The following is a 56,149-nucleotide window of genomic DNA, read 5'->3' on the forward strand; positions in this document are numbered from 1 at the left end:
ACCCGTAGTACGAGTCGGTGAACTCCTTGATCCGCAGCGCCAGCACCGTCACCAGCACGCCGATCCCGCCGGTCAGCACCCGCCGGTCGGCCCGCGGCCACAGGTTGTGGATCGACATCGCGGTCGAGTACACGTTGGCGAACGACTGGTCCGACTCGCGCAGCACCAGCACCAGCAGGAACGCCCAGCCCGCGGCCACCCCGGTGAACGACTCGAAGATCCGGTTCGCGTCGCCGCCCGACTGCAGCAGCGCCACCACGCCCAGCACGTAGCACCACACCTGGGCCACCGTGTAGCCGGAGAACGTCCCCCAGAACGCCTTCGCCGAGCTGCGCGCGTGCCGGGTGTAGTCCGCGGCCAGCGGCACGAAGGAGATCGACACCGCGATCACCGCGTCCGTCGCGGCCAGGAAGCCGTCCCAGTTGCCCGCGCCCGGGTCCGGGAAGCCCTGCCGGGCGAACTGGACGGTGAAGTACACCATCGCCACGCCGACCGCGACCGCCACGTACTTGCGCAGCACCGCGATCGCGCCCAGCGGCCAGATCGTCAGCACCGTGGTCAGCACGCCCGCCAGCAGCACGAACAGCCAGCGCCAACCCTCGGTGCCGGTCACCGTCTGGGCACCCCAGGCGATCACCGTCAGCTCGTACACGCCCCAGCCGACGCACTGCAGGATGTTCAGCACCGTCGGCACGTACGACAGCCGGGTGCCGAACAGGCCGCGCAGCACCGCCATCGCCGGCGCACCGGTGCGGGCGCCCACCAGGGCGGCCACCGCCAGCATCGCGGTGCCGATCGCGGTGCCCGCCACGATCGCCGTGACCGCGGCGGTGAACCCCAGCTCGTGACCCTGCTCGCCCAGCACCGTCGCGGCACTGGTGAACCCGATCAGGCTCACCCCGAGGTTCGCCCAGAGCGCGAACAGCGCCCGGAAGTCCAGGGTGCGCGGCGGGGCCGTGTCGAGGGTCAGCGGGGCCTCGGCACGCGCCTCGGCGCCATGATCGGAAATTGGGGCAGACGGAACAGCCGTCATGGCCGATACTCCCTACGCCGGCATTACCCGGACAGGTTCCGGCGGTCAGCGCCCCCTCGACCGCGGTGGCGTCACCGCCATGGCCTACGGTCGAACCGGCGCACTCTCAGCCTGGTTGGTCCAAGCTCCCGCGACGTTCTTCGGTTTACAGGAGCGAAAGGCTAGCCCCCGGACGGGGGAACGCCAAGGCCGGGGGGTCGGACGTCCGCATCGCGGGACCACTTGTGTGCATGTCAGAGCGGCCTAAGGCTTCTCATGATTTCTTCAGGGGCCCGCTTACGGTGTCCGAATCCGGCATAGGAAAAACTGTGCTCCGAGGTTGCGACCGCGCCGGGCGCGCCGCCGCGGTCCGCAGTCCAAGGTCTTGTCAGCGATGGAGGTCGTCCGTGAGCACCGAGCACGCGAGTGGTACCACCCCGCCGGAGAAGGGCCCCGAGCCCACCGGCACCGAGGCGGTGGCCGCCGGCTCCGCCACGCCCGCGCCGGCTCCCGCCTACCTCGACGCGCCGCCGCCGGCCGTCCCCGCGTCCCCGGCCGTCCCTGTCTCCCCGCCCGCGCCGGCCCCGGCGGTGCCCGCCGCACCGGCCACTGCAGCTGCTCCCGCAGCTCCCGCTGCTCCTGCTGCGCCGCGTCCGGACGAGACCATCCAGCTCGGCAAGGTGCCGGCCGCGGTCCCGGACGACGCCCCGCCGCCGTTCCAGAACCCGTACGGCACGCCCGCCGCCCCGGCCAACCCGTTCGCGGCTCCGGCGCCCGCCGCCGCTGCGGCCCCCGGCCACGACGCGCCGACGGCCGTCGCCCCGGCGGTACCGGCCGCTCCGGTCCCGTTCGCCCAGGACGGCGGCCCGGCCGGGCCCGGCGCGCACGGCGGCTACGGCGGGCCCGAGCAGCCGCACCACCCGTTCGGCGCCGGCCACCCGGTCGGCGGCTGGGGCAACCCGTCCGGCCTCGAACCGGTCGGCGGCGCGGGCGGGCCGGGCGCGCCCTGGGGCGTCCCGCAGCCGGGGGCCGGCGGCCCGGACAAGGGCAAGCGCGGCAAGCTGATCGGGCTGGTCGCGGCCGTCGCGCTGGTCGCGGGCCTGATCGGCGGGGCGATCGGCGCGTCCGTGGCGGACCGCAACGACACCTCCAGTGCCGGGACCAGCCACAACAGCACCACCGTCACGGTCGGCAACACCCACCAGAACCTGGACCGGGCCCCGGAGTCCGTCGCCGGGATCGCGGCCAAGGCGCTGCCGTCGACCGTCACCATCAAGGCCCAGGGCTCCAGCGAGTCCGGCACCGGCACCGGGTTCGTCTTCGACACCGAGGGCCACATCCTGACCAACAACCACGTGGTCGCACCGGCCGCCAAGGGCGGCAAGCTCACCGTCAAGTTCTCCGACGGCTCCTCGTACGACGCCTCGGTGGTCGGCCGGGCCGAGGGCTACGACGTCGCGGTGATCAAGCTCGACAAGCCCCCGACGGGGAAGCTCAACCCGCTCCCGCTCGGCGACTCCGACAAGGTCGCCATCGGCGACGCCACCATCGCCATCGGTGCCCCGTACGGCCTCGAAGGCACCGTCACCACCGGCATCATCTCGGCCAAGGACCGCCCGGTCGCCTCCGGTGACGAGACCGGCGCGCAGGCCTCCTACATGAACGCCCTGCAGACCGACGCCTCGATCAACCCGGGCAACTCCGGCGGGCCGCTGCTGGACGCCTCCGGCTCGGTGATCGGCATCAACTCGGCGATCCAGTCCAACACCAGCGGCAACGGCCGGGCCGGCTCGATCGGCCTCGGCTTCGCCATCCCGATCAACCAGGCCAAGTGGGTCGCCCAGACCCTGATCAAGGACGGCATGCCGGTCTACGCGATCCTCGGCGTCCTGCGCAACGACGACTACCGCGGCGACGGCGCCCAGATCGCCACCGCCGCCGTCCGCGACACCCCGGCCGTCACCCCGGGCGGCCCCGCCGACCAGGCCGGCCTCAAGGCCGGCGACGTCATCACCAAGCTCGGCGGCATCGCCATCGACAGCGGCCCGACCCTGGTCAGCGAGATCTGGACCCACAAGCCCGGCGAGAAGGTCGAGGTCGAGTACACCCGCGACGGCAAGCCCGCCAAGACCACCGTCACCCTCGGCGAACGCAAGGGCGACAACTGACAGTCCCCCACCCGAAACGGTGTGCACCGAACCCGCCCCGACCCGTTAGGCTGACCCCCACCGAGGAGGGTTGCCCGAGCGGCCTAAGGGAACAGTCTTGAAAACTGTCGTGGCCTCTGGTCACCGTGGGTTCAAATCCCACACCCTCCGCCAGGGTGGATGAACCACCAGCTCAGGGCGGGTACCGGCATCGAGCCGGTACCCGCCCTGAGTCGTTCCTGTCCCAGGGTGTCCCACGGAATCCCAGCCCTGACCAGCACGTGTGGACCAGCCGTGGACCAGGTCCACAGCGCTCACTGCCCGCCGTACTCCGTGTCGAGGAACCGCTGGATCAGCTCGTTCGCCTGCTCGCGGCGACCGTTGAGCACCTTGGCGTAGAAGTGGAACAGCACCGCCACGCTGTGGCCGGCGCGGTAGGCCACTTCGGTCGGGTCCACCCCGGAGGCGATCCAGCCCGAGACGCAGGTGGCCCGCAGCTTGCCCGGCGTCTCGGCCAGAGGCGTGTCGAGCTGGTCCGGCGGCAGGACCAGCTGTCGGGCCTCCTTCCACACGTCCGAGTACTCCTTGGTGGACACCAGCCCGCCGGTCGCCGACTGGAACAGCCGCCCGTCCAGGCCGAGCCCGAACTCCTCGACGTGCGCGCGGAGCCGTTGCACGTAGATCGGCGGGATCGGCACCGTCCGGGTGGAGTTCCGGGCCCGGTGCTTCAACCCCCGCTCCTCGTAGGTCTTGCCGTCGTCCGTCCACCGTGACCCGACTCGCGGAGAGGTCTTCGCCAGCACGGCCGACCCCCACCCCTCGGCCGGCAGGTGGCAGTCCTCCTCCCGCAGGTTCACCGCCTCCGAGGGCCGGGTGGCGATCCAGTTGGTGGCGCCGTACAGCGTCGCCATGTGCTGGCCGCGCCGACCGAGCGTCCCAGCTGCGTCGACCAGCTCCCGTGCCTGGCGGGGGCCCGGGACGTAGCGCCAGTCGATCTCGGAATCGGTCTCCGGCGGCGACCAGTCGATGAAGGTCAGCGGGTTGGCGGGGAAGAACCGCCGCTCCACCGCGTAGCGCAGGGCGCCGCTGAACGTCGAGTACTTCCGCCGGATCGTGTTGTCCGCCGCCCGGGTGCCGTCCAGCTTCAGCGTGATGGCCAACAGCGCCTCCCGAATCACGTCCGACTCGTCCAACTGCGAGATGGGAATGGACCGTTCGGCGATCCACTCCAGCGCTGCGGCGATGTCGGCCGGCGGATCTCCCTTCTGCGGCGAGAAGTTGAACGCCCAGCAGCTCAGCGCCCGCCGCAGCACCCGGGCCGACGGGCCACCGCGCGGGTCCGTGACCAGCGCGGGCGTGAGCGTCGCAAGACCGTCGGCCCGAGCCGCACGCTCCTTGGCCGAGTCGTCGGGCCACTTCATCGAGACGTGCTTCACCGCGTGGTTGAACCACGTCTCCTCCTGCGGCGCCTCCTTCTTCCGCAGCTCCTCCAACTCGGAGATCGGGAGGCCGGTCTCCTCATCGAACTGCTCGCGCCGTGCTGCGGCAGCCATCAACTGCGCCCGCCGAGAATCCGCCTGGACCTTGAGCACGAAGCTCTCGGAGTGCTGCTGCGCGCCCACCCGCCAGCGGGTTTGGAACGGCTTTGGCCGGCCGGGACGATGGCGGACCTTGTAGGGGACGAACTCGTACGTCAGCAAGAAGACCTCATGGGTGCGGGGCGCTCCCCGGTCAACCCGGGGAGCGCCAGGGCGGTTGTGGATCAGGCGGCGTGGGAGCGCTGGGAGGTCCACCAGGCGTCCAAGTCACGCCTACTGCAGCGAAGGTGGCCGTTCGGGAGCGGGACCAGGAGCGGCGCCTCTCCCTTCGCGCGCATGCGGTAGAACGCGGAGCGGGAGAGACGAGTCTCCGCCAGAACCTCCGCCAGCGTCAGGTACTCCTCGACAACCGGCGGCTGAATGGTGCGGCGGGTCGAACGGGGTCGAGCGGACATCGGGGCCTCCGAACTACTGCTTGAGCGCAGGTGAGTCGGAGAGCGGATTGAACTGCCAGAACCGACACGACCTGTGCTGACCGGTTCCGAGCTGGTGATTTGCGGTTGAGGTGGTGGGTGGTAGAGCTGGGTGGCGTTGATGGTCGGGGTGTTGTCCGAAGTGCGGATTTCTGCGTCACCGCGTCACCTGCGTCATTCAGGTGTTCTGACCTGCGGTTTTGAGTGACGCAGCGTCTGGGCTCTGCGTCACCGCTGTGTCATCGGCTGCGTCACCGAGGTGACGCAGCCGGGTGACGCGGGTGACGCGGGATGACGCAGCGTCCGGCGTCTGCGTCACCGCTTTCCGTCCAGTTCAGGGCCTGTTTTTCGGGCCGGGTGACGCGGGTGACGCAGCGTTCCCCTACTTAGGAAAAAGGTGGGGTGGTTCTTGTGGTTCGGCTGTCCCTCAGGGCGAGAGGAGGAGCCGCTGCGCGGCACGACCTTCGGGGCGGCGTTGCCGCCAACTGCAAGAGGAGCACCTGGGCGGTGAAGCGAAGCCCGTGCTCTTCTTGCAGTTCAGGGGGTGCGGTCAGGGCAGTTGGGGCTGTTCGGGCGGGGCCGTGGGTGTGGGGCGGCTCATCTCCAGGTAGCGGCTCGTCTTGGTGCGGCCACTGTCGATGAGCACCCCGCGTGCGGCGAGGGTGGGTTGAAGGCGCTTGAGGCGGTCGGAGAGGACCTTTCCGGTGGTGGGCCAGCCCTTGGGCAGGGCGCGCAGTTCCTCGCCCGCGTAGAGGCGGCTGAGGGACGCCAGCCACTCCGTGGACGTCATCTGCTGCGGCTGGCCGGGTTCGATGGTCTCTGCGTGCTTGAGGACGGTCTGCGCGAGGAGGTCGCCCTCGATGACGTCGTCGTTGAGGTCGTCGAGGCTGGCCCGGTAGGCGGGCAGGGCGCCGAGGCCGGTGGCGGCGTCGAGCTGCGCGCACAGGTGCGCGAAGTCCGCCATCCGCAGGTCGGTCGGCGTCTCGGCCTCGGCCGCGCGGACTTGGACGGTGAGGTCGAGCAGGGAGCCGAGGACGACGGGGAGCACCTGCTCGTACTCCGTCCACAGCTCGGCCTCGGTGCGGCGGACGGCTGGCCGCTCCAATCTGAGCGGCAGCAGGCGTTCCGCCAGGTCGGGGCGGATGACGCCGACGTCGATGCCGGTCAGCAGCAGGGGGCGGCGGTAGCTGGAGCGCACGACGTCGCCGTCGGTGAACAGGGCGCGCTTGACGGACTCGGCGCCGGTGACGATGCAGCACATGGCGTCGGACAGGTCCGGGCTCATGTGGCTCAGGTTGTCGAGGGCGGTGACCCAGCCGGCTGCGACGGCGGCGATCAGGTTCTCCTCGTCCTTCGGCGCGCGGCGCAGGTCGCCGGTCATGCCCTCCACGATCCGTACGAGCATCCGGCCGCCGGTGGACTTGCCGGCGCCCTGCGGGCCGGTGAGGAACGGCGCGGGGACGGGGACGGAGGGGCCGAGGCAGCCGATGAGCCAGGCGATGGCGAGGCACTCGGTGGCGGCGTCGGCGAAGTTGCACAGCCTCAGCAACAGGTCAATGCCCTTGCCGTTCGTGTCCTTGGCGGGGAGGGGGAGTTCGCCGGTGAGCTGGGTGCGGCGCCAGCACACCTCGCGCGGGTCCGGGGTGAGAACGTCCCAGCCGTTGGGGTGGATGCGGATGGACTTCCCGTCGGCGCGGCCGAGGTCGAGCCAGGTCGCGCCGTCGAACCCGGGGGCAACCCGGATGTGCACGGGCTGGACGTCCTCCGAGAGGGCGAGGGCCTCGATCAGGTCGAGGGCTTCCTTGAGGGCGGTGCCGTTGAAGACGCCTTTGCCGTCGCGGTACAGGCCGACCATGAGTTCCTGGCGGTGGCTGCCGGTGGTGCCCTGGGAGCGGATGGGCCGGGCGACGGGGTGGCCGTTGCGCTGGGCGTACACGGCGCCGTCGGCGGTGCGGAAGTACCGGAAGTTCTCGTGGGCGTAGTCGGCGATGACCTCCCGCCCCGGGGTCTTCTCGTCCTCGCTCACAGCACAATCCCCAGCCTGTGGACGGCGTTCGCCCACGCGTCCGCGCAGTGCCTCGGGCTCTCGCCCTTGGCGCCGGCGGCGGCGAACAGCCGGGTGGCGTGCGCGTCGGTGAGGCAGCCGCAGCGGCCGTGGGTGGACAGCACCGCCAGGAACGCGGCGAACACGGTGGCGTGGATTCCGGCGGTGGCGGCGGTGATGCGCTGTTCGGCCATGGCGATGCCGCGCTCCAGGTACTTCGGGCTGCGGTGCGGGCACACCCCGCCCGAGGTGGCCCGCACGGGCACCGTGACGGCCGCCGGCCGGGCCGGGGCCGCCTCCCGCACCAGCAAGCCCCGGACGGCGTCCGGCAGGGGCGCGGTGGTGCCGGTGCCGGGGCCGAGCCAACGGGCGTAGGACATGGACGACTTGACGTCCACGCCGGGGCGGACGGCGTTGGCGGAGGGCATGACGCCCCGGTAGATCCAGTGCTCGCCCCGGGTGGTGGCGACGGTCCGGGTGGCGGTCAGGTGCTTGCGGGCCCACGCGATGGCGCCCGGGTTGTCGAGGTCCACGACGGTCACGCCCGCGCCGCCGGGGTGGTAGGCGACGGCGGCGGCGCGCTGCCACGCTCCGGCCCATTCGGGGAAGTTGAGGACGTGCGGGTCGGTGGTGGCGGCGGCCCAGCCGTGGCACGGGGCCGGGCAGGTGCAGGGGCCGGGGGTTTTCATGTTCGGTCGGCCGCCGCACCGGTTGCCGGTGCAGCCGGGGCAGTTGCCGAACGGCACCTTCCCGGCCCGCAGCGGCAACACGGGCACACCGGCGGCGGCCAGGGAGAGAGCCGCCTGCAGGTGCTCTCCCCGAACCGGGGTGGGTTGGGTCATGCTGGTGTCTCCAGTTCTGTAGCTGGGTTGGCGGCGGCCCCGTGTCTTGGCGGATGGGGGTCGCCGCCGTTGTCGTTGTCCGCCGCGTTCTCGGCGCAGACCTTGTGCGCGGGCCTGCGTTGGTCGTCGCGCAGGGGGGTGGGGTGGCCGCACCAGCGGCAGGGGAGCGTGCGGGTGCGGTCGTAGTGCCGGGCGTCGCGCCAGTCGAGACCGGCCACGGGCGGGGTCAGTCGGTGGGGCGCTGGTCGCAGTTGTCGATGTGGCGCCAGCGGGCGGCGGCGTAGTCGGGGTGGTCGGCCCACGGGCCGGCGGCGGCGACCAGGCCGTTCCAAGCGGTGCGCATGCGGATGCGGGCGGGGATCGACCGGTATTCGGTGGTGAAGGGGTTGCCCAGACGGGGGATCTCGTCGGTGACACCGAGGTGGAGGTGGAGGACGGCGACGTGCAGGGCCGTGGCGGTCGGGCTGCCGTCGGTGGTGCGGGCGCCGATGAACGCCATGATCTCCCTGGCGTCCTGGTGGGTGAGGTCGTCGACGTATTCGACCGGGGCGTTCTCGGGGGTCAAGGTGGGCTCCTCGGGGTTGGCGGCCGGACGGTCCGGCTCCCCTCACCGCCCACCCAGGCGAAGGGTGGGCGGATCGGGCAGCAGCCGTACGCGCGGCGCGGGCTGGGCAGGGGCCGGGGTCAGCCGTCGTAGGCGTCGTGGTCGTGTTCGGTGCCTTCGTGTGCGAGTTCGAGGGCGATCTCGCGTTCCTTCTCCTCGGCCCAGGTGGGGTAGTCGTTGTCGTCGTGGTGGTCGTAGAGGTCGTCGTCGTTCACGGTCGGGGGCCTTTCGTCAGGCGTGGTCGATGGCGGTGGCGAGGGCGTTCAGGGCGTTGTGGTGGGTGTCGAGTGCTGCTTGGCGGCCGGTGGTGATCTGTTCCTGTGCCTGGTCGTCGCCGAGGGCGAACGTGGCGGCGACGGCGGCGTGCGCGGTGGTGCGGACGGCGGTGTCGGCGGTGAGGGCGGCCCGGGCAGCGCGGACGGTGGCGGTCTGCTCGGCGGGCGGGTTGCCGGTGGTGGTGTTGGCGGTCCACAGGGCGTAGACGGCGGCCCGGTAGGCGGTCAGGGCGGCGAGGAAGGCCCCGCCGGTGTTGCGGAGGTCTTGGCGGTGGGTGGCGCGTCGGGCGGCGCGCTGCTGGAGGTGGATGGCGCCGAGGCTGCCGGCGAGGGTGCCGGCAACGGCGACGAGACTGGTGAACACGGTCTCCACGAGCTGTCCCTTCGGGAGCAAGGGCCGGACTGTCCGGCCCCCACACCACCCAACCTCCCTCAAATAAAAGAAAGTTGGGTGGAGCAGGGGTGGGCACAGGCCGGCCGGTCAGGCTGCTCGGGCGACCGCCGGGCGGGCGGGGAACGGGGCCTTCACGCGGCTCGCCGGGCCGCGAGGTTGATGACCGGGGCGAGGCGGACCACGGGGGTGGGCTCGGGGAGGGGCTGGCCGCCGCCGGGCGGGGTGGCGGTGCCGTCCTGCTCGGCCTGGGCGCGCTCGTGGGCGGAGAGGGCGAGGACGGCGCGCACCCCCGCCGTCTCGGCGGCGGCGCCCCGGATGCTGAGGGCGTAGGCGGCGCCGGCGAGGGTGCCGGGGCCGAAGAGGACGGCGGCGGTGATGAGGTCGGTGGCGGTGCTCACGAGGCGGCTCCGTTCCGGGCGGCGTAGGCGAGCAGGTCGAGGACGGTGGTGCCGAGTTCGGCGGTGCGGTGCTGGATCGCGGCCCACGAGTGCGGGTCGATGTTCATCAGCGCGGCCAGCGAGGCGGCGGGCCGGTGGTCGGCGGCGGCGGTGAGGGCGTCGCGCAGGTGGGCGGCGGCCAGCGGCCGGATCGCACCCGGGGAGGTGGCGGCGTGGGCGTTCACGTGCGGACCTTGGCGATCGCGTCGACGATCGCGGAGATGAGGGTGTTGATCGGCCCGGCCGCGCCGGTGGAGGCGAGCAGGAAGCCGAACAGTACGGCGATCAGCGCGGCGCCGACGCCGACGGACTTGGCCTTCAGGAGGAAGGCGAGGGCGATGCCGAACAGCACGGCGAGCGAGACGGTCAGGGCCATGACAGGGTCCTTCGTTCGACGGCCCGGGGGCCGGAGCGGGAGGTGCGGGGAGGGTCAGCGGGTGCCGGCGCGCCAGGTGCGGTGGGCCAGGTTGTAGGCGTGGCGGCCGAGGCGGATGCGCTTGCCGGCGCCCTTGCAGCGGCGGCAGGTTTTCCCGCGCTTCGGGTTGCCCCGGCGGTCGGTCTTGAGGGCGAAGCCGAGTCCGGCGCACTTGCGGCAGTTGCCGAACGGGCTGGCCGCGCAGACCATGGTGTAACCGAGGGTGACGAGCAGGGCGATGGCTATCGCGGGGAGTATGAGGGGGGTCAAGGGGGCCTCCGGGGCGCTTTTCGGGGTTTTCGCAGGTGGCGCGCTAGGGGCTAGTCCGCTGGCCGGAGCGGGCAGGGGCCGCTAGCGGGGGTGCTAGGTCTAGCGGGGGCCACCGCTAGACCTAGCACCGGTTCGGTGTTGTCAGGCTCCGTACTTCTTGTCGCGCTCCGTGATGGTTCGGGTGATGTCGTCGCGGGTGATGCCGCGCCGGTTGGCGCCCTTGCCGTCCTCGGTGGTGCCCCACACCTGCCCGGTGGTGATGCCGTAGGGCTTCAGCGCCGTCACGAGCTGGTCGGCCTTGGCGCGGCCCTCCAGCGCGGCCCAGGTGCCGTAGACGTCGGGGCGGAGTTCGGCGAGGCGGGCCACGATCGTCTCGGACCAGAGCTTCGGCTCGTCCGGGCCCATCACCGCCAGCACGTCGGCGAGCAGGTCGTGGGAGACGGCGGCGGCCGGGGTGGCGTCGGCGTTGCCGGCGGCGAAGCCGGTCAGCAGGCCCGCCTCCTCGCGGGCCCGCCGGCCTCGGGCGGCGATGGCTTCGGCGGCCGGGGCGTCCACGAACACGGAGCGGACGATCTGCGCGTCGGAGCCCTCGCCGCCGACGAAGTAGGCGATGCCCCGGTCCTCGCGGGAGAACGTGGTGGCCCGCACGCCCCGCTTGTAGGAGGACGTGCCCAGCACCATGTCGTTCTCGACCTGCCCCATGACCTTCAGGCACAGGCGCAGGATCGCGTTCGCGGAGATGCCGGTCGGGAGGGACTTGGCGTCGGGGCGCTGGGTGGCCAGCAGCAGCACGATCCCGGTGGCGGGGCCGCGCTTGACCAGGTCGGTGCAGATCTCCTCGAACTCGGCCCCGTACTTGGGGTGTTCGAACCACACCTGGCACTCGTCCACCCCGACGACGACCGGGTGCAACCTGAGCGACTTGGTGTCGGCGAGCTGGGAGGTCACCTTCGACTCGGGGCAGATGTCGCGGGGCAGGGAGCGGATCACCTTCGTGCGGCGGCGCAGTTCCTCGCGCAGTTCGCGCATGTCGGCGATGGCGTACTCGATGTCCTCGTCGTCGTCGCCGGCGCGGTGCCGGTGGCTGACCTGGTTGCCGACGGGGTCGAGGTCGCCGGTGCCCTTCAGGTCGTAGGTGTGCAGCTCGGCCCGGGGGTCGAGGGCGGCGATGAGCAGCAGCAGGCGCAGGAGGAACGTCTTGCCCATGCGGGGGACGGCGCCGATGATCCCGGCGATGAACATCAGGGTGACCGTGACCCAGTTGCCGCGCTGGTCGGTGGAGAACGCGACCGGGTCGAACAGGTCGACGGTCCCGGCCTTGGCCAGCGGCCAGGCGGGCTGCTTGGCCTTGGCCATGTCCTGGTCGCCGACCCACAGGACCATGCGGCCGGGGTGCTCGCCCTTGGCCTGCTCGGGCCACACGGTGCCGATGGGGCGGCGCAGGCCGGAGGCGAGGCGGCCCCGGCGTTCCATGACGTCGGTGACCTCCACCCCGGGCGGCAGTTCCACGTCGGCGCGCCAGCCGGGGCCGTCGCGGGTGATCGGGGCGGGGAAGGTGATCCCGCTGTTCTTCGCCTTGGCGGAGGTGATCGCGGCGATGCCCAGCGACTCCAGGGCGGCGACGACCATGTCGGAGGTGAGCTTGGGGGCCTTGGCCTTCACCACGGCCCGGCCGATCAGCGGCTCATCGGCCGGCGCCCCGGCCGCACCCAGGGCCAGCACCACCCCGGCTGCGAGGGCGAGCAGGGTCTCCGCGTTGGTCATGACGAGCAGCACGATCACGGCGGCGAGGCCGAACACCGAGCCGAGCAGGGTGATGGCGCCGCGCAGGCGCACGCGGGCGTCGCGCTGGCGGGTCAGCTTCAGGTACAGCTCGGCGTCCTCGCGGCGGGCGGCGGCCGCCCGGAGCGGCTGGCCCTCCGCGTCCGAGGCCCACCGGCCCAGGAACGACAGCGTCCGACCCGCCCCGCGCGGAGCACGCGCGGCCAGCTTCGCGGCGTAGAGGGGGGTGCGCACGGCGTGGTAGGCCAGGGAGTGGCCGGCGTACCCGGCAGCCCAGCGGGCCTGCTTCGCCAGCTCGGACTTCGACAGCGCCCAGGCCGGGAGGATCGGGCGGCGGGCGCCCTCCGGAACGGGCAGCGGGACGGCGGGGGGCTGGTCGACGTAGACGGACTGCGTGTCGATGTCGTCCGGGTCGCCGCTGTCGTCGGCGAGCACGGCCGTGTTCGTGGTGGGGCGGCGTTCGGCGCGGGCCTTGTCGAGGTCCAGCACCTCGCCGCGGGCGGCGGCTTCGGCGTCGGCAGCCATGGACGCTTCGAGCAGCAGGAACAGTTCGTCGTCGCTGCCCGGGTCGGGCATCTCGTGGTGGTTCACTGGAGCTTCCTTCCTCACTGCGATGTGGTGCGGAAAGGGGCCCCGGGGCGGCCGTCGTGCCGGCAAGCTGTGCGGCCGTCCCGGGGTGTGATGGCAGGTCAGAGGTCGAGCAGGTCGTTCACGGGGATCTCGTAGACGTCGACCAGGTAGGTGACGCCGTCGTAGGTGCCCTCGGGGTGGCGGACCAGGGCGACGAGCGTGTCGGCGCCCGTCCGGTCGGTGGTGCGGTGGACGTGCACGGTGCAGCCCCGGCGGCGGGCCCCGCGCACCTCGTTGCGGGCCGCGTGCGCGGACAGGCGCGGCGGGCGGGAGACCACCGTGGCGTGGTCGCCGTCGGCCGTCCGGCCGACGTGCGGGCCCGCCATGACCAGCGCGCGGGAGACGGTCAGGGGCAGAGCGGGGACGGACATGTCGAACCCTCCAAAAGGATTTTCCAGCAGGTGAGTTGGCGGTTCGTTCTAGACCTCGCGGGCGCGGCTGCCGTAGCAGTCATCGCACAGCGGGATCAGCCATTCCTCGTTGTTGACGTCCGCCGCGAACGGGTCGGCGACGACCTCCACGTCCGGCCCGTCGGCGGGGCAGAAGAAGCACTCCACGTCGGCTCCCGGCAGGTCAGGCGGCCGTCGGGAGCGGGATGGCGCGGCACTCGGCGGCGTGGGTGTTGGCGTTGTTCCGGGCGGTCTGGCGGGGGTCGGGGTAGGTGCTGTGGTCGAGGCAGCCCAGGCAGATCCAGCGGAAGCCGGAGCCGCCGGCCGGGGCGGGCTCGCTGGCCTGGAACAGCGCGACCAGGGCGGAGCCGAGGGTCAGGAACACGGCGGTGGTGCCGATCGGCAGGCCGGTGGCGGGGTCTGTGACGGCGATGAGCTTGGCGGTCATGACGGGGTTCTCCCTGGGCGGGTCAGGCGGAGACGATGACGGCGGCGGCGGTCTCGAAGGCGTGGTGGAACGCCTGGTCGAGGGCGTAGGCACCGTTCATGCCGTGGTCGGCGAGGCGCACGAACGCGCCCTTGCCAGTGGCGTCGGCGAGGCGGCGCAGGGGCTCGCGCCGGTCGGCGACGTAGTGCGTGAGCGCGGACAGGGCCAGGCCGGCGGCGACCGGCCCGGGGCGCAGGCGCACCCCGAGCAGCCGGGAGCCGGCCACCAGCACGGCGGCCTGCGTGGCGGTGTAGGCGGCGACGTGCGCCGCACAGGCGGTGCGGCCGGCCCTGCTGGACTGGCCCTCGTTGTGGTCGTGCTGGCCCTTGGTGCGGGCCTGGTGGTCGGTCTGGATCCAGTGGTCGGCGACGTCGGCGGCGGCGCGCAGCAGGGCGTAGGCGGCGGCGAACCGGGCGGCACGGTCGGACAGCATGAGGAACTCCAAGAAGTCTGTGGAGCAGGGAAGTTGGGGGATGGTGGCTCGCGGTCAGGCGGCGAGCGGGGTGCCGTCGGCGCAGGGCAGGCAGGTGCCCAGGTGCGCGGGCAGGACGTATCCGGCGTCGTGCCCGCAGCTCGGGCAGGTGCGGCGGGCGCGGTTCGCGGCCTCCAGCGCGCGGCGCCTGGCGTCGGTGAACGGCCAGACGGGCTTGGCGAGTTGGGTGCGGTAGAGGTAGGCGAAGCGGGGGTGCGGGGAGAGGCGGGAGCGCCACATCACCTGAGCGGCGACGTCCTGCCCGCCCGGGCGCAGCCCGCACGCGCGCAGCTGGCGGCGGGTCATCAGCCCGTCGGGAGCCATCCGGCGCGGGTAGGTCGGGATGCCGAACCGCTCCCCGTGCGGGTCCCAGAACCGGGGGCGGCTCACTGCGGCCCGTCCGGGTCGATGAAGGCGAAGAAGCAGATGACCTCGATCGGGACGCCGGACCAACTCCCGGCGACCTCAATCCAGTTGGTCTCCGGCTGGCTGGTGTTGAGGGTGACGTGGTCGGGGTCGAGGCCGAGCGCGTCCCGCCACTGCTCGAAGTGGCTCAGGTCGTCATGGTCCCGGACCGCGATGCCCCACTGGGGCGACCCGCCGGCCTGCGGCACCATGCGCTTGAGCTGGACGTATCCGGCGGGCAAGCCGGGGTGGGCACGCAGCAGGGACAGCAGCGCACTCGCCGCCTTGATCTGCTCGGCGGTGGTGTCCTCGGTCATACCGCCACCTCTTCGGGAGTCTGGAACTCCTGGTAGCGGGCGGCGACCCACCCGGTCGACCAACCGGTGATCTCGGCGGCACGGCGCTGCGACATGCCCTCGGCGACCGCCGCGGCGACCACCTCCCGGGCAACCAGCTCCGGAAGCTTCTCGCCGGCGGACGACCCGGACAGCAGAGCCTCGCGGCGCCGCTGCTCGGCCTCGCGCTCACGGCGCTCACGCTCCCGCCGGGAATGCTCACGCTCCCGCGCCTCGCGCTCACGGCGCTCCCGCTCCACCCGCTCGGCAGTCGCCCGGCGCTCCTGCTCGGCACGGGTGGCGGCCTCCCGGCGGGCCTGGGCATCGCGCTCCTCACGGGCCATCCGGGCCTCGTGCTCACGCTGCTCACGCAGGCGCCGGTCCTCGCGCTCCTCGGCCTCGCGGCGACGCGTCTCGGCGGCCTCGAACTCCGCGAGCCGCTCTGCCCGCTCCCGCTTGCGCTGGTCCTCGGCGCGTTGCCGGCGCTCGGCCCGCTCGGCGCGCTCGGCGGCCTCACGGGCGGCCAGAGCGGCGGCGATGGCCTTGCGGTAGGCGAGGGAGGTCTCCGCCGTGACGATCAGCAGCAGCGGCGCGACCGCGTGCACCGCGACCCCGACCCTGTCGCCGTCCAGGGCGGACATACCCACGTTGAGCAGCACGGTCGCCAGGCCGGTCATCCAGCGCAGCACCACCGGCCACCGGCCGCCCCCGGCGCGAAGGCGGGCCAGCACGCCGTCCATCCGGACCACGATCACCACCGCCGCGTCCACCACGACGGGCAGGATCGGCGCCGTCCACTCCCAGCCCCTGGGGCTGTGCGCGGCCATCAGCGGCGTCACGGTGAGCATGCTGTACAGCACCGCCCCGCACGTGATCGCCCACGTTCCCCAGCCCAACAGCCGTTCGGCGGAGCGGATCTGCTGCGGCGTCACCAGCGCGTTCACCGCGCACCCCGCATCCCGCCCCACGAACGGGCGACGAGCACGAACACGCGCTTCGTGAGCGCCAGTGAGCGGCGGTGAGCGCGCCGCCGGACGGCGCTCACGCCGCCACCCCCAGCACCACCGACGGGCGGTTGGCCACCGGCCGGCGGACCACGCGCAGCGGCACCGGCGCCGCGTCCATCAGGAGCTCGGCGTAGGCGGCCAGCTCCGGGTCCTCCCGGCGCAGGTCCGCCAGCACCGCCACCGCCACGTCCACCCGGGCCGTGTACTCGTCCGCCGACTCGCCCGGCACGCCGGCGAACAGCTCCTCGTCCACACCCAACGCCAACTCCGCGAACTCCTGCGAGTCCACGGCAACCTGCCCTGCAACAATCGACCTCACGGGTCTACCTCTTCTCACGGGTCGGGTAGGCCCCGGGGCCGCCGCGCACTCCTTGCCCGGAGCGCGGCGGCCCGTTCCGTGCGGGCCCAGACCACTCATGACGAGCAGCCATGACCCCCGACCCGCCACACCACGGCGACGGATCGAGGACCAAAGACACTCGTTCGTTGATCAGCACACTCTTGAGTTCTCAAGGAACAGCCGCTTCCTTCCGGGGGCTGTCACCCCACCCGTCCGGGCACGTTCACACAGCTCAGAGCAGCCCAAAGAAGGGCTGCCAGTTCTCCAGCTCCGCCATGCGAAACATGTTGAACATGTCTCTTACGATGCCGACAGAATGACGCTTCGTCAAGTCCTTCGCTTGTTTCGGCGGAGCGTCCCTGCCGTGCACCACTAGATTCGCCGCTTCGGCGGTGTCAGAACACGGCGGACCTGGACGGCCAGTGGCCGGTTTGGCTACCGTCGAACCGTCCCGAATCGTCCAAGCGCCGCATGTTCGTCCAGGGGAGGACGAGTTGGCCAACGAAAGGCTGCGAGGGGCAATCCTCGCAAGCGAGTTGACGCTGGAAGAGATCGCAGCGCGACTCGGAGTGAGTACCCGGACCGTCGAGCGGTGGGTGGAAGCAAGGGAGGGCCGTCGCCCGCACCGACGCTTCCAGTACGCGCTCGCCAATCTGTTGCAGCGAGACTTGTCGGACCTCTGGTCGGACGAGCGGACCAGCAGCGCTACCGCCGAGGCCGGCCGGGCCGAACTCGTGAAGCTGTACCCGCACCGCGCGGTCGTGCCGAAGGAACTCTGGACGTCCCTGTACGCGAAGGCGTCCCAGAACTTCGACCTCGTGGTCTACGCCGGATTCTGGCTGTCGGAAGACCCGCAGTTCCACCAGCTCATCCGGGAGAAGGCGCACGCTGGCGTACCCGTCCGGCTGATGCTGGGCGATCCCGACTGCGCTGGTGTGGCCCAGCGCGGCGAAGACGAAGGGATCGGTACCGCGATGGCTGGCAAGATCCGAAACGCGCTGGCCAACTACGGTCCGCTGTTCGGACTGCCCGGAGTCGAGTTCCGGCTCCACTCGACCACCCTCTACAACTCGCTCTACCGCGCCGATGACGACTTGCTGGTCAACGGCCACGTGTACGGCGTGGGCGCGTTCATGGCACCGGTGATGCATCTGGCGCGGGTTCCCGGCGGCGAGCTGTTCAGCACCTACGTCACGAGCATCGAGAGGATCTGGGAGAGTTCACGGAGCATCAGCTCGCCCCAGCTCGGAAGTGAGGCCGCGTGAGCCGCATCGACTACTTTCACGACCCAGCAGCCCCGCCAGCGAACTCGGTGGTCCCGTCCGTGACGGCCGTCGTGACCAACGCCGAGGGGGAACTGCTGCTCATCCACAAGACGGACAACAACCTGTGGGCGCTGCCGGGTGGCGGGCACGACGTCGGCGAGTCCGTCAGCGACACCGTGATCCGCGAGGTTCAGGAGGAGACCGGCATCGACGTGGAGGTCGTGTCGGTCGTCGGCCTCTACACGGACCCGAACCACGTGATGGCGTACGACGACGGCGAGGTCCGGCAGCAGTTCTCCATCTGCTTCAGGGCGCGACCCATCGGCGGGGAGCTGAGGACCAGCTCCGAGTCCAAGGAGGTCCGTTGGGTGAACCCAGCGGACCTCGCGGACCTGGACATTCATCCGTCGATGCGGCTGCGAATCGACCACGGCTTGTCGCCGGATCGGGTCGAGCCGTACATCGGTTAGGCAGAGTTCCGGGCCTGCCCCAACCGGGATTCGACACGAAGCGCAGCAGCACCGATCTCCGGCTCGGCGCGCCGGATGAAGCGACCGACGACACTGTCCGGCCCGTACCGCCCCACGATCTCTGCGATACGGTCGGGCGTCGTGGTCGGTGCCCCGTCCGGCGTGGTGGTCATGTCGCAGTAGATCAGCGCATCGACCAGGTGCGGCTCCTCCAGCGGGAACTCACCCGCGAGTTCCTGCCGGAGGCCCCGCTCTTCGGCTTCGAGCAGCGCGCACGAGTGGTGAGCCACGAGCCGCACCACCCGCTCGTCCATGCCCTCCCTGCGGAGGAACCGGGCGCCGTCGAGGGGGTGGAACCCGGTGTCCGCGATCTGCGGCGCGTAGCCGACGTCGTGAAGCACTGCTGCGGACTCCAGTAGTTCGGCGTCAGGGCCGAGGATTTCTGCGAGGGTTCGCGCCTTTGCGGCCACCCCTTTCGAGTGGACCCATCGGCGAGGGAGGTCGTTAGAGAGAAGGGATTCGGCCAGCTCGTAGGCCCACACGATGGCATCTGCTCCTAGAGGCAGTGATCAGGAGTGGTTGGAGGGCAGGGACCGGATGCGCCGCCCCTTCCCGTGACGGACTTCGAGAACTCCGGCACCCTCAAGCTGTGCGAGGGCGCTGCGCACGGTTCCGCGTGAGGCACCGGTGACCTCAACGAGTTCCTTCTCTGGCGGAAACGCCGCCCCCACGCCAAGTTCCCGAACCATGGAAGCCAGTTGCTCAGCCACCGGAGGCTTGCTCCCTGCCCCGACAACGGCCCACCCGATTCCGGGCTGCGACCGGATCAGCTTCTCGGCGGCGAGCACATCGAGCGCCCGCCTCACCGTGCTCCGGGCCGCGCTGTGCTCCTGCATCAGCGCGGCTTCCGACGGAAGCGCCGTCAGCTCGGGGCCTTCCTTGATCTTGGTACGCAGCGCGTCGGCGATCCGCAGGTACGTTCCACGCGGGCTTCGCTCGGGCACTGGCCGCTCCCTTCGTTGGGCAGGTACCCACACAGCATGAGCGATCCCGGGGTGCGACTGCCAGCCTGCGGGCGGTCCCCAGAACTCAAGCTCTCGGTAGATCCTGGCCCACGTAGTCAGATGGGCATGACGGGGCTGTGGACCAGCCGTGGACCAGCGCGGCGAAGATTAGCTCCGCCGGAGTGGTGCAGCAGGTCAGAACACGTTTCCTCGGAGTTGATCTTTGGTCTTGAAAACTGTCGTGGCCTCTGGTCACCGTGGGTTCAAATCCCACACCCTCCGCCACCTGGTGGGGTGAACCACCAGCCCAGGGCGGGTACCGGCATCGAGCCGGTACCCGCCCTGAGTCGTTTCCGGTGGGGAGCGGGCGGGGCGCTTCAGGGGTGGGGTAGGCGCTGGTGGGCCTGGGCGAGGGTGAGGGCGGCGAGGGTCATGCCGTCGTCGAGGGTGCCGGTGGCGATCCAGCGCCAGAGTTCGGGGAGGGTGAGCCAGCGGGTTTCGGTGACTTCGTCCGGGGCGAGGGGGCCGCTGGGAGTGGTGGTGGGGACGGTGGCCCGGACGACGGCGACTTCGGCGGCGAGCAGGCCGGAGTCGGGGGTCATGGTGCCGAGGAGGTCGAACTCGGCGTCGGGGATGCCGAGTTCCTCGTGGAGTTCGGTGCGGGCGGTGACCAGGGGGTCGGCGCCGTGGGAGAAGCCGCGGGGCAGCGCCCACTGGGGGCGGCCGAGGGGGTAGCGGTAGGTGCGGACCAGGCCGATCGTGTCGCCGTGGACGGGCAGGATCACCACGCCCAGCCCTTCGTCGCGGTGACGGATCTTCAGGTAGGTGCCGGGCGTCCCGCTGGGGAAGACGACCTCGTCGTCGTACACGTCGACGAAGCGGTTGCGGTAGGCGAGCACCTCCCGGGTGCGCCGCACGGCGTCGGCGGGTTCGGGTCGCTCCCGGTGTCCGGTGTCCGTCATGCCGTTCAGCCCCTCACGTCGACGACCTGTCCCAGTGCGCAGGCCAGCCGGCGGGTGAGGAGGCGGCGCACCGCGCTGTCCTTGCCCTTGCGGTAGAGGACGCTGCCGACCGCGCCGACCGCCATCGCCGGGTAGCCGACGAGGCCGGGCAGCTTCCACACCTCGGAGGCCATCGCCGGGCCGACGGTGCCCGCCGCGGTCAGCACCAGCTCGATCGCCAGGCCGCCCACCGGGACGAGGTCGGCCCGGTTGCCGAGGATAGCGGCCACCCGGGCCAGGTGGGCGTCCAGCGCCTTGCGGGCGGAGGTCGGGTCCTCGGCCGTCCGCAGTTCCTCGACGCCTTTCCAGAACGGGGACTTGGCGGCACGGCCGCGCTCGGCCCGGGCCGCCAGGAGGGCGGCGATCGCGTCGGCGGCGTCCGTGCGCAGGGCGGTCATCCGGGCGTGCACCGCGTCCTGGGCAAGGCCGCTCGCCGCGTCCACCCGGACTTCGAACAGCGGTGGTGCGTCGGTCTGTTGGAGCGGCGCGGGTTCGGCGGGGCGGGTCCGGGCCCGGTAGTGGGCGAGGGCGAGCTCCTTGGCGATGCCGTGGCCGGCCAGGTGGCGGCGGGACGGGCCGGTCGCGGTGCTGAGGGTGGAGTCGGCGACGCCGATCGAGTCCGCGACGATCAGGTTGTACAGCGTGTCGACGAACTCGACCAGCAGGCCGAGGAGTTCGGGCCCGCCGACGATCTCCTCCGGGCTCCGTCCGGCGGCGTCGCCGGGCCACGGCAGGGCGAGCCGGAGCCGGCTGCGGTCGTCGAAGGGCGCGGGGTCCCCGGCGCCGAGACGGCGGATCGCGGTGGCCAGGTCGGCCCGCACCTCCCGGTACCGCTCGGGGAGTTCGGGGAGTTCGGGGAGTTCGGGAAGTCCGGAGGGACCGGCGGAGGACGGCGGGGAGAGCGGCGCGGACTCGTCGGCCGCCGCCGTCACCAGTTCGCCCAGGCCGGGACGCCGGACACCGGGCCGGACGGCCGCAGCGGGGGCGACCCGGGGCACCCGCCGGAACTCGTCATGGACCAGCGCGATCCCGTCGGCCCGCTCGGCGCCCAGCCACTCGGCGTTCAGCAGACGGTCCAGGTCGGCGGCCTGCTGCCGCACCTCGTCCGGATCGAGGCCGTACCGGGTCGGGTCGTTGAGTTCGGGCAGCAGGCTGCTCATGAACGGGCGGGTGCCGTCGGACGTCCGGCGGAGCATCGCGGTCACCGCCTCCGGGTACGAGCGCACCTCGAACAGGTGCACCCGGAAGGGGTGTTCACCCGCGGCGGCCGCCGGACGGGCCCGCAGTACGGTGGTGGCGACGCGCAGGAAACCCGGCGAGTCGAAGGCGTACGCCTGCGGGACGACCACCTCGCGGCCCAGCGCGAGCGTCATCAGCACCTCGGTGAAGATCTGCAGGTGCAGCTCCGCCTCGGACGCGTCGGCGGTGGCCCCGGTAGCGTCCGGGGCGGTCGGGGTGGTCGGGGCGTGGCCGGTGCGGGTCGAGTCCAGCGATTCCAGGTACTGGTAGCGCGCGCCGTCGTACACCGTGCCCACCCCCTGGTGCGAACCGTTCTCCCGGAGCGGGACGCTACCCCCGAAGCGGCGCGCCGGACAGTGGTTTTACCGCACGCCGAACAGGAGTTGACGGAACGTCAGAACAGGGTTGGCGGGGCGTCCTGGTCGGTCTGCCCGGGCAGGCCGGGGAGCGCGTCCTGCCACAGGGTGGCGTCGGTGAGCGGGAGTTGGCGCATGCTGCCGGAGCACAGCACGAGCGAGTGCCGCTCGCGCTTGTGGTCGTGGATGACGCCGTAGCCCGTCCGCCGGGTCGGCATCAGGGCGACCGGGCGCTCGCAGTCGGGGCACTGGACACGGGGTGCACGCATGGGACCAGGGTGCCCGAGCGGTCCGACACCGGGACAGGGGGCCGCCACGGAGCGGCGGCGGGGCGGCGGGGCGCCCGGACGGCGGACCGGTGGGTCGGTGGGTCGGTGGGCGGGGGCGCTTGCCCCGGCAGGGGAGGAGGAGGGAGAGTGCGGACGGGGACGACTGCTGGAGGTCTGGCATGGGTGACTTGGTCGAGCGGCTGCGGGTGGGACTCCCGACGGGCGCGATCACGGTGGACGCGGACGTGACGGCCTCGTACGCCCGGGACATGGCGGGCTTCTGCCCGGTGGGCGACCCGGCAGTGCTGGTGTTCCCGGAGACGGTCGAGCAGGTGCAGTTCGTGCTGCGGACGGCGAGCGAGCTGCGGGTCCCGGTGGTGCCGCAGGGCGCGCGGACCGGGCTGTCCGGCGGGGCGAACGCCGTGGACGGTTGTGTGCTGCTGTCGCTGACCCGGATGGACCGGATTCTGTCGATCGACCGGGTGGACCGGATCGCGGTGGTGCAGCCGGGCGTGGTCAACGCCGAACTGTCGCGTGCCGCCGAGGCGTTGGGCATGGCCTACCCGCCGGACCCGTCGAGCTGGGAGTCCTGCACCATCGGCGGGAACATCGGCACCGGCGCCGGCGGGCTCTGCTGCGTCAAGTACGGCACCACCAGCGAGTACGTGCTCGGCCTGGACGTGGTGCTGGCGGACGGGCGGCTGCTGCGGACCGGGCGGCGCACGGCCAAGGGCGTCGCCGGGTACGACCTGACCCGGCTGCTGGTGGGCTCCGAGGGCACGCTCGGCGTGGTGGTGGAGGCGGTGCTGGCGCTGCGGCCCGCGCCGGGGCCGCAACTGGTGCTGGCGGCGGAGTTCGACTCGGTGGACGCCGCCGGGCGGGCGGTGTGCGAGGTGATGGCGGCCGGGCACGCGCCCTCGCTGATGGAGCTGATGGACGCCACCACCGTCCGGGCGGTCAATGAGATGGCGCAGATGGGGCTGCCGGAGTCCACCCGGGCGCTGCTGCTGGTCGCCTTCGACGGGCCCGATCAGCGCGACCGGCTGGCCGAGGTCGGCGCCCTGTGCACCGCCGCCGGGGCCACCGAGGTAGTGCCGGCCGAGGACCGCGCCGAGTCCGAACTGCTTCTCCAGGCAAGGCGCTTGGCGCTACCCGCGCTGGAGCGGACGGGCACTACGATGATCGACGACGTGGCGGTGCCGCGGACGGCGCTGGCCGCGATGCTGAACGGTGTCGCCGGGATCGCCGAGCGGCACCGGCTGACGATCGGCGTGGTCGCGCACGCGGGCGACGGCAACACCCACCCCGTGGTGATCTTCGACGCCCGGGACGAGGACCAGACGGCCCGGGCCAGGGCCTCGTTCGACGAGATCATGGCGCTGGGCCTGGAACTGGGCGGAACGGTGACGGGGGAGCACGGCGTCGGCCTGCTCAAGCGGGAGTGGCTGGCCCGCGAGCTGGGCCCGGTCGGGCTGGAGCTCCAGCGGCAGATCAAGGCGGCCTTCGACCCGCTGGGCATCCTCAACCCCGGAAAGGTGATCTGAGCCCTGCGCACGGGCGCCGCGCTCCACCGCGCCTCGCTCCACCGCGCCGCGCGGAACGGCCCATCGGGCACCGATATCGTCCGATCATCACAAGGTGATGATCGGGAAAATCGGCCGGGGATTTTCGGATCGTCACAGTATGCCGTTCGGATAGTGTGAGTATTTATTGCCGACAATTCCTGTGTCGACATTTGATGGTCACTCGACCTGCATGGGGCGTGGGCGGGGCGTGGACGGACTGTTCGTGCGCCCCGGGGGTTGCGCGACTCGCCGAGGAGCGGCGTTCGCGCGCCCGCCCGGACGGCTCAAAACCTGCCGCCGTCCGGGCTATCTGCCAGTTCAGAGGGGGTGTACCTGTCGACGAGCCGAATTGTCGCGGACTATGCGCGACGGGGTCGCTGTCACGCTAATGGGGGAAAAGGCTCAGTGGTGCTGGTGCTTTGTCGATTTGTTGCGGAAGTCTGTTCCTCGGCGTCGCAGCCCCCGGAGGTTCGTCTGGCCGCGAACTCCGGAACCGGAAACACCCGCAGCACCATTCGGTAACCCGCAGCACCTTGTTCTTGGCAAGCACCACCTGAACCGCCACCACCTGAACCGCCAGCCGAAGCACCACCGGTCCGAGGGCCGACGGTCGACGGCTGCCCGGCTCACGGCTCCACGGAGGAAATTCATGGCGCGCTACCGCAGTACACGCCTTGCCGCCCTGCTCGCGTCCGTCCCGCTCGCAGCCGCTCTGCTGCTGGCCGGGGCGGGCGCCGCGGCGGCCGACAACGGCGCGGCCGCCGATCACGGCTCGAACAGCGGCGTGGTCGCCAACTTCGGCAGCGGCAACATCTTCGGCTCGGTCGACGGCAACTACAACGCCACCCAGCAGACGGCGACCGGTGCCGGTGCGTCGAACCAGAACAACACCCTCGGGGTGAAGGACAACACGGGCATCGTCTACGCGGACCAGTCCAACAAGAACTTCAACTTCGTCTTCGCGCCGGTCTACAGCTACTGACCCTCCGGCGGGAGGTGCGGACGGACCGGCGGGGGCGCCGGACCGGACGGAGCACGGACCGCCGGGGCACCCGGGAGTGGAAAGGGTCACCGCCTCGGGGCACAGCAGAACGCAGAACGACGATCGGAACGGACGATCGGAACCCCTCGGGGGCGTGGCAGCCGCAACGGCGCCGCGCCCCCGAGGGGTTCACCGGTGCCGCACCCGGAGCACCCCCGGAGCACCCCCGAGCGTCCGATCTCAGCGGCGCGAGGTGAGGGTGGCGCCGACGCTGGCGACGACCACGCAGCAGATGCCGAGCACCTGCGGCAGGCCCAGGACCTGGCCGAGCACCACCAGGCCGACCAGCGCGCTGATCGCCGGGTCCAGGCTGACGATCACGCTGAACACCCGCTGCGGCATCCGCCGCAGCGCCGTCATCTCCAGGGCGTACGGCAGCACCGGGAACAGCAGGGCGACACCCGCGACCGCGAGCAGCAGCAGGCCGGGCGCGGAGGCGTCGGACAGGCCCCGGACCGCCTCGACGGCACCGAACGGGGCGAGCACCACGGCGCCGATGGTGAAGGAGACCGCCAGGCCCTCGAAGCCGCGGAAGACCGCGCCGACCTTGTCGGTGAACAGGATGTACCCGGCGTAGCAGGCGGCCGCGCCGAACGCGCAGGCCAGGCCGACCGGGTCCAGGCTCCCGGCCCCGGAGTCGCCGTGGCCGAGCAGGGTGAGCAGGGCCACGCCGGCGGCGGCCAGCATCGCCCACAGCACGTGCCCGGCGCGCCGGGCGAAGACCAGGGCGACCGCCAGCGGGCCGAGGAACTCGATGGTCGCGGCGGTGCCCATCGGCAGCCGGTCGACGGCGCCCGCGAACAGCAGGGTCATCCCGGCCGAGGCGACCCCGAGCAGGCCCGCCAGAGCCAGGTCGCGCGGGCTGCGGCCACGCAGCCGGGGCCGGGTGACGGCCAGCAGCAGGACGGCGGCGAAGGAGATCCGCAGGAAGGTCGCGCCGGCCACGCCCAGCACCCCGAACAGCGGCTTGGACGCCGCCACCCCGAGCTGCACCGCGAGCATCGACACCAGGCACAGCACCGGCGCCGGAACGGACCCCAACCGCCGCCGCAGCCCGCCCGCCCGGTCCCGGACCGGCGTCCCCGCCCGGGTTCGGGACGGCCCGGAGCCGAGCCCCGGATCGGTAGCGGCCTTGGAAACCGAGGTGGTGGCCGGGAGTTCGCTGGTGCTTTCAACGGTGAGGGACGCGCCTGACATGGGATCGAGTGTGGCGTAAGGAGTGGAATAGGTCAAAGCCAGTTACCCACTGCTTCGATGCGGCCTCGGCGGTGCGCCGCTACGGCCGCCCCGACGGTGCGCCGCAGGGCCGCCCGGGTGACCGGGGCGCCGGGTCGGCGTGTCCTGCCGGGCGGGCCGATGGTCGGTCAGTAGTTCTGGAGGGTGCGCTACCTCGGCCCGGCGGCCCTGACGGCCGCGTCGCTCGTCCTGCTGCTCGCCACCGACCGGGACGCCGTCGGCATGCTGGCGGCCGGCCCCGCACCCGCCCCGACCCGGGCCACCGCCCCGGCCGCCCCGTCGCAACCCGGCCCGCCACAACCCGGCCTCTCGCGACCCGGCCTCTCGCAGTCCGTTCCGCCGCAACCCGGCCCGCCCCGGCCCGCGCCGCCGCAGCAGTTCGCGGCCGTGCCCGCTGCCCAGGGCATGCCCACCGTCGCCCACCAGGCCGCGCCGCTGCTCGCGGCCGAGCTGGCGTCCGTCCGGCCGCGCCGCACCGTGCTGAGCGACCCGCTGCGCTCGCGCCGCCAGCCGCTGCCCGCCGAGGTGTTCGGCGGCGCCGGGTTCGACGCCTGCACCGCACCGTCGGTGGAGACCATGCGGGCCTGGTGGGGCACCTCCCCGTACGGCGCGATCGGGATCTACACCAGCGGACGGCAGCGGGCCTGCGCGCAGCCGCAGTTGACGGCGGCCTGGGTGCGCACCGTCCGGGCGATGGGGTGGCGGCTGATCCCGACCCACGTCGGGCGGCAGGCGCCGTGCATGGCGCCGGGGCGCAAGGCGCTGCGGATCGACCCGGAGCAGGCGGTGCGGCAGGGGCGGGAGGAGGCGGCCGAGGCGGTGCGGGCGGTGAAGGACCTCGGGCTGCGCATCGGCACCCCGGTCTACCTGGACATCGAGGCGTACCCGCGCGGCGACTCGGCGTGCAGCCAGGCGGTCACGGACTTCACCCTCGGCTGGACCCAGGCCCTGCACCGGGCGGGCTTCCGCTCCGGCTTCTACTCCTCCACCGACGCCGGGATCGCCGACCTGGCCGCCGCCGCCCGGGCCGGCAGCTCCCCGCTGCCCGACGCGGTCTGGTACGCCCGCTGGGACGACCGGGCCAACACCGCCGACGGCGCGGGCCTACTCGGCACCGACCTGTGGGCCGACCGCGCCCGCATCCACCAGCACCACGGCAACGTCCAGGAGACCTACGGCGGGGTGGCGCTCACCATCGACCGCGACCAGGTGGACGGCCCGGTCGCCCGCTGAGCGGGCCGCCGCGCGCCGGGCGGGTGTACGAATGGAAGGGGCGTGCGAACTCCCTCACCCCAAACGGAAAGCGCTTTCCATCTGCTCCCTGCCCCCCTTCGGATCGCCCCGACCGCCCCCGGTCGAGCCCCGCCGGCCCCGGCGACCTGCGGAGGCGACCCGCCGGAGCGGGGTCGGTCTCATCTCGGTTGCGGCTACTGACAGCGAGGGGGCGACGGGGAAACAATCGGGGGAATCTGTTGCTACCTGCGGGTAGCAACGTGCCGGCCGGTCAAGGAGGACCCGCGTGTACAGCACGATGCAGGACGTTCCGCTCACCGTCGCCCGGATGCTGCAGCACGGGTCCACCGTCCACGGCCGGTCGACCGTCACCACCTGGACCGAGGCCGGCCCGGTGGTGCGGACCTTCGCCGAGATCGGCGGCCGCGCCGCCCAGCTCGCGCACGCGCTGCGCGAGGAGTTCGGGGTGGCCGAGGGCGAGGCCGTCGGAACGCTCATGTGGAACAACACCGAGCACCAGGAGGCGTACCTGGCGATACCGTCCATGGGCGCGGTGCTGCACACCCTCAACCTGCGGCTGCCCGCCCACCAGCTGGCCTACATCGTCCGGCACGCCGCGGACCGGGTGATCGTGGTGAACGGTTCGGTGCTGCCGCTGCTGGCCGCCGTCCTGCCCCAACTCGCCGACATCGTCAAGCACTTGGTGGTGTCCGGCCCGTACGACCCGGCGGTGCTGGCCGGCTTCGGCGGGACGGTGCACGACTACGAGGAACTGCTGGCCGGGCGCCCGACCGCGTACCCGTGGCAGACCGACATCGACGAGAAGCAGCCCGCCGCGCTCTGCTACACCTCCGGCACCACCGGCGACCCGAAGGGCGTGGTGTACAGCCACCGCTCGATCTACCTGCACTCGATGCAGATCATCGCCGCCTCCAGCTTCGGCCTGACCGCCCGCGACACCGTGCTGCCAGTGGTCCCGATGTTCCACGTCAACGCCTGGGGCATCCCGCACGCGGCGTTCATGACCGGCGCCAGCCTGCTGATGCCGGACCGCTTCCTGCAGCCCAAGCCGCTCGCCACGATGATCGACCGGATCAAGCCGACCTTCGGCGCCGCCGTCCCGACCATCTGGACCGGCCTGCTGGACGAGCTGGACGCCGGCGACTACGACACCTCCACCCTGAAGACCGTGGTGATCGGCGGCTCGGCCTGCCCGCCCGCGCTGATGCGGGCCTTCGAGGACCGGCACGGCATCCGGGTCATCCACGCCTGGGGCATGACCGAGACCTCCCCGCTCGGCACCGTCGCCCACCCGCCGGCCGGCGTCACCGGCGAGGAGGAGTGGGCCTACCGGGTCACCCAGGGTGTCTTCCCGGCCTCGGTGCAGGCCCGCCTGGTCGGCCCGAGCGGCGAGCTGATGCCCCACGACGGCGTCGCCGAGGGCGAGTTGGAGGTGCGCGGCCCGTGGATCGCGGGCGCGTACTTCGGTGGCGTGGACGGCGAGCCGGACCGCCCCGAGGACAAGTTCAGCCCCGACGGCTGGCTGCGCACCGGTGACGTCGGCACCATCACCCCCGACGGCTACCTGACCCTCACCGACCGGGCCAAGGACGTCATCAAGTCCGGTGGCGAGTGGATCAGTTCGGTCGCCCTGGAGAACCACCTGATGGCGCACCCCGAGGTTGCCGAGGCCGCCGTGGTGGCCGTCCCGGACGAGAAGTGGGGCGAACGCCCGCTGGCCACCGTGGTGTTGCGGCCGGGCGCCGCCGCCGGCCTGCCCGAGCTGCGGGCCTTCCTCGCCGAGCGGGTCGCCTCCTGGCAGCTGCCCGAGCGCTGGTCGCTGATCGAGTCGGTGCCGAAGACCTCGGTGGGCAAGTTCGACAAGAAGGTGATCCGCGCCGACTACGCGGCCGACCGCCTGGACGTGACGGTGATCGGCAAGGAGTAGCCGCCCAGGAGCAACCGCCCAGGAGCAACCGCCCAGGAGGGCGGCCGTGGGAGGCCCCTCCCCGGTGATCCGAAAATCCGCTGCGGAATACCCCAGGGGGGTATAGCGTTCAGCTGACCGGAACACCGGACCAGGGAGGGGCCACCATGGAGCACGCCGAGCACCACGAGCACCACGAGCAGACCGACCATGCTGGCCGCGCCGGGCACGGCGGCCACGAGCAGCACCAGCACCACCACCATCAGCACGGCGGCGGCGCCAGCTGGCGCACCGCCGCGCAGGCCACGCTGCACTGCCTCACCGGCTGCGCCATCGGCGAGGTGCTCGGCCAGGTCATCGGCGTCGGCTTCGGCCTGCACAACGGCGCGACCGTGGTGATCTCGATCCTGCTGGCGTTCGCGTTCGGGTTGCACACTTCGGCACTACGGACGTGAGGCAGTCCGCTCCCTAGCCAGTAGGCGAGCGTCCCGCAGGGGACCCACCTGCTAGTGAGGGAGTGGCCCCGTGGTCCCCATCCAGCCCGGCACCTTCGGCTACGTCGAGCCCGTAGCGGTCGGTTACGATCGCCAATCGAGGGCGAAGGCCGACAAGAGCGAAGCGTCCCCGCTCGTCCAGAAGGCCACCAACCGGAAGCGCGCTGACGAGCTAGGCGCACGGTTTCTCCGGCACTACTCGGACATTTGCGTTTCCGGCTGGAACCCGGACGCCTACCGCGAAGGCTTCGAAAAGATGCTCAACGCGGCCCGTTCCGGTGAATTCAACATGCTCGTGGTCTACGACGTGAGCCGCTTTTCCCGCCGCGAAGTCATGGACGCAATCCCGATCGTCTCCGAGCTGCACCGGCTCGGAATCACAATCGTAAGCTGCATGGACGGCGTATTCGCGCCGGGCGACACCATGGCGCTGATTTACCTGATCATGCGCATAGATGCCGTGAACAAGGAATCCGAGCACAAGTCGCAGAAGGTGCGAGACACCAAGAACGCACAGCGCGCCGAAGGTTCATGGCTTGGCGGGCGGCGGCCTTACGGATTCACCGTTGAGAAGTATTTCAAGGGCAAGCTCGCGCTCATGCGTCTTGTGCCCGAGGAGTCCGAGGCGGCGAATATCCGGCGAATCTGGGCGCTGATCAAGGCTCACAAAGACCAGGCAGTCAGCCGGAAGAAGGGATCAGTGAACATGGCATCCCTCACTTGGCACTGTGAGTACATGAATGAGCGGCCTAGCGAATATCCGACGCAAGGGAGGTCGGTGGGCAAGGAACGGGCAACTTCGCAGTGGAATGCCCGCACGCTTAAGGGAATCCTCCGAAACCCCGTCATTGCTGGCCTTAAGGCTGATCCCGTCTACAAGCTCACCGAGCGCGGCAACCGAAGTGGCAACCGGGAATGGAAAATTCAGCGCGACGAATCTGGGCACCCCATCGTCATCTGCGAGGCGATTATCCCGCTCAGCGAATGGTACGAGCTTCAGGCTTGGCTTGACACCCGGGTCCGGGGCGCTGGTGTCGCTCGGCGGACTTCTCTTCTCTCGGGGCTCCGCAACGTAGACAACAAGCCTGTGCTCACTTGTGGATGCGGACGACCGCAAGGGGCGCTTAACAACGGAGAGAAGCCGACCTATCGGTGCACGCGAAATTCTCGGGTCCCTGCCTTCGAAGGTGACCACCTGGGGAAAAATGCCATCATGCAGGTTCACGCAAACGACTACGTTGCCCGCCGCGTGTACGCGCTGATTCAGAGCGCGACGGCTTCCGAGCCGGATGACGAAGCAATGGAAATCCTCCGTGAGGCCACGCTTGTCTATTCCATGGCCCAGGAGACCCCGGAGACGAGCCGGGAGCGGACCAACATGGTTGCGGAAAGGGCGGACGCTCAGTCAGCGCTGAAAGCCCTTTGGGATGACTTCGACAGTGGCGACGTATACGAGGGGGCCGAAGGCCGGAAGCGTTTCAAGACAAAGCGGCTCAAGTGCGAAAGCCGTTTGCGTGCCGCCGAGGCCCGGCTTGCCGAACTCTCGGACATGGAAACCGTTGGGCTCCCGCTTGAGCTGTGGCTTCGCCCCGGCGACGACGGCGACCCGATCGGCCCGGGGTCGTGGTGGGCTGACGCCAGCCTTGAGGAACGGCGAAATTTCCTGACGCTGTTTGTCTACCGGATCACGATTTCACCTGCCGGTGCCGACTGGAGGTCCAGCGCCCGGTACAGCTTCGACGTGTCCCGGCGAGTCACCCTGGAATGGGTAACTGCACGAGAGCGAGATGAAGACGAGACGGAAGAGGCCCAGGAAGCCGCCTAACGGCCCTGTGCGCCATTGAGACGCCCCGGTAGGACTCCGAGCCTGCCGGGGCTTTCTCGTGCCGCAGGGGGGTCGCCGTGGCTCCCCGCTGAGTGCGACAGCCGTGCAGTGACGAAGCGGCCCAGCGGCCAGCCGGAACCCACCCCACCTGACCTGGGCAGATGACGCGATGACGGTTTTATGAGTTTTCCGTATTCATAAAAGAAAGCCTTTAGGGAAAGCCGAAAGCCCGTCTGTCTCGTCATCCGTCACTCAGGGCCGCCCGCCCCGCGCGCTGGGGATAGGCATTCCACTCCCTAGATACATAGTGAGCCGGATAGGCGCTGAGTCAGCCCAGCGAACCAACGGCCCGGGAGCGCATCGACTCGCCCCGACAACTGATCAACTTAATACTTGGTTCCGGCATGGGCGCTGTATGTGCTCTCGCCGAACCGAGCAGACAGGGGACCTCCTTCCCCCTGTCTGTAGGCCCCGTGTTACGGATGCTGCTTTCCCGCCGGTATGTCGGTAACCGTCGGATGTGCAGCTCCGTGATGCGGGGCCATTTTTGTATCCGAAGCCGACTAGGAGCCGACCAATGGACCGACGGTCCGAAATATCCGAGCACGTAAGCAATGCCCGCGCCGAAGTGAAGGTTGAGGAAGCCGCCGAAGCAGCGAGTATCGGAAGCCAGTCCCAGTGGCCGGCCGCCGACCTTCCCAATCTGCGCCAACAGATCGGCGCGAAGTTCTCCCTTCCGGAGATCCTGATTGATCGGCTAGCCGGTTCCACTGCGGAGGAAATCACGGCTGATGCGCAGAAGGTTGCCGAGCACTTTCGCCCCGGCCTTCGCACTAAGCCGATGGCTCTCGTAAAGGGTGCCGGTGCAGCGGAGCACGATCCCGGGACTGATATTGACCCGGTACGGCTGGCCGCCGCAATCCTCAAACGTCGCACGATGCGCTGACTTCCAAGCCTTATCCGATACGCCAAGCCAAGAGGAATGAAGAATGACCGACACCAATTCCGATGAGCGCACTAAGCGCCTGGACCACCTCTACAACATGGCAGCCCGCGCCATGCCGAGTTACATCTACACATGCACGCCGGAGAGCGTGAAGGGTGCCCTTGCCCACCTTGACGAGATGCTGAGCAAGCGGGCCGACGCTGATCACGCCGTGGCCGTCGCCGAGGCCGAGCTTGCCGAGGCAGAGACCAAGGATCACCGGGCAACCAAGGCGGCCCTCGCGGAGGGGAAGCCGCTTCCGAAGCCGACCTCCCGGGGGCCGCTGGAAAGCCGCCTTGCCGAGGCTCAGCGGCTCCAGATGGCGACCTACGAGCTGGCCGCCGAGGCTGCTGCGGCTGTGCATGCGGCGGCCCTCTCCGATAGCTCCGATTGGCGGGCCGAAGTGGTCGGCCTGGCCGAGGAGAAGCGTGCCGTCGCAACAGCAGCAGCGACTCAACTGGCTTGCACGCTAGATGAGTTGGTCTCTCTCGCGGGCACGGTGGAAGCGCTGGATGAAGACCTGGGGCGTCCGTGGGACTCGAACGAGCGTCAGTGGCGGTACATGGCACCGCGCGGCGGCATCAACTGGAATGCAGACCGAATTGCCCTGGATCGAATCCTTAGCGATCGGCTGGAATACAGCGCGAGCTATTCCGGTGGCCTTCCTGGCCGCCTAGACCCCGCCGCCGATCCTGACGCCGAATACGATCCGGCGGCCGGCCTGCCTTCCCCGGTAAATGACATGGAGCCGTGGAACCAGTGAGCACCACCCCGATACCCGCCCGAGAAATAGCGCTCCGAGCACTGAGCCTGGTCACCCGCGACCAGGAAACCGGCTGCCTGATCTCAGCGAGGCTGGACCAAAAGGGCCGGGCAATGGTCCGCTACCAAGTTGGCGGGCAGGCAAAGCGAATGCTTGCTCACCGCGCCGTCTATGCGGCCCTGTATCGGCCGCTCAAGCCCTACCAGGTGCTGCGACGACGTTGCGGTGATCTCCGCTGTGTAGAGCCCACCCATTTCACCCTGGCCCATTAGCCGCGCTGGCATTAGTTACCGTGAGTCACCCCAAGGGGTGGGGTAGGACCCCCTCCCCCTCCCTCGGGGATCGCAGCGCTATAGCAGAAACCGGCCTGTCTACGGGTCTGGGATTTTCTGGGCTGACTCAAAGTAACTGACTCCCAGGAGAATTGGCTCCAATCGCCCGGCGGAAAACAGGTCCTTACGCGCGCGTGCACGAATGCGCGCGGGAGGCTGCACGTCCGGCAGGTGAAATAGCCAGCCCTAGAAACTGCCACAGCGGCCCGTACGCCGCCTTTCAGGCTATAGACGGGCAAGTGGTCCGACCCTGCAATTACAGGCCCGCAAATCGCCGTCCTGGACTGACCGAGAGGCAGCCGTGAGAACCATCCACCCCGAATGCGGCCGGTCGTGGTCCGGCCGTCGCGCGGAGCACTGTCCAGCCTGCTGCGAGACCTTCGCCGGTACTCGTGCGGGCGACGCCCACCGAACCGGCCCGTACGGTGCTCGCAGGTGCCTGCCACCGGCCACCGCAGGACTCTGGCAGGACAGCCAGGGCATCTGGCACCGGAGGCCCTACCCGGATCGCTGATCCTCTTTCTTGCCCTCATTTGACCCTTTACGGGTCGAATGAGGGCTTTTGTCGTTCCAGGCTCGCACCACCAACCTGACGCATGATCAACTTGCATGGCTGCTTGACGGTTTCCCCACATTGGGTGATGGTCGTGCACATCCATGCAACCAGCGAGGCGCGGAGGGCACGATGGCACTACGGTTCATCGGGATTGACCCCGAGACACAGCAGCAGGGATCACCGACGGTGTGGGTTGACGCGGAGAACAAGGAACTCGTTTTTCAGGGATGGAAAGCGTCTGCTGCCTTGAAGGAGGAGTGCGCGCAGAAGACAGCCCCCGGGCACGCAACAGAAATCCCCGATCACGAGGACGTGGTTCGGTTCCCGGCGCGGATGATTCCCATTCTGAGGGAGGCGTGCGATGCCGCAGAGCAAGCCGGACTTCTTTGATCTTCTCAAAAACGCGAAGCGCTCCGCCGTTCATCTGGAGATGCGCGATGCGTACGGCGTCGGCGACGAGGCCGAGGACTTTGTCCGTTGGAAGAATTCCGGGGAGCGGGATTCTGACCCTGCTTCATCGTACTGGGCTCCCTGGGTTTCCGTAATCTCTGAAACCGTCTCCCGGGGTGTCGCTGTGCAGCGCGCCCGGATCGTTTCGGAGCCGGTCACCGATTACATCAGATGGGAGCACGCCGGCACGAGCGTCAACCTTGCGGCTGGAGAAGAGGTGCGGTGGCTTTCCCGCCGGAAAGCATCCGGAATTGCCCTGCCCGGAAATGACTTCTGGTTGTTTGATTCAGAAATCGTTTTGTTCAACTACTTCACCGGAGATGGTGATTGGTCCGGCCAGGAGCTGACGACCGACCCTGACACGGCTCAACTGTGCGCATCGGCCTTCGCGGCGGTATGGGCCTCCGGCGTCCCGCACGACGAGTACAACGTCTGACCCACCAAACACACATCGGATAGCTAGCCCATGCCTTCGTCCCCCTCCTCTAGTGCTCAAGACGCCCGCGAAGCAGTGGCGGCCCGGCTACGGGACTTGCTTCTAGATGCGGGGCTGACGGGGCGTGAGCTAGCTATTCGCTGTGGGTGGCACCCTTCAAAATCTTCTCGGATCATGAATGGCAAGACGCCGCCCTCGGACGCCGACATACGTGTCTGGTGTGACGTCTGCGGAGCCTCCGGGCAAGCAGAAGACCTTATCGCTGCAAGCCGCGCTGCTGACTCTATGTACGTTCAATGGAAAAAACTCCAGCGACACGGGATGCGGCGAGCGCAAGAAGAGGTAGTCCCGCTCTGGGAGCGAACGCGACACTTTCGGGTCTACGCTTCTAACGTCGTACCTGGCATGCTCCAAACGCCCGGGTATGCCACTGCCCTAATGAAGTCCATTACTCGCTTTCAAGGCACGCCGGACGATGTGGCGGAAGCCGTCGAAGCTCGGGTTGCTCGGTCTCATGTAATCAATGAAGGAAACCATCGGTTTGCTTTGCTGATGGAAGAGACTGTTTTGCGCTACCGGATCGGTGACGCCGACGTGATGGCGGGCCAACTTGGGTATCTCCTGGCTGTGATGGCCCTTCCTCGGGTGAGTCTTTCGATCATTCCCTTCACCGCTCCCCGCCTGATCTGGCCACTCGAAGCTTTCTACATGTTCGATGATCAGCAAGTTGCCGTGGAACTACTCACCGCCGGTGTAAACGTCAAGGCTCCAAGCGAAGTCGCGGAGTACGGGCGAGCGTTCCAAGGCTTGGCTGAGATGGCGGTTCATGGGGCTCAGGCACGAGCGCTGATCACGTCAGCGATCGACTCGCTCGGGTGAATCTGTGCAATCTCATGCAACCTCATAGAGCCGAACTCGCCTAGCTCCCTAGCGTGTTGCCGTCGGTTTCAGCGACTCCGAGGGAGTGGCCACATGGCGGTGAGCACCAACCCCCGTAAGACCAGGACCCGCGAGGAGTACCGGGCTGAGCAGCGGGAGCAGCCGCCCACGGATCACCCGCTGGACGAGTACGACGCTGGCGTATCGGCCCGGGTGGTCGGTGACGGCATCCTCCGTGAGTGGCCCGCCTGCACGTGCGGTGCGGACGGGTGTCCCGACAAGGGCGTGGCGTGATGCTGCCCGAGGCTCTGACTACGGCTGTCGGTGCGCCGGAGAACTCCTGTCTTGGGTGTGCCTACTTCGACGGGATCGCAGCGCAGTACCCGGCCGACACGAACCCCACCATCGCGCGGCACCTGGTCCGGTGGCGGCAGCAGCACGTCGACAACGACGAGTGCACGAGCCCGCAGGCAGGCCCGGATGAGTGACCGCCAGGACGCCCCGCAGACGGCCGCTCAGGGCCCCTCCGGGGACGCTGAGCCCGTTGACCCGTTCGAGTGGATCAGAGCCCGCCCGTGGCCCCCTGAGCGGCCCTCTGGGCCCCGACCGGTCCTCACTCCGGAGGAGCACGCCGAGGTGCCCTTGACCCCGGAGGAACGGCAGCGCCGGGCGGTGCTGCTGGCCCGGGTGCGTGAGGCCAACCACCCCCGTCGCTGACGGGGCGGACAGACCCCCGTCCCGGCCGCCTGGGGAAGGTTTCGGCCGGGACGGGTTCCAGTGCAAGCACAAGGGAGGGAAGTCTCCGTGGAGACCTCAGAGCGCGCACGACTGGACACGTACTTCGGGAAGATCGCGCGGCGGTTCACACCACCGGTTCTCCCGTCCTCGCTGCTGGTGACGCACCTGTTGCCGGAGCGCCCGTCGTTCGTGCGGGCGGTCGGCACCGTGTCCAGCCTCCGGGCGGTGCTGCCCAAGCCGAAGTCGATCGACGCCGCAGCGCGCCGAGAGGTCGAACAGGGCTTCCCCTGCGACGAGTTGTCGCGTGAGCTGTTCGCCGACCCGGACACGGCGGTGACCTACCTGGAGACCCGGGCGGCCGGCGAACCCGTGGTGCTGCTGGACGTCGGCGGCTACTTCGCCCCGGTGCTCGACGCGCTCTGCGACCGGTTCTCCGGGACCGTCCTCGGGGTGGTCGAGGACACCGAGAACGGCCACAAGCGGTACGCCGAGCGGGACAAGCTGCCGTGCCCCGTCGTGTCGGTGGCCCGCTCGCCGCTCAAGGACCCCGAGGACTTCCTCGTCGGTCAGTCCGTCGTGTTCTCCACCGAGGCGCTGTTGCGGGGCCGGGGGGACATCCTGCACGGCCGTCCGGCGCTGGTGATCGGGTTCGGCAAGCTCGGTTCGAGCATCGCAAGGCTGTTGCACGCCAAGGGAGTTCACGTCACGGTCTACGACATTGACCCCGTACGGCGCGCTCAGGCGCTCTCCCAGGGCTTCGGCGTGGCCCGGGACCGGGAGCAGGCGATAGCCGCCGCTGGGCTCGTCCTGTGCGCCACGGGGGCGCTCGCGCTCAAGGGCGAGGACTTCCCGAACCTGCGGAACGGGGCCTACGTCGCCACGGTCACCAGCAGCGAGGACGAGTTGGAGTTGGACGGGCTGCCGGACGGCTACACCCGCAGCGGCTCCGGCGAGAACGTCACCCGCTACAGCACGACGGGCCACTACTTCTACCTGCTCAACAACGGAAACGCCGTCAACTTCCTTCACGGCGCGTCAGTTGGGCCATTCATCTACCTCGTACAGGCTGAGATCCTGGCAGGCGTGCGACTGCTCGCCCGGCGGGACCTCGACGCCACCATGCACGAAGTGCCCGGCGACGACCGGGCAGCCATCGCCGCTACCTGGCTCGACTACTACAACAGGTGATCCGATGCCCATCACGGCACAGCACGTCAGCGAGACCGTCACCGCCTACCTGGACGCCCACCCCGAGGAGAAGCCGGAGCTGTCGGCCGTCCTCGCCCTGGTGGACGACGGGGCGGACGTGACCAGCCGCAAGGAGTTCCGGGGGCACGCCACCGCCGGGGCCGTCCTGATGGACCGGGACGGCAATGCGCTGTTCATCCACCACGTGGCGCTGGACAAGTGGCTCACCCCGGGCGGGCACCTGGAGCCGGAGGACGACACCCTGTCCGGGGCCGCTCTCCGGGAGCTGACCGAGGAGACCGGCGTCAGCCCCGAGGGCATCACGCTGGTGGGCACCGCCCCCGTGCACATCGACGTGCACCCCATCCCGGCGAACGACGCCAAGGGCGAGCCCGCACACCAGCACATCGACTTCCGGTTCCTCTTCCGCACCGCCGACCACAGCGCCGTGACCCTGCAAGAGGAGGAGGTCAGCGGCTACGCCTGGCGCGACGCGGACACGATCTCTGACGAGACGCTGCGGGGCCGCGTGCTGGCCGCTCTGCGCTGACCGCTCCAGCCCCGGCCCGGTTGCCTTCCGTCCCCCACGGAGCGGCCGGGCCGCCCGCACCCATGGTGCTAATCTGTGCATCCCCTTCGGTTACGCGCTGACCATGCGCGGAGTGCTGAAGGCGGGCCTGCCCTTCAAGGACGCGCTGAAGGTCGCGCTGGCGGCCGACACCGTCTCGATCATCGTGATGGAGCTGATCGACAACGGCGTGATGGTGGCCGTCCCGGGGGCGATGGACGCCGGGCTGGGCCAACTGCTGTTCTGGGTCTCGCTGGCCGGGTCGCTGGTGCTGGCCTTCCTGGTCACCGTCCCGGTCAACCGCTGGTTGATCGGTCGCGGCCAGGGCCACGCGGTGGTGCACGCCTACCACCACTGAGCCCTGCGCCCCGCCCCGTCCCCGGCCGCCGCGGTGCCCGCTGTTCCGTACCGGCGCCCGCCGATCCGTCGTGGGGGGGGCCCCCGGGGGGGCCCCCCCCCCCCCCCCGGGGCCGGCCCCCCCCCCCCCGCCGGGCCCGGGGGGGGGCCCGGGGGCCGCGCCCCCCCCCCCCCCCCCGGGGGGGGGGCCCCCGGGGGGCCCCCCCCACGACAGGCCCCGGGTCAGCGCCCGTCGACCACGGTGTTGCCGGTGATCGACCCGTCGGTGCCGTCCACCGTCACCAGGTGGCGCACCCCGTCCTGGCCGAGCACCGTGACCGCCCAGGAACTGCCGCCGCCCTCGCGGCCGACCACGGCCAGCCCCGCGACCTTGCCGCCCGGCACCGCGCCCGCCGCTTTGGCGACCGCCTGGTCGGCGGCCACCCCGGGCAGCGGAGCAGGCGCCACCCCGGCGCTCCCGGCGACCGCCCCGGCACCCGGCACGCCCAGCACCCCGGGCATCCCGGGCGCGCCCGGCGCGACCTTCCCGCCGGGCACCGTCCGCGCCCGGCCGTCGTGCCCCCGCTCCCCGGCCCGGCCGTCCCACTTCCCGTGGCCGGCGAAACCGGGGGCGTCCGGAGCGAACGGGACGTCGGGCCGGTCCGGGCGACCCTCCCCGAAGAACCCGACCGCCCGCGACCGGTCGTGGTGCCGCTCCAGCGCGACGCCCGAGCCGACCGCCGCGACCCCGAGCACCACCACTGCGGCGACGCCCAGCGCCCAGCGGCCGCCGCGCCGCGCGGGCAGCCGGACGTAACGCCGGCGGAACCCCGCCAGGCCCACCAGGCCCGCCGGGGCGGCGGCCTTCTCCTCGATGCCGGGCTCGGACGGCTCCGGCGACTGCGGTTCGGACATGTGTCTGCGACTCCCTCGACGACCTGACCCCGACCGGTTCGCCCCGGCCGGGCGTCCAGCATCCCTCCGCCCGCCTGAAGCCAGGCTGAAGCCACCGATCGGGCCTGCCGCACCGCCCGCACCGGCGGGGCCCGCCTGAAGCCGGGCTGAAGCCGCCCTGTCCGTCCCGCCGGACGCCTGCGACGCTGTCCCCCATGCGCGTACTGGTGGTCGAGGACGAACGGCGGCTCGCCGCCACGCTGCAGCGCGGGCTGCGGGCCGAGGGCTTCGCCGTCGACCTCGCCCACGACGGCGAGGAGGGGCTGTGGCTGGCCACCGAGCACGACTACGACGTCATCGTGCTCGACATCATGCTGCCCCGCCTCAACGGCTACCGGGTCTGCGCCCGGCTGCGCGCGGCCGGGGACGAGACCCCGATCCTGATGCTCACCGCCAAGGACGGCGAACTCGACGAGGCCGAGGCCCTGGACACCGGCGCCGACGACTTCCTCTCCAAGCCGTTCTCCTACGTGGTGCTGGTCGCCCGGCTGCGCGCCCTGGTCCGCCGCACCGGACGCCGCCTGCCGCAGATCCTCCGGTTCGGCGACCTGGTGATCGACCCGGCCCGCCGGACCTGCACCCGGACCGGTACCGAAGTCCGGCTCACCACGCGGGAGTTCGCGGTGCTGGAGTGCCTGGCCCGGGCGACCGGCGGGGTGGTGTCCAAGCGGGAGATCCTGGAGAGCGTCTGGGACTCCGCCTTCGACGGCGACCCGAACATCGTGGAGGTGCACATCAGTGCCCTGCGCCGGAAGATCGACGCCCCGTTCGGCCGCAGTGCGGTCGGCACGGTGCGCGGAGCCGGCTACCACCTGGCGGTGGACGGTGGCTGACCGCCTGACGGTCCCGCGCCGCCTCGTTGCCCAATTGTGGTTCCGCACAGCCCGGTTGGTGCCACGCTCGGTGCGCGCCCGGGCCACCTTCGCCGCTACTGCGGTGGTCGCGCTCGCCCTGGGCGGCACCTCGCTGGCACTGCTCGGCGTGCTGCACGCCAACCTGACCAGCGACGTCCGGCGGACCGCCGCCCGGCAGGTCGACGAGGTGGCGGCGGTGGCGGTGCGCGAGCACCTGCCGCCGGTCATCGCCAGCCCGGGCGGTGGATCGGTCCGGGTGTTCGACGCGGACGGGCGATTGGTCTCGGCCACCATCGACGTGCTGCCCCCGGCCGGACCACCGGTCCCCGAACCGCCCGTCCCCGGTGGCCCTGGCGCCCCGTTCAAACGCCAACTCCGGCACCCGGGCGGCGATCGGGGCGTCGTCATGCTGATGGACGACGCCGGGCAGCGGGTGGTCTCCGCCTCCGTCACCGGCCCGGACGGGCAGCTCACCATCTACGCCTCGGCCTCGCTCGGCCCGGTGGCCGCCGCCGGCCGGACCGCCGCCGCCGCGCTCGCCGTCGGACTGCCGCTGCTGGTCCTGCTGGTGGCCGCGGTGACCTGGCGGGTCACCGGCCGGGCCCTGCGCCCGGTGGAGGCGATCCGCTCCGAGGTCGCCGAGATCACCGGCCACGACCTGCACCGCCGGGTGCCCGTCCCGCGCACCGGCGACGAGGTCTCCCGGCTCGCGGTCACCGTCAACGCCACCCTGGACCGGCTGGAGGACGCGGGGCGCCGCCAGCGCCGCTTCATCGCCGACGCCTCGCACGAACTGCGCAGCCCCATCGCGGTGTTGCGCACCCAATTGGAGGTGGCACTGGCCCACCCCGACCCCGAACTGTGGCCCGAACTGCTCACCGACGCGCTGCAGGACACCGTCCGCCTGCAGGACCTCGCCACCGACCTGCTGCTGCTCGCCCGACTGGACGCCGCCGACCCGGTCGCCACCGAACTCCTCGACCTGGACGTGCTGTTCGCCGAGGTGCTGGCCACCCGGACTGCCGACCGGATTCCGGTGCTCGCCGAACTCGACCCCGGCGCAAGCGTGTTGGGCAATCGGACCTGGCTGACCCGGCTGCTGACCAACCTGGTCGACAACGCCCAGCGCTACGCCGACAGCACCGTGCGGGTCCGGCTCGGCACCGGCGCGGGCACGGCGGTGCTGGCGGTGACCGACGACGGCCCGGGCATCCCGGAGCCGGACCGCGAGCGGGTCTTCGAGCGCTTCACCCGGCTCGACGACGCCCGCAGTCGCGAACTGGGCGGCGCCGGGCTGGGGTTGGCGATCGCCCGGGACCTCGCCGAGCACCACGGCGGCACCCTGGCCGCCGAACCGTCCCCGCGCGGAGCGCGACTGGTGGCCCGCCTCCCGCTGGCCGGTGCGCCGACGGACCGGAGCCCGTCGGCGCCAACCTGCTGATCCATCAAGCAAATTGACGAAGTATCAGAAAGCAGCGCTGCCCGCCGCCATGACCTGCTCCAAGGAGCCGATCCGGGCCAGCAGTTCGACGATCCGGCCCTGCACCTCGTCGGTGGTCGAGCGCTCGGCGAGGAACAGCACGTTCTCGCCGGTGCGCAGCCCGGCCCGGGCCTGCGGGTCCAGGTCGGCGGAGGTGTAGACGACCAGCGGGGTGCGGTGCAGCCGGTCGTTGGCGCGCAGCCAGTCGAGCAGGCCGGGCTCGGAGCGCTCGATCCGCTGCAGGTCCAGCACCACCAGGTTCGGCTGGACGGCACTGGCCCGGGCCACCGCCTCGTGCTCGTCGGCGGCGTGCTCCACGTGCATGCCGCGCCGCTCCAGCCCGGCCACCAGGGCGGCCGCGACCTCGGGGTCGGACTCCACCAGCAGCACCCGGGCCGCGTGGTTCTCGCCGTCCCGTGGGGCCAGCGCCCGCAGCAGGACCGCCGGATCGGCGCCGTACGCGGCGTCCCGGGTGGCCTGGCCGAGACCGGCGGCCAGCAGCACCGGGACCCGCCCGGCCAGCGCGGCGGTGCGCAGCGACTGCAGGGCGGTGCGGGTGATCGGCCCGGTCAGCGGGTCGACGAACAACGCGGCGGGCGTCTGCGGCACCTGCGCGTCGACCTCCTCGCGGGTGGCCACCACGACGGGCCGGAAGCCCCGGTGCTCCAGCGCGCCCCGGGTCGACGGGTCCGGCTCCGGCCAGACCAGCAGTGGCCGCGGGCCGTCGTGCGGCCGGGCCGGGGCGAGCTCGGCGACCGGCCGGGGCGGCGTCCGCCCCTCCACCGGGGCGGAGCCGCCGGACAGCGCCAGCGCCGTGCCCGGACCGCCCGCCGAGGAGTGCTCGCCGACCTGAGGTCCGGCGGCCGACCGGTCCGGCTGCGGACCGCCCATCGGTCGGGGCGGCACCAGTTCGCCGAGGCCGCTACCGATCGGCTGCGGCTGGGCCTGCTCCGCGACGCCGGGCGCCGGGGCGGACCCGCCGGGCAGCGCCAGCGCCGCGCCCGGACCACCCGCCGGGGACGGCTCGGCGCCCGGCGCGGTGGGCACGGGCGGCATGGCGGGCGCCGGCGGGGCGATCGCCCGGACGTCGGCCGGAGTCTCCGGGCTCGCGGGGGCCGGGGCGACGGCGGGGACGGGCGGCAGGACCGTCGTCACCTCCTCTGCGCTCTCCGCGGTGTCGGCAGGCAGGGCCAGCCGGCGGCGCCGACCGGTGGGCTGGGCGGGCGGCGCGACCGGCGGCTCCACCGGGACGGGCGGCAGGGTGTGCTCCAGCCCGGGGTAGACGACCGCCCCGGGGTCGGGGACACCGGGGATCTGCAGCGCGGGGGAGCTGTCGTCGGGGTTCGGCACGGCGGCCCGGCGGGCCCGCCGCCGACCGCCGCCCTCAGTGGCCGGCGGGGCACCCGCCCCGGCGCCGTCCGGATGACCGTCCGGCCCGGAAGGCCCGACCGGGCCGGGGCCGAGCGCGATCGGCGCGCGCGGGGCCTGCTGCTCGGACGCGCCGGGCCCGCCGCCCCAGGAGTCGTCCTCGCGCGGCGCGCGGGCCCGACGGCGGCCCTGGCCCTGGGTGTCGTCGGCCTGCGCGGTGGCGTCCGGCCCGACCGCGGGTGCCGCAGGAGCCGCCGAGGCCGCACCTTCGGCGGCCGGCCGCGGCTCGGACCCGCCGGGCTGCCCCGGCAGGTCGGGCAGCATCGCGGTGTCGGAGTCCTTGGGCACGTGCGGGACGTGCCGCTGCAGGTCGGGACCGTCGGAGTCCTCGCCGTCGTGGTCGAGCGGCAGCTCCACGACGTAGGTGGCACCGGCCCCGCCGGGCAGGTCGTGCCGCTGCAGCACACCGCCGTGCCGCTGGACGGCGGCGCGGGCGATCGGCAGGTGCACGGCGCTGGCGGTGCGGGCGGGGCCGCGGACCTCGATCCGGGCGACACTGCCGCGTTGGGCGGCGGCCAGCACCACCATGGGGGGCTGCTCGCCGGTCGGCACGGGCTCGCCGAACGGCGCGTCGGCGGGGGTCGGTTCGGCCTCGGCACGAGCGGCCTCGGGCACGGAGGTGACGCCGCTGACGTCGGCCACCAGGTGGGCCAGCGCCCGGGCCAGCCGCTCGCGGTCGGCGAGCACCTTCACGGCGGCGGCGTGCACCGAGTACCGGACCCGGCCGGGGCCGACCAGCTCGTCGGCCCGCTCGACGGCGAGCTGCACGACCTCGTCCAGGCCGATCCGCTCGCGGTCGAGGGAGGTCTTGCCGCGGTCGGCGTCGGCCTCGAAGCGCTGGTGCTCCAGCACGCCGTCGATCAGCCGCCCGAACCGGCGGCACTCGTCGGCGAGCCGGCGCAGCGTCCAGTTGGCCTCCGGCCAGAGCTGGCCGGCCGGGTCGGCGGCGAGGGTGTCGATCCGGCGGTGCAGCGCGGTGAGCGCGCCGCCGAGCTCGGACTCCAGCACGGCGGTGAGGTGCTCGTTGCGGGCGGTGAGCGCGAGCTCGCGGGTGCGGTCGGTGAACGTCATGACCGCGCCGACGAGCTGCTCGCCGTCCCGGACCGGGGCGGTGGTCAGGTCGACGGTGACCGGCCGGCCGTCCTTGCGCCACAGCACGGTGTTGCGGATCCGGTGCTTGCGGCCGGAGTGCAGGGTGTCGACCAGTGCGGAGCTCTCGGCGGCGAGCGGGCTGCCGTCGGGCTGCGAGTGCTGGATCAGCGGGTGCAGCTCGCGGCCGCCGAGCTCGCTGGCCCGGTAGTCCAGGATGTGCGCGGCGGCCGGGTTGACCAGGACCACGCGCCCTTCCAGGTCGACGCCGAGGACGCCCTCGGCGGCGGCCCGCAGGATCATCTCGGTCTGCTTGTGCTGGCGCCGCAGTTCGGACTCCACGCCGAGGCGCGCGGACAGGTCGCGCACCAGGAGCAGCAGCAGGTCCTGGTCGGCGGTGGTGAAGGACAGGTAGCCGCGCGCCTCCCCGCCGCCCTCGTCGGTGAAGTCGTTCCCGGACACCTCGACGGCGAACTCCGTCCCGTCGGTGCGTCGGGCGGTCATTCGGACCGGTCGGTCCAGGCTCTCTGTCTCGCTCGCCGGTGGCCGCATCGAACCGGGGATTCGGCTGGGGTCGAACTCCGGCAGCAGGTCCAGGACGCCCCGCCCGATCAACGAAGTGCCGGGAGCCTGCAGGCTCTCCACGGCGGCCTTGTTGACGTCGACCACGGTGCCGTTGCTGTTCACCAGCAGCAGCGGGTCGGGCAGTGCGTCGAGTATCGCGGCGAGGCGAGCAGCGCCTCGGGTCGGCCTGCTGCTCACGTCGACGGGTCTCCTCACGGCTTAGGGCCGCCGCTGCGACGGGCGGCTCCGCCTCTCCTCGGAGACGGAAGTATCTCATTCTTCTTTGCGCCGTGGACGACCCGGCCAGTATCGTTGTGGTGGTTGGTGCCGGGGCCGTTGCCTGTGGCATCATCGCAGTCGCACGGAGTACGGCCGGAGTCCCGGTCGCGGTCCGGGTGTTGGAGGCGTCGCCTAGTCCGGTCTATGGCGCCGCACTGCTAATGCGGTTTGGGCTTTACCGTCCATCGAGGGTTCAAATCCCTCCGCCTCCGCCTCATCGAGAGCCCCGTCGGTCACAGGCCGGCGGGGCTTCGTCGTAGCCGCCCGCGCGTCCGCCCCGCGGGCCCGTCTCGCGGTGGGGTGCCCGGGCCGGTGGGCGTCCTCGCAGGTTGGGGGCCGTGGACAATCGATTTCGCCCCCGGTCCACGGTCATGTAATGTTGTCCCCGCACCGCCCAGGAGGCCAGTCCGCCGGGGCGAGCGCTCATAGCTCAACGGATAGAGCACTTGACTACGGATCAAGAGGTTGCAGGTTCGAATCCTGCTGAGCGCACCAAACTCCGCTCGCGGTCCCGCAAGGGTCCGTCCGAGCGCTCATAGCTCAACGGATAGAGCACTTGACTACGGATCAAGAGGTTGCAGGTTCGAATCCTGCTGAGCGCACCAGCCGAAGGCCCCGGGTATCCACCCGGGGCCTTCGTCGTTCCGCGCCACCGTTCCGCAGTGCGGTTCGGCCGAGCCCGGTCCGGTCGAACGTCCGGGGTACGCGGGCGGGGGAGTAGGGTGCCGGGCCTGGGGCCACCGGTCGAAGCAGACCTCAGGTGCCTGGGCGTTAACGTCCGATTGGTTCCCGTTCGAGTGAGTTGACGGCGTGTTGGACGGGTATCCCCATGCTGCTGACGGAGTGGCCGCCAATCAGGTGATGTCAGGGGAATTGAGCAGGTGTCGAGGTATGACCGAAACCAGATCATGCTTCCCTTTTGTCTGATCGTCAGCTCCGTCCGAATGCGGGAATCAGGGCCGTGAATCGGCGAACGGCGCGAACGGCGCGGACGGCGCGGACAGCACGGACGACGCGGACGACACCGAGAGGAGAGCCGGATGTGCCGACAGTTCCCCCACCGGGCTCCGACCCCCGACGCCCGCCCGGCCCGTCGCGGACGCCCCGACGACGACGCACGACCTGGTGACGGCGTACGGCCCGGCCGACCTGGCGGTGTCGACGGCGGCGGGCGGCGGTCCCGGATCGGCCGCCCCACCGCCGTCCTGCTCGCCACCTGGCTGCTCACCGGTCTCGGCGCCCCGCCGGTCGCCGCGCAGCAGACTCCGGACAGCTGGTCCGCCGACCGCCGCGCCGTGCTCCCCTCCGGCCTCGGCATCCAGTTCGACTACGCGGCGGTTCCGGGAGTGACGGTCACCCCTGCCACGGGGAAGCTCGATGCCCGGCCGGGCGCCGACGGCAGCCCCTACAGCGACGGCATCCGCCCCGGCGACCCGGCCGAGACCTTCCTGGCCGCCGAGCGCCGCCCGCGCGCCGACGGCTCCTGGCACACCCTCGGCACCCTCCAGCTGACCTTCTCCCGCCCGGTCCGCAACCCCCGACTGCACGTCAGCGGCCTGACCGCGGTGGCCACTTCGAAGGACGGCACGACCACCACCAGCGCCCGCCTCACCGTCACCGGCGGCAGCCCCGCCGCCCCCGCCCTGGTCGGCCGCACCGGCTGGCCGGGCTGGACGGTCGGCTCCGGCCAACTCGCCCCGGCCGGGGCCCCCGAGCAGGACGGCGCCGACGGCACCGGCACCCTCGAACTCGCCGGCACCGTCACCACCGTGGCGCTCCGGGTCGAGCAGCGGGTCACCGCCAAGGACGGCTCCACCACCCCGCCCGCCGCGTTGAAACAGGCCTGGACGGTCACCCTCGACGAGGGCCTCGGCAGCGCCCCGCAGGGCTACGGCAACGCCTCCCACCTGATCTCCGACCTCTTCCTCGGTCAGGACGCCGCCTCCGCCTCCCGCACCAGGGCCGGCCTCGCCCAGACCGTCCAGGACCCGCTCCGGCCCGGCCCGCCCGACCCGCCGCCGCCCCCGCCCGCCGACGCCGGACCGGTCGCCCCCAGCGTCGAACTCGACGGCGGCGAGGGCCGCCGCAGCCCCTGGGCCAGCCCGCCCCCGCCGTTGCTCCAGCCCGGCCGCGCCGAGTACCAGGGCGCCGACCCCACCCTGGTCTTCCCCACCGAGGCCGCCGTCGGCCGCAGTTACCACCTGGACGTCCCGGTCGCACCCGGCGGCACCCCCGCCGTGCTGGCCGGCTGGATCGACTTCGACCACAACGGCCGCTTCGACCCGCTGGAACGGGTGCAGGCCGAGGTCCCCGCCGGGGCGTCCACCGCCGCGCTGGAGTGGCAGGTCCCGCCCGGTGCCGCCGGCGGCGAGACCTGGGTCCGGCTCCGGCTGGCCCGCAGCGGCCCCCAGCTCGTCACCTCCGGCGGCTTCGCCGACTCCGGGCAGGTCGTCGACCAGAAGATCGGCTTCGCGGTCGGCACCGCCAAGCCCGAGGTCGCGCTGCCCGTCCCCGGTACCGTCACCAGGGAGCCGCGCCCCGAGTTCCGCGGCGACGGCGCGCTGCCCGGCGCGAGCATCGCCGTCCAGGAGAACGGCACCACCCTGTGCACCGGCAAGGCCGGCAACGACGGCTCCTGGAACTGCCGCCCCGACCGCCCGCTCGCCGAGGGCGCGCACACCCTCGTCGCGGTCGAGACCACCCGCAGCGGCACGGTGCTGCGCGGCGACCCGTTCCGGCTGACCGTCCGGACCACCCCGCCGACCGCCCCCGTCCTCACCCTGCCCGCCTTCACCAACGACCCCGGCCTGCTGCTCACCGGCCTCGGCGAGCCCGGCTCCACCGTCACCGTCAGCGCGGACGCTCCCGGGCGCGCCGCCACCGACCTCTGCTCCACCGGCGTCACCGCCGACGGCACCTGGTCCTGCCTGCCGGTGGAGAACCTCCCCGACGGCCGCTACCGCCTCGTCCCCCGGGCCCTCGACGGCGCGGGCAACAGCGCCGAGGGCAAGCCCGTCACCCTCACCGTCGACACCGTGCTCCCCGACCGCCCCCGGCTCACCACTCCTGGCCCGGGCGAGACCCTGCACACCGGCCGCCCCCGACTCGCCGGCCGCGCCGAACCCGGCACCACCGTCACCGTCACCGCCAGCCACGGCGACGAACGCACCACCGTCTGCAGCGCGGTCACCGCCCCCGACGGCACCTGGGCCTGCACCGCCACCCACGACCTCGCCCCCGGCGACCTCACCCTCCTCCCCACCGCCACCGACCCCGCCGGCAACGGCACCCAGGGCGAGCCCGTCGCGGTCCACCTGCTGGCCCCGAACTCCTCCGACGTCCCGTCACCCACTCCCTCGGCGCCCCCCACCGCCGCCGACTCGCCGACGGCTCCGGCCTCCCCGTCCGCCACGCCGTCGACGAGCACTCCGGCCCCCTCGCCGTCCGCTTCTGCTTCGCCGTCGGCTCCGGCGCCCTCCTCGCCGAGCGCGGTTCCGTCGGCCTCGCCGTCCGCCGTGGCCGCGCCTTCGCCGTCGTCGGACGTGCCGGTGGTGCCGATCGTGGTGCCGACACCTGCGGGTGACGCCGGGCCTTCGGTGTCGCCCTCGCCCTCGCCGAGTGTGGCTCCGTCGGCCTCGGCGCCTGTCACGGCTTCGCCGTCGGGCTCGGTGAGTGATCCGGCATCTGCTTCCGCTTCCGCTTCTGCGACGCCCGCGCCTGCGCCGAGCGCGGTTCCGTCGGCCTCGCCGTCCGCGTCGCCGTCGCCTTCGCCGTCGTCGGACGTGCCGGTGGTGCCGATCGTGGTGCCAACGCCTGCGGGTGACGGGTCGGCGAGCCCCGGGCCTTCGGTGTCGCCTTCGTCCTCGCCCGCGCCGAGTGTGGCTCCGTCGGCCTCGGCGCCTGCAACGGCTTCGCCGTCGGCGTCCTCCTTGCCGAGTGCGGTTCCGCCGTCCGCATCGCCATCGCCGTCGCTGTCGCCATCGTCGGACGTGCTGGTGGTGCCGATCGTGGTGCCGACACCTGTGGACGGTGGGTTGGCGTCCTCCTCGCCGAGTGCGGTTCCGTCGGCTTCGGTGTCCGCCGCAACCGGCTCCCCGGGCGCGTCCCCGGTGGCTTCGGTGTCGCCGAGCGTTGCGCCTTCGGTCCTGACGTCCTCCGCACCGAGCGTCGTCCCCTCGGCTGTGACGCCGTCCGCCTCCGACGCGTCGGCGTCCCCGGCGGCTTCGGTGGAACCGGAGGTGACATCGTCCGTCCCGCCGGAGCTGCTGGCGGTCATGGTGCCTGCGCTGACGGTGGGTCAGGAGGTCGTTCCGGCTCCGAGCCCGTCGCGGCCGCAGGCACCGGTGACGCCAAGTCCGTTGGTGTCCACGGCGGCCGCCCCGGCCGCCCCGGTCGTTCCGGCGGCCCCGACCGGTCCCGCTGCTGCCGCTCCGACCGCTTCCGGTGTCCCGGCCGTCCCCGGCGTCCCCGTTGCCCCTGCTGTTCCCGTCGTCCCGGCCGCTCCTGCCGCTCCGGCGCCCTCGGAGGCTGTGACGATCCTCACCGCTCCGGATGCGCCTCCCTCCATCGCCGTCCTTCCGCCTGACGGGACGTCGGCTCCGGCCGGAGCGGCGGAGGCACCGGCCGCCGAGGGCGGGGCGGGGAGCGCGAAGGCGTTCGTCGCGCCGCCGCCGGACGCGGTCGAGGCGGCACACCGGGCGGCGGCGACCGGGTGGCGGGGGATGGCCTGCGGGGCGCTGCTGGTGGCGGCGGCGCTCGGGCTGCTGGCGCGGCGGGTGTTCGGCCGGGGGAGTGGTAGACGCCGTCGCTGACGGACCGCCAGGTCGGTTCCCGGGTGCCCGTCGGCCCGTCCGTTCCCGCAGCTCACGGCGGGCGGGCCGGCGGCTTCCCGACATAACTGACGGATCGACACGCCGCATGGCAAATGTCGCATTTGATGACTTATCAACCTAGCCTGAGTCTGGCACTGCCCGTCAGATCCGGGCCGCCCGTTGCGCGACACTCTGAACCCTTAGGACACGTGCATGGACGTCACCCGCGACTCGTCGCCGCGACCCAACTCCTGGCCCCCTGCCGCACCGGAACCCCCCGTCGGTGCGACCCAACTGACCAAGGCGGTCGCCAAGGCGGTGAGCAAGCCGCTGATCAGGACCGCCCCGCCGGTCGAGGACGTCGGCCCCGAGCCCGAGCTCGACCGGGGCCCGGACACCGAGCGACTGCCGGTGCTGGGCGCGCCCGTCGACCAGCCCGCCCTGCTGCCCCTCGGCGCGGACGATCCGGCCGCCGCCCCGCCCGCACCCCGGGCGGTGTCCGAGCCCGGCGGCCTGCGTGCACTCGGTGCCTCTACGGCGAGTGCCCCGGCCGCGAAGGCGTCCCGCGCGCACGCCTCCCCTGCGACGGGCGAGGCGGACGCGCACCCGGCGGGGGCGGAGGCCGCTGCCGCGCACCGGCGTCCGCCGCGTGCCGACCAGTCGCTGCGCGAGCGCCGCGCCTTCGCCCTGCCGGGCTGGCTGCCGCTGCTGGCACTGCTGCTCGGGGCGGCGGGCATCCTGCTGGTGCTGGCCCGGGCGGGGGTGATCCCGCACCTGTCGGGGCTGCCCGACCTGCGTGGTCCGGCCGCCCGGGCGAGCGGGGAGGCGGAGTTCGGCGACCGGACGATCGCCTCGGTGAGCGCGATCGGGCTGGCGATGCTGGCCGCGCTGGCCGGGATGCTCTCCAACCCGGGCGGCGAGACCCGGGTACTGACCCGCTGGGGACGCTACCGGGGCACGGTGCGCCGCACCGGCCTGCTCTGGGTGAACCCGCTGGTGCGCCGCCACCGGGTGGACGTCCGGCTGCGGCACTGGCGCAGCGAGCCGGTGCACGTCACCGACCGGGCCGGGACGCCGCTGGTGGTGCGGCTGCTGATCGTCTGGCGGGTCAAGGACACCGCGCGGGCGACGCTCGGCATCGCCGAGCACGAAACCTATCTGCGCGAGCAGGTGCAGGCCGTTCTCACCCGAACCGCCTCCGTCCTGCCGTGCGACTCCAACTCCGCGCCCGGGCCCGCGCTGCGCGACGGCCACTGGTTCGCCGACGAGCTGACCCGCGCGCTGGCGGCGGAGACCGCCCCGACCGGCATCGAGGTGTACTCGGTGCAGCCGCTGGCCCTGGACTACGCGCCGGAGGTCGCCGAGTCGATGCGCCGCCGCCGGCTCGCCGACCTGGACGCGGGGCTGCGGACCGTCCTGGTGGACGACGCGGTGGAGGCCGCGGCCCTCGCGGTGCGACGCCTGGAGCGCGCCACCGCCCACGAGTTGGACGACAACGCGCGCAGCGCCCTGATGGAGCAGCTGCTGGTGGCGTTCGTCGCCCCGGCCGGGGTCACCGCTTCGGTGCCCGCTCCGGCCGCCCGTCCGAACCGTAAGGAAGGGAGGCCCGCGTGAGGAGCGCGCTCGCCTCGATATCCACCGATCCCGCCGATCTGCCGGACTGGTCCGGGGCCCCGCTGCTGGGCTTCGCCGAATCCGACGGAGCGTCAGCCTGCCGGTGTGCCGGGTGCAGCCGTCCGGCCGTCCGCACCGCCGGTTCCGGCGTGGCCGAGCGGGCGGGCCGAATACACCGCGCCGTGCGGTCGACCTGCCTGGCCACCACGGTGCTCGCCGGTGCCGGAGTGGTCGGTCTCGGCCTCGGCGCGACCACCGCGCACGCGGCGCCCGCCCCGTCCGGCCCCGGCTGGGACGGCAAGGTCTACTGGTTCAAGAGCGTGTCGGGCCAGTGGCGCTACACCAGCCACTACGAGGTGTACGCAGCCCGGACCGGCGGCGGCGCGAAAGCCGCTCCGGCTGCCACCGCCACCACCCCGGCCCGGCCGGCCGCCGCGCCGTCCTCGGACGGTGGCGGCACCCGGCAGGGTTGGGACGGCCGGGTCTACTGGTTCCGGAGCGTGTCCGGCGAGTGGCGCTACACCAGCCACTACGACATCTACGTGGCCCGCACCGGCGACCGGAGCGGTGACCGGGGCAGCGACCGGGGCGGGGCCGCGGACGACCGCGAGGTCCGGCCCGCCGAGGCCCCCGCCGCGTCCAGCGGTGTCGAGGCGGCGGTGTCGTACGCGCTGGCGCAGGTCGGCAAGCCCTACGTGTGGGGCGGCAACGGCCCGAACGGCTTCGACTGCTCGGGCCTGGTCCAGCAGGCGTTCCGTCGGGCCGGGATCTCCACCCCGCGGGTCGCCGACGACCAGTACCGGGCCGCCACCCCGATCGACGCGGACCAGCTCCGGCGCGGCGACCTGGTGTTCTGGTCCGGCAACGGCCGGGTCTCCGGCATCCACCACGTGGCCATCTACCTCGGCGACGGCACCTACGTGGAAGCCCCCCGCCCCGGCAAGGACATCCGGGTCTCCCGCCTCAACGGCGGGTACTACCCGGACTTCTTCGCCCGACCGGTGTGACGGCCCGTCACTTCGGTGAACTCCACTCACCGGCATGATGCCCCGTCACTTCGGCGATGCCCACTCACCGGCGTGGCGGCATGTCACCTCGGCGATGCCCACTCGCTGTCATGACAGCCTATTGCAGTAGTGACATCCACTAACTTGTGCGATGCCGTCTAACAAAAGTTAGACCCTATCACAATTGGAAGGCGCTCTCCCGTCCGTAACGGCAGGGGAGCGCCTTCCGCACGACCGGCGCCGGACCGGCAGGGCTCAGCCCCGGACGGCGACCAGGCCCGGCCCGGCCCCGGCTCAGGCCGACGCGGCGTCCAGCGCCTTCAGCTCCTCCTCGGTCAGTCGCAGCGCGGCCGCGGCCAGCAGCGGCGGCAACTGCTCCACGGTGCGGGCGCTGGCCAGTGGCGCGGCCACCGTGGGCTGTGCGGCCAGCCAGGCGAGTGCCACGGTGGCGGGCTCGACGCCGTGGGCGGCGGCGACCTCGTCCAGGGCGGTCAGGACGCGGGGGCCGCGCGGGTCGTCCAGGTAGCGGCCGGCGCCCTGGGCCCGGGCGCTGTCCACGGTGGTGCCGGGGCGGTACTTGCCGGTCAGGAAGCCGGAGGCCAGCGCGTAGTAGGGGACGGCGGAGAGTCCGTGGGCGGCGGCCACGTCGGCCAGCGGGCCCTCGTAGGTGCCGCGCGAGACCAGGTTGTAGTGCGGCTGGACGGCGACGTACGCCGCCAGGCCCTCGCGCTCGGCGAACTCCAGCGAGGCGGCCAGTCGCTCCGCGCCGATGTTGGAGGCCGCGACCTCGCGGACCTTGCCCGCCCGGACCAGCGCGTCCAGGGTCGTGACGATCTCCTCGACGGGCGTGTCCAGGTCGTCCCGGTGCGTGTAGAAGAGGTCGATCCGCTCGATGCCGAGCCGCCGCAGCGAGGCGTCCACGCCCCGGCGCAGGGTCTCGGGCCGGAGGTTGTCCAGGCCGGGGGCCATCCCGACCTTGGTGGCGATCACGACCTGCTCGCGGTTGCCCCGGCTGCGCAGCCAGTCGCCGATCACCGTCTCCGACTCGCCGCCGGAGTTGCCCGGCACCCAGGAGGAGTAGGTGTCGGCGGTGTCCACGAAGTTGCCGCCCGCGGCGGCGTAGGCGTCCAGTACCGCGAAGGACTGCTCCGCGTCGGCCGTCCAGCCGAAGACGTTGCCGCCGAGCGAGAGCGGGGACACGGAGAGGTCGGAGCGGCCGAGGGTCACCCGTGGGGTGTCACTGTTCGTCATGCAGCGGGACAACCCGTTCGGGTCCGTCCGGATTCCGCGCGGAATCCGCCCGGGCGGCCGCCGTTCCCGGGAGTGCCGAGGTGAGGGGTCGGTGGAAGAGCTGCGCCGGGGCGGGGACCGGGGTGTCGGCGGGCCACCGGCGTTGGCTAGAGTCCCCTTCCATGGCTGACAACGACTACGACCCCGCCGGCTCCACCCAGATGTTCCGGGCGTTCGTCGACGAGGCCCCGGCCCCGCAGGCCCCGGGCACCGTCACCACCTACGGCAGCGCCGCCACCAAGAGCCGCACCCCGCTGATCGCCGTCGGGGCCGTGGTGGCCCTCGTCGTCGTGATCGGCGTGATCTGGCTGGCCGTCAAGTAACACCTCGGCCCTGCCCGGGTCCCGCCCGTCCAGGCCCGCCCGTCCAGGCCGGTCCAGGTCGGTCCAGGCCCGCCCGTCCAGGCCGGATCGGCGGCGGTCGGGACCGACCGGGGACCCCGGGCGGTCCCGGGCTGCGGCGTGCCTACACTGGCCGGTACTCGTCGAGTCCAGCGCCAGCCAGGAGGCACCCGTGACCGCGCCGCCCACCGAGACCGCCCGCAGCCTCGGCCTGGCCGCCGCCGTCAACGCCCGCGACCTGGGCGGCTACCGCACCGCGGACGGCCGCCGGGTGCGCTCCGGCGCGCTGCTGCGTACCGAGGCGCTGGGCCGCCTCGGCGAGGACGACCGGGCGCTGCTCGGCGCGCTCGGGCTGCGCCACGTCGTCGACCTGCGCAGCCTCGACGAGGTCCGCCACTTCGGCGCCGACCTCGTCCCGGGCCTGCCCGTGGCCGAGCTGCCGCTGGACGCCGCCGCGACGCTCTCCGTCCCGGCGCCGGACGGGGTCGGCCCGTCCCTGCACCACCTGCCGGTGTTCTCGGCCGACTTCGACCTCTACGTCGAGCTGCGCCGGGCGCTGGGCACCGGCGACCCGGCCGCGATGCACGCCGTCCTCGGGGACGGGCGGGGCGCCGCGATGATGACCTCGATGTACCGCTGGTTCGTCACCGACGCGACGGCCCGGGCGCGCTTCGCCACCGTGCTGCGGCTGGTCGCCGAGGCCGACGGCGCACCGGTGCTGTTCCACTGCACCGCGGGCAAGGACCGCACGGGCTGGACGGCCGCGCTGCTGCTGACCGCGCTGGGCGTGGACCGGGAGAGCGTGCTGGCCGACTACCTGCTCACCAACGAGCGCTCGGGCGCGCTGATCGACCGGGTCGACCCGCTGATGCGGCCGCTGGCCCGGGCCGAGGCCGCCTACCTGGAGGCGGCCTTCGAGGAACTCGCCCTCGGCTGGCCCTCGTTCGAGGACTTCTGGCGGGACGGCCTGGGCCTGACCGAGGACCACCTCGACCGGCTCAGATCCGCCTGCACCGTGCTCGACTGAGCCGCACTCGGCCGAACCGCACTCGGCCGAACCGTGCTCGGCCGAGTCCGGGGTCACCCCTCGGCGGTCAGGCCGTCGCGGAGGTGGGCGAGGGTCTTGGTGAGCAGGCGGGAGACGTGCATCTGGGAGATGCCGATCTCCTCGCCGATCTGGGACTGCGTCAGGTTGCCGAAGAAGCGCAGCATGATGATGCGGCGCTCGCGGGGCGGGAGCTTGGCGAGCAGCGGCTTGAGCGACTCGCGGTACTCGACGCCTTCGAGGGCGAGGTCCTCGTAGCCGAGGCGGTCGGCGAGCGGGCCGTCGCCGCCCTCCTCCTCGCCGGGGGCGGAGTCGAGGGAGCTGGCGGTGTAGGCGTTGCCGACGGCGAGGCCCTCGACCACGTCGTCCTCGGAGACGCCGAGGTAGGCGGCGAGTTCGGGGACGGTGGGGGAGCGGTCGAGGCGCTGCGAGAGGTCGTCACCGGCCTTGGTGAGGGCGAGGCGGAGCTCCTGCAGGCGGCGGGGGACGCGCACCGACCAGCTGGTGTCGCGGAAGAAGCGCTTGATCTCGCCGACCACGGTGGGCATGGCGAAGGTCGGGAACTCGACGCCGCGGTCCGGGTCGAAGCGGTCGATCGCCTTGATCAGGCCGATGGTGCCGACCTGGACGATGTCCTCCATCGGCTCGTTGCGGCTGCGGAAGCGCGCGGAGGCGTACCGCACCAGCGGCAGGTTGAGCTCGATCAGGGTGTCGCGGACGTAGGCGTGCTCGGCGCTGTCGGCGTCGAGGACGGCGAGCCGGCGGAACAGCGCCCGGGACAGCGTGCGGGTGTCGAGGGCCCGGTCCGGGGCCTCGACGGCCTCGGAGGGTCCGGCGGCTCCGGCGGCTCCGGTCCGGCCCGGGAGCTCGGCGGGTCCGGCCTGGGCCGGGATCGTTGCGGCGACGGCCTCGATGACCGCACTGCCCTGTTCTGTGAA

The 56,149-nt window shown here is 72.0% G+C and carries 54 protein-coding genes, 4 tRNA genes, 2 pseudogenes and 1 riboswitch (2 of these 61 cut by a window edge); of the genes and pseudogenes, 29 read left to right on the forward strand and 31 right to left on the reverse strand.

The window, feature by feature from the left end:
* Nucleotides 1-1,033 carry the 5' portion of a purine-cytosine permease family protein gene (locus ACIOHG_RS13010; RefSeq protein ID WP_400949051.1) on the reverse strand. Its footprint begins 329 nt before the window's first position, so only the first 1,033 of its 1,362 coding nucleotides appear in the window; the start codon lies at nt 1,031-1,033; its stop codon lies off the left edge, out of view.
* A riboswitch (TPP riboswitch) is annotated at nt 1,024-1,175 on the reverse strand. Its footprint overlaps the gene before it by 10 nt.
* Nucleotides 1,176-1,419: 244 nt before the next feature.
* Between ACIOHG_RS13010 and ACIOHG_RS13015 the strand changes: the two genes are divergently transcribed.
* Both ACIOHG_RS13015 and ACIOHG_RS13020 read left to right on the forward strand, forming a co-directional pair.
* Nucleotides 1,420-3,180, forward strand: coding sequence for a S1C family serine protease (locus ACIOHG_RS13015; RefSeq protein ID WP_400949053.1), 1,761 nt, complete (start codon nt 1,420-1,422; stop codon nt 3,178-3,180).
* Nucleotides 3,181-3,244: 64 nt separating this feature from the next.
* Nucleotides 3,245-3,333: transfer RNA gene (locus ACIOHG_RS13020), tRNA-Ser, on the forward strand.
* 140 nt (nt 3,334-3,473) lie between these two features.
* On the opposite strand, the gene ACIOHG_RS13025 is transcribed toward ACIOHG_RS13020, so the two are convergent.
* From ACIOHG_RS13025 to ACIOHG_RS13120, 20 genes are all read right to left on the reverse strand, one after another.
* Nucleotides 3,474-4,859 carry a tyrosine-type recombinase/integrase gene (locus ACIOHG_RS13025; protein ID WP_400949055.1) on the reverse strand — a complete coding sequence of 462 codons (1,386 nt, stop codon included), beginning with the start codon at nt 4,857-4,859 and terminating at the stop codon, nt 3,474-3,476.
* Nucleotides 4,860-4,921: 62 nt separating this feature from the next.
* Nucleotides 4,922-5,152 carry a helix-turn-helix transcriptional regulator gene (locus tag ACIOHG_RS13030; protein ID WP_400949057.1) on the reverse strand — a complete coding sequence of 77 codons (231 nt, stop codon included), beginning with the start codon at nt 5,150-5,152 and terminating at the stop codon, nt 4,922-4,924.
* 568 nt (nt 5,153-5,720) lie between these two features.
* Nucleotides 5,721-7,196 carry an ATP-binding protein gene (locus ACIOHG_RS13035; protein ID WP_400949060.1) on the reverse strand — a complete coding sequence of 492 codons (1,476 nt, stop codon included), beginning with the start codon at nt 7,194-7,196 and terminating at the stop codon, nt 5,721-5,723.
* Entirely contained in the window at nt 7,193-8,056 is an 864-nt protein-coding gene (locus tag ACIOHG_RS13040; protein ID WP_400949062.1) for a bifunctional DNA primase/polymerase, read from the reverse strand. The genes ACIOHG_RS13035 and ACIOHG_RS13040 overlap by 4 nt, the downstream gene beginning before the upstream one ends.
* Nucleotides 8,057-8,282: 226 nt before the next feature.
* Nucleotides 8,283-8,621, reverse strand: a complete 339-nt coding sequence (locus ACIOHG_RS13045) for a hypothetical protein (RefSeq protein ID WP_400949065.1) — start codon at nt 8,619-8,621, stop codon at nt 8,283-8,285.
* A gap of 119 nt (nt 8,622-8,740) precedes the next feature.
* Nucleotides 8,741-8,875, reverse strand: coding sequence for a hypothetical protein (locus tag ACIOHG_RS13050; RefSeq protein ID WP_400949067.1), 135 nt, complete (start codon nt 8,873-8,875; stop codon nt 8,741-8,743).
* Between the two features lie 16 nt (nt 8,876-8,891).
* Nucleotides 8,892-9,308, reverse strand: coding sequence for a hypothetical protein (locus ACIOHG_RS13055; RefSeq protein WP_400949070.1), 417 nt, complete (start codon nt 9,306-9,308; stop codon nt 8,892-8,894).
* A gap of 152 nt (nt 9,309-9,460) precedes the next feature.
* Nucleotides 9,461-9,727, reverse strand: coding sequence for a hypothetical protein (locus ACIOHG_RS13060; RefSeq protein WP_400949072.1), 267 nt, complete (start codon nt 9,725-9,727; stop codon nt 9,461-9,463).
* The gene (locus ACIOHG_RS13065; protein ID WP_400949075.1) at nt 9,724-9,951 is read right to left on the reverse strand and encodes a hypothetical protein; all 228 of its coding nucleotides are present in this window, start codon (nt 9,949-9,951) and stop codon (nt 9,724-9,726) included. The genes ACIOHG_RS13060 and ACIOHG_RS13065 overlap by 4 nt, the downstream gene beginning before the upstream one ends.
* A complete protein-coding gene (locus ACIOHG_RS13070; RefSeq protein ID WP_400949077.1) occupies nt 9,948-10,142 on the reverse strand; it encodes a hypothetical protein in 195 nt (64 codons plus the stop codon). Before ACIOHG_RS13070 ends, ACIOHG_RS13065 begins: the two co-directional genes overlap by 4 nt.
* Nucleotides 10,143-10,196: 54 nt before the next feature.
* The gene (locus tag ACIOHG_RS13075) at nt 10,197-10,451 is read right to left on the reverse strand and encodes a hypothetical protein (protein WP_400949079.1); all 255 of its coding nucleotides are present in this window, start codon (nt 10,449-10,451) and stop codon (nt 10,197-10,199) included.
* 141 nt (nt 10,452-10,592) lie between these two features.
* Nucleotides 10,593-12,809: a cell division protein FtsK gene (locus tag ACIOHG_RS13080; RefSeq protein ID WP_400949275.1), complete on the reverse strand. Its 2,217-nt coding sequence runs from the start codon at nt 12,807-12,809 to the stop codon at nt 10,593-10,595.
* 113 nt (nt 12,810-12,922) lie between these two features.
* A complete protein-coding gene (locus tag ACIOHG_RS13085; RefSeq protein WP_400949081.1) occupies nt 12,923-13,234 on the reverse strand; it encodes a hypothetical protein in 312 nt (103 codons plus the stop codon).
* 48 nt (nt 13,235-13,282) lie between these two features.
* Nucleotides 13,283-13,420: a hypothetical protein gene (locus tag ACIOHG_RS13090; protein ID WP_400949083.1), complete on the reverse strand. Its 138-nt coding sequence runs from the start codon at nt 13,418-13,420 to the stop codon at nt 13,283-13,285.
* A 16-nt stretch (nt 13,421-13,436) separates the two neighbouring features.
* Entirely contained in the window at nt 13,437-13,700 is a 264-nt protein-coding gene (locus tag ACIOHG_RS13095; protein WP_400949085.1) for a hypothetical protein, read from the reverse strand.
* Between the two features lie 22 nt (nt 13,701-13,722).
* Complete coding sequence (locus tag ACIOHG_RS13100) at nt 13,723-14,172, reverse strand: hypothetical protein (protein ID WP_400949086.1); 450 nt, start codon at nt 14,170-14,172, stop codon at nt 13,723-13,725.
* A 54-nt stretch (nt 14,173-14,226) separates the two neighbouring features.
* Complete coding sequence (locus ACIOHG_RS13105; protein ID WP_400949088.1) at nt 14,227-14,601, reverse strand: RRQRL motif-containing zinc-binding protein; 375 nt, start codon at nt 14,599-14,601, stop codon at nt 14,227-14,229.
* Nucleotides 14,598-14,933 carry a hypothetical protein gene (locus ACIOHG_RS13110; protein ID WP_400949089.1) on the reverse strand — a complete coding sequence of 112 codons (336 nt, stop codon included), beginning with the start codon at nt 14,931-14,933 and terminating at the stop codon, nt 14,598-14,600. The genes ACIOHG_RS13105 and ACIOHG_RS13110 overlap by 4 nt, the downstream gene beginning before the upstream one ends.
* Complete coding sequence (locus tag ACIOHG_RS13115) at nt 14,930-15,883, reverse strand: DUF2637 domain-containing protein (RefSeq protein ID WP_400949277.1); 954 nt, start codon at nt 15,881-15,883, stop codon at nt 14,930-14,932. Before ACIOHG_RS13115 ends, ACIOHG_RS13110 begins: the two co-directional genes overlap by 4 nt.
* A 109-nt stretch (nt 15,884-15,992) precedes the next feature.
* Complete coding sequence (locus tag ACIOHG_RS13120) at nt 15,993-16,247, reverse strand: hypothetical protein (protein ID WP_400949091.1); 255 nt, start codon at nt 16,245-16,247, stop codon at nt 15,993-15,995.
* 545 nt (nt 16,248-16,792) lie between these two features.
* Here ACIOHG_RS13120 and ACIOHG_RS13125 point away from each other — a divergent pair.
* Complete coding sequence (locus ACIOHG_RS13125) at nt 16,793-17,563, forward strand: helix-turn-helix domain-containing protein (RefSeq protein WP_400949093.1); 771 nt, start codon at nt 16,793-16,795, stop codon at nt 17,561-17,563.
* Nucleotides 17,560-18,033: an NUDIX hydrolase gene (locus ACIOHG_RS13130; RefSeq protein WP_400949096.1), complete on the forward strand. Its 474-nt coding sequence runs from the start codon at nt 17,560-17,562 to the stop codon at nt 18,031-18,033. The genes ACIOHG_RS13125 and ACIOHG_RS13130 overlap by 4 nt, the downstream gene beginning before the upstream one ends.
* Here ACIOHG_RS13130 and ACIOHG_RS13135 read toward each other — a convergent pair.
* The 5 genes from ACIOHG_RS13135 to ACIOHG_RS13155 form a co-directional block, all read right to left on the reverse strand.
* Nucleotides 18,030-18,575, reverse strand: a complete 546-nt coding sequence (locus ACIOHG_RS13135) for an HD domain-containing protein (RefSeq protein WP_400949098.1) — start codon at nt 18,573-18,575, stop codon at nt 18,030-18,032. The two genes, ACIOHG_RS13130 and ACIOHG_RS13135, sit on opposite strands and share 4 nt — an antisense overlap.
* Nucleotides 18,576-18,602: 27 nt before the next feature.
* Nucleotides 18,603-19,037, reverse strand: coding sequence for a GntR family transcriptional regulator (locus ACIOHG_RS13140; RefSeq protein ID WP_400949101.1), 435 nt, complete (start codon nt 19,035-19,037; stop codon nt 18,603-18,605).
* A gap of 377 nt (nt 19,038-19,414) precedes the next feature.
* The gene (locus ACIOHG_RS13145; protein WP_400949104.1) at nt 19,415-19,999 is read right to left on the reverse strand and encodes an NUDIX hydrolase; all 585 of its coding nucleotides are present in this window, start codon (nt 19,997-19,999) and stop codon (nt 19,415-19,417) included.
* A 5-nt stretch (nt 20,000-20,004) separates the two neighbouring features.
* Complete coding sequence (locus ACIOHG_RS13150; RefSeq protein WP_400949107.1) at nt 20,005-21,564, reverse strand: hypothetical protein; 1,560 nt, start codon at nt 21,562-21,564, stop codon at nt 20,005-20,007.
* Between the two features lie 107 nt (nt 21,565-21,671).
* Nucleotides 21,672-21,902: a hypothetical protein gene (locus tag ACIOHG_RS13155; protein WP_400949110.1), complete on the reverse strand. Its 231-nt coding sequence runs from the start codon at nt 21,900-21,902 to the stop codon at nt 21,672-21,674.
* Nucleotides 21,903-22,081: 179 nt separating this feature from the next.
* Here ACIOHG_RS13155 and ACIOHG_RS13160 point away from each other — a divergent pair, with 179 nt between their 5' ends.
* On the forward strand, nt 22,082-23,446 hold the full coding sequence (locus ACIOHG_RS13160) for an FAD-binding oxidoreductase (protein WP_400949113.1): 1,365 nt from the start codon (nt 22,082-22,084) through the stop codon (nt 23,444-23,446).
* A gap of 670 nt (nt 23,447-24,116) precedes the next feature.
* Complete coding sequence (locus tag ACIOHG_RS13165) at nt 24,117-24,449, forward strand: hypothetical protein (RefSeq protein ID WP_400949116.1); 333 nt, start codon at nt 24,117-24,119, stop codon at nt 24,447-24,449.
* A gap of 240 nt (nt 24,450-24,689) precedes the next feature.
* Here the strand turns inward: ACIOHG_RS13165 and ACIOHG_RS13170 are convergent, their stop codons facing one another.
* Nucleotides 24,690-25,706 (reverse strand): EamA family transporter, encoded by a 1,017-nt coding sequence (locus tag ACIOHG_RS13170; protein WP_400949119.1) that lies wholly within the window; start codon nt 25,704-25,706, stop codon nt 24,690-24,692.
* 183 nt (nt 25,707-25,889) lie between these two features.
* On the opposite strand from ACIOHG_RS13170, the gene ACIOHG_RS13175 reads away from it, so the two are divergent.
* The 13 genes and pseudogenes from ACIOHG_RS13175 to ACIOHG_RS13235 form a co-directional block, all read left to right on the forward strand.
* Entirely contained in the window at nt 25,890-26,978 is a 1,089-nt protein-coding gene (locus tag ACIOHG_RS13175; protein ID WP_400949122.1) for a DUF1906 domain-containing protein, read from the forward strand.
* Between the two features lie 286 nt (nt 26,979-27,264).
* Nucleotides 27,265-28,926, forward strand: a complete 1,662-nt coding sequence (locus tag ACIOHG_RS13180) for a long-chain fatty acid--CoA ligase (protein WP_400949125.1) — start codon at nt 27,265-27,267, stop codon at nt 28,924-28,926.
* Nucleotides 28,927-29,072: 146 nt separating this feature from the next.
* Nucleotides 29,073-29,333 (forward strand): annotated as a pseudogene (locus ACIOHG_RS13185) (DUF4396 domain-containing protein); the annotation flags it as partial.
* A 97-nt stretch (nt 29,334-29,430) separates the two neighbouring features.
* Nucleotides 29,431-31,224 (forward strand): recombinase family protein, encoded by a 1,794-nt coding sequence (locus ACIOHG_RS13190; RefSeq protein WP_400949128.1) that lies wholly within the window; start codon nt 29,431-29,433, stop codon nt 31,222-31,224.
* A gap of 577 nt (nt 31,225-31,801) precedes the next feature.
* A complete protein-coding gene (locus tag ACIOHG_RS13195) occupies nt 31,802-32,170 on the forward strand; it encodes a hypothetical protein (protein WP_400949130.1) in 369 nt (122 codons plus the stop codon).
* Between the two features lie 43 nt (nt 32,171-32,213).
* Entirely contained in the window at nt 32,214-32,972 is a 759-nt protein-coding gene (locus ACIOHG_RS13200) for a hypothetical protein (RefSeq protein WP_400949133.1), read from the forward strand.
* Nucleotides 32,973-33,989: 1,017 nt separating this feature from the next.
* Nucleotides 33,990-34,250 (forward strand): hypothetical protein, encoded by a 261-nt coding sequence (locus tag ACIOHG_RS13205; protein ID WP_400949135.1) that lies wholly within the window; start codon nt 33,990-33,992, stop codon nt 34,248-34,250.
* Nucleotides 34,222-34,746 carry a DUF6879 family protein gene (locus ACIOHG_RS13210; RefSeq protein ID WP_400949137.1) on the forward strand — a complete coding sequence of 175 codons (525 nt, stop codon included), beginning with the start codon at nt 34,222-34,224 and terminating at the stop codon, nt 34,744-34,746. The genes ACIOHG_RS13205 and ACIOHG_RS13210 overlap by 29 nt, the downstream gene beginning before the upstream one ends.
* Before the next feature lie 30 nt (nt 34,747-34,776).
* Nucleotides 34,777-35,625 carry a helix-turn-helix domain-containing protein gene (locus ACIOHG_RS13215; protein ID WP_400949139.1) on the forward strand — a complete coding sequence of 283 codons (849 nt, stop codon included), beginning with the start codon at nt 34,777-34,779 and terminating at the stop codon, nt 35,623-35,625.
* Nucleotides 35,626-35,915: 290 nt separating this feature from the next.
* Nucleotides 35,916-36,113 (forward strand): hypothetical protein, encoded by a 198-nt coding sequence (locus ACIOHG_RS13220; RefSeq protein ID WP_400949141.1) that lies wholly within the window; start codon nt 35,916-35,918, stop codon nt 36,111-36,113.
* A 316-nt stretch (nt 36,114-36,429) separates the two neighbouring features.
* Nucleotides 36,430-37,551: an NAD(P)-binding domain-containing protein gene (locus ACIOHG_RS13225; RefSeq protein WP_400949143.1), complete on the forward strand. Its 1,122-nt coding sequence runs from the start codon at nt 36,430-36,432 to the stop codon at nt 37,549-37,551.
* Between the two features lie 4 nt (nt 37,552-37,555).
* Entirely contained in the window at nt 37,556-38,101 is a 546-nt protein-coding gene (locus ACIOHG_RS13230) for an NUDIX hydrolase (protein WP_400949145.1), read from the forward strand.
* A gap of 73 nt (nt 38,102-38,174) precedes the next feature.
* Nucleotides 38,175-38,477: pseudogene (locus ACIOHG_RS13235) on the forward strand (DUF4396 domain-containing protein); the annotation flags it as partial.
* 221 nt (nt 38,478-38,698) lie between these two features.
* On the opposite strand, the gene ACIOHG_RS13240 reads toward ACIOHG_RS13235, so the two are convergent.
* On the reverse strand, nt 38,699-39,370 hold the full coding sequence (locus tag ACIOHG_RS13240) for a hypothetical protein (protein WP_400949147.1): 672 nt from the start codon (nt 39,368-39,370) through the stop codon (nt 38,699-38,701).
* Between the two features lie 194 nt (nt 39,371-39,564).
* Here ACIOHG_RS13240 and ACIOHG_RS13245 point away from each other — a divergent pair, with 194 nt between their 5' ends.
* Nucleotides 39,565-40,242: a response regulator transcription factor gene (locus ACIOHG_RS13245; RefSeq protein ID WP_400949149.1), complete on the forward strand. Its 678-nt coding sequence runs from the start codon at nt 39,565-39,567 to the stop codon at nt 40,240-40,242.
* 58 nt (nt 40,243-40,300) lie between these two features.
* Entirely contained in the window at nt 40,301-41,704 is a 1,404-nt protein-coding gene (locus ACIOHG_RS13250) for an ATP-binding protein (RefSeq protein WP_400949152.1), read from the forward strand.
* A 24-nt stretch (nt 41,705-41,728) separates the two neighbouring features.
* On the opposite strand, the gene ACIOHG_RS13255 is transcribed toward ACIOHG_RS13250, so the two are convergent.
* Nucleotides 41,729-45,022 (reverse strand): PAS domain-containing protein, encoded by a 3,294-nt coding sequence (locus tag ACIOHG_RS13255; protein WP_400949154.1) that lies wholly within the window; start codon nt 45,020-45,022, stop codon nt 41,729-41,731.
* Nucleotides 45,023-45,224: 202 nt separating this feature from the next.
* On the opposite strand from ACIOHG_RS13255, the gene ACIOHG_RS13260 reads away from it, so the two are divergent.
* From ACIOHG_RS13260 to ACIOHG_RS13285, 6 genes are all read left to right on the forward strand, one after another.
* Nucleotides 45,225-45,315 (forward strand) — tRNA-Ser (locus ACIOHG_RS13260).
* A gap of 207 nt (nt 45,316-45,522) precedes the next feature.
* Nucleotides 45,523-45,598 (forward strand) — tRNA-Arg (locus ACIOHG_RS13265).
* 34 nt (nt 45,599-45,632) lie between these two features.
* Nucleotides 45,633-45,708, forward strand: a tRNA-Arg gene (locus ACIOHG_RS13270).
* Nucleotides 45,709-46,143: 435 nt separating this feature from the next.
* Nucleotides 46,144-49,914, forward strand: coding sequence for an Ig-like domain-containing protein (locus tag ACIOHG_RS13275; RefSeq protein WP_400949156.1), 3,771 nt, complete (start codon nt 46,144-46,146; stop codon nt 49,912-49,914).
* Nucleotides 49,915-50,127: 213 nt separating this feature from the next.
* Nucleotides 50,128-51,528 carry an SPFH domain-containing protein gene (locus ACIOHG_RS13280; RefSeq protein WP_400949159.1) on the forward strand — a complete coding sequence of 467 codons (1,401 nt, stop codon included), beginning with the start codon at nt 50,128-50,130 and terminating at the stop codon, nt 51,526-51,528.
* Nucleotides 51,525-52,535: a C40 family peptidase gene (locus tag ACIOHG_RS13285; protein WP_400949160.1), complete on the forward strand. Its 1,011-nt coding sequence runs from the start codon at nt 51,525-51,527 to the stop codon at nt 52,533-52,535. Before ACIOHG_RS13280 ends, ACIOHG_RS13285 begins: the two co-directional genes overlap by 4 nt.
* A 294-nt stretch (nt 52,536-52,829) precedes the next feature.
* Here the strand turns inward: ACIOHG_RS13285 and ACIOHG_RS13290 are convergent, their stop codons facing one another.
* A complete protein-coding gene (locus tag ACIOHG_RS13290) occupies nt 52,830-53,786 on the reverse strand; it encodes an aldo/keto reductase (RefSeq protein WP_400949162.1) in 957 nt (318 codons plus the stop codon).
* 161 nt (nt 53,787-53,947) lie between these two features.
* Here ACIOHG_RS13290 and ACIOHG_RS13295 point away from each other — a divergent pair, with 161 nt between their 5' ends.
* Both ACIOHG_RS13295 and ACIOHG_RS13300 read left to right on the forward strand, forming a co-directional pair.
* Nucleotides 53,948-54,148: a hypothetical protein gene (locus ACIOHG_RS13295; RefSeq protein WP_400949164.1), complete on the forward strand. Its 201-nt coding sequence runs from the start codon at nt 53,948-53,950 to the stop codon at nt 54,146-54,148.
* A gap of 190 nt (nt 54,149-54,338) precedes the next feature.
* On the forward strand, nt 54,339-55,193 hold the full coding sequence (locus ACIOHG_RS13300; protein ID WP_400949166.1) for a tyrosine-protein phosphatase: 855 nt from the start codon (nt 54,339-54,341) through the stop codon (nt 55,191-55,193).
* Between the two features lie 53 nt (nt 55,194-55,246).
* Here the strand turns inward: ACIOHG_RS13300 and ACIOHG_RS13305 are convergent, their stop codons facing one another.
* Nucleotides 55,247-56,149 carry the 3' portion of an RNA polymerase sigma factor SigF gene (locus ACIOHG_RS13305; protein ID WP_400949168.1) on the reverse strand. 3 nt of this gene lie beyond the right edge of the window, so the window shows 903 of its 906 coding nt (coding positions 4-906); its start codon lies beyond the right edge, outside the window; the stop codon is at nt 55,247-55,249.

Source organism: Kitasatospora sp. NPDC088134, assembly GCF_044741705.1.
GTDB lineage: Bacteria > Actinomycetota > Actinomycetes > Streptomycetales > Streptomycetaceae > Kitasatospora.

Excerpts from the sequence above, each read along its gene's own strand:
- ACIOHG_RS13030 (WP_400949057.1), bottom strand. The coding sequence starts at position 5,152 with ATGTCCGCTCGACCCCGTTCGACCCGCCGCACCATTCAGCCGCCGGTT.
- ACIOHG_RS13040 (WP_400949062.1), bottom strand. The coding sequence starts at position 8,056 with ATGACCCAACCCACCCCGGTTCGGGGAGAGCACCTGCAGGCGGCTCTC.
- ACIOHG_RS13070 (WP_400949077.1), bottom strand. The coding sequence starts at position 10,142 with ATGGCCCTGACCGTCTCGCTCGCCGTGCTGTTCGGCATCGCCCTCGCC.
- ACIOHG_RS13080 (WP_400949275.1), bottom strand. The coding sequence starts at position 12,809 with ATGCCCGACCCGGGCAGCGACGACGAACTGTTCCTGCTGCTCGAAGCG.
- ACIOHG_RS13085 (WP_400949081.1), bottom strand. The coding sequence starts at position 13,234 with ATGTCCGTCCCCGCTCTGCCCCTGACCGTCTCCCGCGCGCTGGTCATG.
- ACIOHG_RS13095 (WP_400949085.1), bottom strand. The coding sequence starts at position 13,700 with ATGACCGCCAAGCTCATCGCCGTCACAGACCCCGCCACCGGCCTGCCG.
- ACIOHG_RS13100 (WP_400949086.1), bottom strand. The coding sequence starts at position 14,172 with ATGCTGTCCGACCGTGCCGCCCGGTTCGCCGCCGCCTACGCCCTGCTG.
- ACIOHG_RS13110 (WP_400949089.1), bottom strand. The coding sequence starts at position 14,933 with ATGACCGAGGACACCACCGCCGAGCAGATCAAGGCGGCGAGTGCGCTG.
- ACIOHG_RS13145 (WP_400949104.1), bottom strand. The coding sequence starts at position 19,999 with ATGACGGACACCGGACACCGGGAGCGACCCGAACCCGCCGACGCCGTG.
- ACIOHG_RS13155 (WP_400949110.1), bottom strand. The coding sequence starts at position 21,902 with ATGCGTGCACCCCGTGTCCAGTGCCCCGACTGCGAGCGCCCGGTCGCC.
- ACIOHG_RS13160 (WP_400949113.1), top strand. The coding sequence starts at position 22,082 with ATGGGTGACTTGGTCGAGCGGCTGCGGGTGGGACTCCCGACGGGCGCG.
- ACIOHG_RS13165 (WP_400949116.1), top strand. The coding sequence starts at position 24,117 with ATGGCGCGCTACCGCAGTACACGCCTTGCCGCCCTGCTCGCGTCCGTC.
- ACIOHG_RS13170 (WP_400949119.1), bottom strand. The coding sequence starts at position 25,706 with ATGTCAGGCGCGTCCCTCACCGTTGAAAGCACCAGCGAACTCCCGGCC.
- ACIOHG_RS13195 (WP_400949130.1), top strand. The coding sequence starts at position 31,802 with ATGGACCGACGGTCCGAAATATCCGAGCACGTAAGCAATGCCCGCGCC.
- ACIOHG_RS13200 (WP_400949133.1), top strand. The coding sequence starts at position 32,214 with ATGACCGACACCAATTCCGATGAGCGCACTAAGCGCCTGGACCACCTC.
- ACIOHG_RS13205 (WP_400949135.1), top strand. The coding sequence starts at position 33,990 with ATGGCACTACGGTTCATCGGGATTGACCCCGAGACACAGCAGCAGGGA.
- ACIOHG_RS13210 (WP_400949137.1), top strand. The coding sequence starts at position 34,222 with ATGCCGCAGAGCAAGCCGGACTTCTTTGATCTTCTCAAAAACGCGAAG.
- ACIOHG_RS13215 (WP_400949139.1), top strand. The coding sequence starts at position 34,777 with ATGCCTTCGTCCCCCTCCTCTAGTGCTCAAGACGCCCGCGAAGCAGTG.
- ACIOHG_RS13230 (WP_400949145.1), top strand. The coding sequence starts at position 37,556 with ATGCCCATCACGGCACAGCACGTCAGCGAGACCGTCACCGCCTACCTG.
- ACIOHG_RS13240 (WP_400949147.1), bottom strand. The coding sequence starts at position 39,370 with ATGTCCGAACCGCAGTCGCCGGAGCCGTCCGAGCCCGGCATCGAGGAG.
- ACIOHG_RS13245 (WP_400949149.1), top strand. The coding sequence starts at position 39,565 with ATGCGCGTACTGGTGGTCGAGGACGAACGGCGGCTCGCCGCCACGCTG.
- ACIOHG_RS13275 (WP_400949156.1), top strand. The coding sequence starts at position 46,144 with ATGTGCCGACAGTTCCCCCACCGGGCTCCGACCCCCGACGCCCGCCCG.
- ACIOHG_RS13280 (WP_400949159.1), top strand. The coding sequence starts at position 50,128 with ATGGACGTCACCCGCGACTCGTCGCCGCGACCCAACTCCTGGCCCCCT.
- ACIOHG_RS13290 (WP_400949162.1), bottom strand. The coding sequence starts at position 53,786 with ATGACGAACAGTGACACCCCACGGGTGACCCTCGGCCGCTCCGACCTC.
- ACIOHG_RS13295 (WP_400949164.1), top strand. The coding sequence starts at position 53,948 with ATGGCTGACAACGACTACGACCCCGCCGGCTCCACCCAGATGTTCCGG.